Genomic DNA, 57,671 nt, shown 5'->3' with positions numbered 1-57,671 from the left:
GCCCTCGCCGACGCCGGCCGGAATCCGTATCTCGACGATCTCCTCGCCCCGGACAATTCCCTCGCCGTGACACTTCGGACAGGGCGTCGTGATGATGCGTCCCTCGCCGTGGCAAGTGGGACAGGGCTGGGTTGTCTGCGTGCGGCCGAAAAAGGTATTGACCACCTGAGTCACATAGCCCGATCCGTTGCAGGTCGTACACGTCGCATAGGAACTTTTGTCCTTCGCTCCGGTACCTCCGCACTGATCGCAAGCGATCATCTTGTTGATCTTTAGCTTCTTCGTCGTACCGTTGACGATCTCCTTGAGCGTCAGCTTCACCTTGATGCGCAGGTCCGAACCCCGATTGACACGCTCGCGCGAGCGTCCGCCGCCGAAACCGCCCGAAAAGCCGCCGCCGAAATGGCCGCCGAAAATATCGCCGAACTGGCTGAAGATGTCCTCCATCGTAAAGCCGCCGCCGCCGAAGCCGCCCGCGGAGCCGCCGAATCCTCCGGCCCCGCTCATGCCCTCGTGGCCGAACTGATCGTAGCGCGCCTTCTTGTCGGGGTTGCTCAGCACGTCGTATGCCTCGGCCGCCTCCTTGAACTTCTCCTCGGCTTCCTTGTCGCCGGGATTCTTGTCGGGATGATACTGGATGGCCGCCTTCCGGTAGGCCTTCTTGATCTCGTCGGCACTGGCCCCGCGCTGCACGCCGAGCACTTCATAGTAGTCTCTCTTGGTTGCCATATCCGAATTATTCTCCTACAACGACTTTCGCGTAACGGACTACCTTGTCTTTCAATTTGTAGCCCTTTTGCACGACATCGATGATCTTTCCTTTCTTGTCGTCCTCGACAGGGAACTTGGCCACCGCCTCGTGCAGATCGGTATCGAGCTCGCTGCCGATCGCCTCGATCTCCTGCACGCCCTTGGCATGGAGCGTATCGAGCAGCTTCTGGTGGATCAGCTCGATCCCCTTGCGGACCGACTCGATGTCGTCGGTCTGACTCATCGCCACCAGCGCGCGGTCGATGTCGTCCATTACGCCGAGCAGCGACTTGATCACATCCTCGCCGCCGGAGGCGACCAAATCCATCTTTTCCTTGAGCGTCCGCTTGCGGTAGTTATCGAACTCGGCCACCAGGCGCAGGTATTTGTCCTGCCATTGCCGCTCGACGTCCGAAAGGGCGCCGTCCCCCGCATTCCGCGTTCCGGCAGTTTCGGCCGATTTGGCAGTCTCGGGCGCGCCATTCTCTGACATATTGTCAGCGGTCTGTTCCCGCTCCATTTCCGCCTCGGCGTCGGTCACGACCTCGCGGTTATCGTACATCGGGTCTGTATCAACGGATTGCTCTCTGGTTTCGGTATTTTCCATAACGCTTCTTTTAATTCGATTCCTAAGGTATCGCAAATTGTATACCACGCGCCGGGTCCCAAAAAACGGCTAAATCAGTGCAAAATAAATCAAAATTATCGAAACAAAAGAATCTTCGCGCGACAGTATCCGAATCCCTCCCCGGCAAAAGCCCGGACCTTCGGCTGCAAACCGATCGGCACACATGCGGACCGGACCGCGCACGAGGACATCCCGGCGGCCTCGGGCTCGGAGACCGGACGGAAACGAGGCATCCGAGGGAAAGCGACCGGCCCCGCTTCCTCCGGCAGCCGCTGCAAGCCGGACGAGGAAAGCAGAAAAACAGGTTGCAACGGCCCTCTCGGCACGAGTGCCGAGCGCAAGACCCGACGAAACGGACAAAACGGCTCCGAGCGACCCGGAAGGTCCCTGCGCGCAGAATTCGCCGGAACGGCCTCCGCACGGCCGTCAGAATCCGCTCCGTCCCCGATTTCGGGCCAGAACACCGGGCGACCTCCGGAACCGTGTCCGAGGCAAAGCACCGGATTACGAAAAAAAACGTATATTTGAACATTCCGTCCTAAACGCGGACACACAAAGCATATGAACCTTCTGGGCAATATCGTATGGCTGCTGCTGGGCGGCTTGGCCGTCGCAGTGGAATATTTCGTTTCGGGACTGGCGCTCTGCCTGACGATCGTCGGCATTCCGTTCGGAATTCAGGCGCTCAAGTTAGGATTGCTGGCCCTGCTGCCGTTCGGCCAAACTTCGGTACGGACAGATCAGGGAACGGGTTGTTTGTATACGCTGATGAACGTGATCTGGTTCTTTTTGGGCGGAATCTGGATTGTGCTGACTCATCTGCTGTTCGGCGCGCTGCTATGCATCACGATTATCGGCATACCGTTCGGCAGGCAGCATTTCAAGCTGATGAGCATGGCCCTCTCCCCGTTCGGGCGCAGCATTGTCCCGACTGCTACACTGTAGCGAAAAGACTCGAAAACCCGCATACGCTATGAAATATCGATTCTGGATCGTCTGCTTTCCGCTGGCCGCCTCGCTTGCGGGATGCCTCGCCCGTCAGGAGAAAAACGGGACCGGCCGACAGGACAGCGCCGCCGCAACGGCCGCCATAGGCGCCGACCGGGACGCCCACGGGTGCATCGGGTCGGCCGGCTACGTCTGGTCGCAGGTACGCGAAGAGTGTATCCGCCCGTTCGAGGCCGGTATCCGAATGACCCCGGCTGCCGAACCGGACGCTACGACGGCCGCGTACATCGTTTTCGCCGAAGACTCGTCGCGTGCCGAGCTTTTTCTGCCCGACGGACAGGAGACAGAGATACTCGACCGCCGAATGCTTCCGGGCGGAGGATCGGCTTGGAACGTCGAGGACGACGACACGAAAAACGTGCGCCTCGCGAACGGACGCTGGATTATCGAACAGCGCGGGAAAACCCTCTACGAACAGGACGAAGCCCCGATTACCGCCCTATTCGAGGGGACCGACGGCAAGAGCCGCCGCCGGTTCCGCGTCGAGGTCAAGTTCTCGGTCGGGCGCGCCGAAGTCACGCTCGACGGCACGGTGTTCGATCTGCCGCAATACCCGACCGGCAGCGGATACGGATATGGCAACGACATAGCCGACTTCCGAGGCAAGGGAAAGCATGCGACGCTCAAGATGCGCGACGGGCTGACCCTCTCGCTCGAACAAACGGGGACCCGTTGACCCGGCCGCCCGGCATTCCGACGGGCATACGTCAGGACAGCCTAACATACGAATCTGCTCAGGACGGCTCGTTGCAACCCATGTGTCATAAGGTCGTTCTTTATCTTCGCACATCGTTCCCTCGGAAAATTTCCTCCCGCTATCGAAGAAACGCATCGAATCGCCGCTTGACAGAGACACGCCGCAAGTCTCCGGATGCGGAACGCGACGACATCCCCGCGCTCGAAACTCGAACACGCCTTCCGCCATGCGCTTTTCCTGCGATTATGGACCCGATCCTGTGTAATCCGGGATGTTTTCCCCCGAACGGCAGAACCTCCCCCCGCACGAATGAAAAGCAGGTCATGCGGCACATCTGCGACGGACAAGACTACCGTATCGGACCGAAGGCCGCTATCGCCCGGACGGAAAAGCGGCCTCCGGCCAACGCACGACGCGAGCACGGTCTCCGGCCGATCCGTCACAGCAAGAGCCCCGGAGCAAAAACTCACGGGGCTCTATCATGTTCGACTCGATCGACGGGAGCTTTCTGTCACTCAGACCCGCATATGCGGTCCGACGCAGGAAAGCCCGCCCGGCAATTACCTATGCACGGTCAGCCAGTGGCCCGAAATCGACGGATCGACGTCGAGCACGAGCTGTCCGTCGGCTACTTCCGTCTTGATCGTCTTTTTCCCGAGCTTCACGACAGGTTTCTTCTTGCCTCCGGCCAAAGGCAGCGTCACGCGGCCCTGTCCCTCGACGAGCACCTCGGTCACCTTCTCGTCGGCCAAAGACGGAGCGAAAACGATCCGCGACACCGGCTGCTCGCTGAACGAATATCTGACGCCGTCGATCGTCACGCCGTCGCACTCGCGGCCGAAGAACGACACGAGCTTTCCGTCGGCGCCCGTGCGGAACGCCATCGAAATCTTGCCGTCGTAAGTCACTTCATGGCCGTTGACTTTCAGCCCGCGCAACTCCATTCTGTCGCAGGGCAGCGGATTGGCCTCGAGCGCCTTGACGTCCTCCTCGCGATTGCGCGAGAACCCGCCCGGCCAGCTCTCGGGATGCGTGCGGTAATGTTTCACGACAGCCGTCGCGCCGTTGGGGAACGACGTAGCGAAATAATCGGTCGTGCGCGACACATAGGAAGGATTGTCGTTGACGCCGGCGAACTTGCCTGTCGCCGGATAGGCTCCCACGGCGTTGAGCACCTCGAACAGCGTGCGCGTCTCATAGCCGAGGCTTTGCGACTGGTCGTCGCGCGGACGCATGCCTATATAGCAGAGCGCTCCGCCGCCGGGCAGTTTTTTCAGCGTACCGAGCACCTGATTGCCGCACTTGGCCACGACCTGCGCTCCGTCGGCCTCGACCGGATAGATGCGGTCGACCAGAAAGTCGGTCAGCACCGTCTGCTGGGGAATCGCGGCGAAATCGTTGCAGAACGACACGACGCGGCCCGGCGCCATTTCGCCCATATAGACGTCATGCTCGTATTTCGCGCCGAACAGTTCGGACCATGCCGCCGCGCAATTGCCGCCGGCCTTATCGATCAAGGGAGGAGCGCTGAACCAAACGACCTTGCCGCCCGCCTTGGCCAGCCGTCCCATCATATCGAGCAGTCCCTTCTCGGGCAGAACCTCGAACATCGCCACGAGCGTGCCGTAAGTCTTGTCGCCGACTTTGACTTTGCCGTCGGCGGTCACCTCGCCCATAGCAAGCAGCTTGTCGGCCGTCAGATAGTTGGCATATCCGTACTGGGCCATCCAGCTTCCGAAGCGCTCCTCGGCGGCCACCAGATTCATCGGATAGAGAATCAGCACGTCCACGTCGCGCGTCACATGCCCGGTCAGCATGTCCATCGGCTTGCCGGCCTTGGTTCCGAACGCGTCGTTGACCGACATCTTCCAGTCGTACACTTCGGCGGGCATGCCCCAAGCGGCCGCATAGGCCACCGGATATTCGTTCACCACCGCGATCGATGCGGCCATCGCAGCGCCGTAGTAGTCACGGTCGGCCCATCCTCCTTCGGCAAAGTCATTGCCCGTCGGCTCCAGATACTCGCTCCACTTGAAATAGTCGTAGCAGGCGGCCGCAGCCTGATGCACGGTATTGCCCCATATGAAATTAGAGGTATACTCGTACTGGTTCGCGCTGCCGTTGCGCTTCTCGTAGTTCCAATAGTCGATCGTCGGACTCTGGGCCCACGATGCGTGCGCGCTGGTTTCCAGCTCGCGTCCGAACAGCTCCTCGGCATAGTCCTTGGCCGCCTTGAACAGATCGACCACCTCGTCGTTGAGCATCCGGTAATAGCGGTCGCGCAGCAGGAAAGTACGGTGGATGTCCTCGGGAGTATCCCCCATCACGTATTGCACGTTGACCACGGCCTCTACCGTAGGCTGATAGTTCGGAGCGCCGTAAGCGAAATAGAGCATATACTTGTCGTCGAAAGGCTGGCCGAATTTCTTGCGGTACTTGTCGGCCATGCTCTCGGTCAGATAACGTTCGGCGAACTGGCCGTTCTCGTGGTGGCTGAAGTAGAACCAGTCCTGCTGAATGTGCATCTCGTCGGAATAGAGCGCCGTCAGATTGATGTCGTTGTCATGGTACTTCTTCATCAGCGCCTTGAGGAACGGCAGCGCGTCCTCGTTGAAATAGTCCATCTCCTGCGTCTCGTACTCGAGCAGCACCATCACTCGGTCGTAGCCTTCCAGCCCGCCGCCTTCGCCGTAAACGCGCAGCAGACGCATCAGATTGCCGGTATTGCCTACGCCGGGAACGAAATTATCCGAGTCGTAAGTGTCCATCGCCTCGTATTTTACCTCCTTCAGCTCGACGATCTCATCGGGATTCACGGCCCGGAAAGGACTGTTGCCGACGGGCTTTTCCTTGAAGGCATAAGCTTTGACCCCTTTGAGCTTGACAGGCGTCTTGCCCTTGTTGTTGGTCCAGTAGAGCTGCTCCCAGATCGGCACGCTGAACTTGCCGGTACTGCCGTCGCGCAGGCCCACCTTGTAAGCGAGCCAGCGACCGCTGTGCCCCGTCTGGTTCTTGTAGGCGGTCCCCAGCTCGAGCGGACTGAGCAGGCTCAGGCAAAGGCCGATGTCGTACTTCTTGGCGAAGTCGCTGACAAACTTGATTTTTTCGACGTACTCGTCCATATCGGGCGTAAGCCGCCGCTCCGTACCCGCATGCTGGCGGTATTGGCGGAAAAATTCGTCGAACGCGAAAACCATCTGCTTGGAGCCTTGTTTCTGGCCTTGCTCGCAGATGTCGCGCAGACTGGCATGGTAGGGCGTATAACCCAGCGAAAGATCGAGCTTCTTGTCGGGATCCATCAGATCGTTCAATTGCTCGTCGCTCGTAAGAATCAGCGACTGAGCCCCGAGCCTCGCCCCTCCGAGCAGCAAGGCCGCCAGAAGCAGGACGGCCGAAAGCTTGAAGTAAGTGTTTTTCATCAGGTAAAAAGTTTGGATTGAGTTTGATAAAGTTAGTTAGTTCGTATCAAAGATAGCAATATTATCCGACAAAAGCACGTCCTGCCACAACAAACTCCGTTCTCAACCCCCAAAAAACAAACCGACCTCGTCCATGCACGCCATCCGTACAAGCGGTCCCCGGAATTTCCTCCATACAACGTAACACACATATCATAAACAAGTTATACACGAAAACCGATAAAATTTAAAATTTAACACTACTTTGCATTGCATAATATTATTATTTTTCATAGATTTGTATTGTTCTTTTGACTGAAAACTCAACCCTCCCGGCGCGGAACGAACGACCGGACCCGCTTCGGACCCTACGCCCAAACCAATGCTCGCAGACAGTATGATCAGACTGGAAAACATCAACAAGACCTATTACAACGGCTCGCCGCTCCATGTGCTCAAGGGCATCGACCTCGAAATCGGGGAAGGCGAGATGGTCTCCATCATGGGAGCGTCGGGTTCCGGCAAATCGACCCTGCTCAACATACTGGGGATTTTGGACGACTACGACAGCGGGGAATACTTCCTCGACGGGAAGCCGATCAAGAATCTGTCCGAAACGAAGGCGGCCGAATACCGGAACCGGATGATCGGCTTCATTTTCCAGTCGTTCAACCTGATCAGCTACAAAAACGCGATGGAGAACGTCGCGCTGCCCCTCTATTACCAGGGAGTGCCCCGCCGCAAGCGCAACGCGATGGCCCTCGAGTTCCTCGACCGGCTCGGACTGCGCGATTGGGCCGACCACATGCCCAACGAGATGTCGGGAGGACAGAAGCAGCGCGTGGCGATCGCCCGCTCGCTGATCACCCGGCCGCAGATCATTCTGGCCGACGAGCCGACCGGCGCTCTCGACAGCAAGACGTCGCAGGAGGTGATGGACCTGCTCAGAGAGGTGAACCGCAGCGGCATGACGATGATTCTGGTCACGCACGCTCAGGAAGTGGCCGATCAGACCGACAAGATCATTCACATCAAAGACGGGCTGATCGGCTCGGTAACCGTTCCCGGGCGATGAGAGAGCAGCTTCAGGAGATATTCTCGACGGTCAGCCGCAACAAGCTGCGCACTTTCCTCACGGGCTTTTCGGTCGCATGGGGCATTTTCATGCTGATCGTGTTGCTCGGCTCGGGCAACGGACTCCGCAACGCGATGCAGGACAATTTTTCCGGCCGGGCCATCAACTCGATGTTCATCTACAGCGGGCAAACCTCCGTTCCTTACAAGGGATTCCAAAGCGGGAGGCACATCCAGATCAACCAGCGGGACATGGAAATCCTGAAAACGGAATTTTCGGACCGGATAGACAAAATCACCGCCTCGGTATGGCACAACGACGCGCATATCTCGTACGGAGGAGAGTTCACGTCGGCCACGCTGTACGGAGTGCTTCCGCAAACGCAGCCGATCGACGGCATCCAGATCGTCGAAGGACGCTTTATCAACGAGACCGACGTGAAGGAGAAACGCAAGGTGGTCGTACTGGACGATCTGGCCTGCCGCGTCCTGTTCAAAGACGGAGGCAGTCCCGTCGGGCGGATGGTACAGATCGACAAAATGGGCTATACGGTCGTCGGAACCTACAAAGGACTGAGCTACAGCTACACTTCGCAGATATACGGGCCGCTCTCCTCGGTTCTGCTGACATACATGGGCGACAAACGGGACGTGGCTTCCATCTCGTTCACCGTCCGGGGTATCGATACGGAAGAGCAGAGCGACCTTTTCAAACGGCAGCTCCGGACCCGTCTGGGCGCCGAGCACAGCTTCTCGCCCGAGGACAAGAGCGCGATCTGGATCAACGACCGCATGGAGAGTTACCAGCAGACGATGACGATTTTTCACGGCATCGCCCTGTTTATTTGGATCATCGGCATCGGCACGCTGACGGCCGGCATCGTCGGCGTCAGCAATATCATGCTCGTGACGGTCCGCGAGCGGACGTCCGAATTCGGCATCCGCAAGGCGATGGGCGCCAGGCCGTCGTCGCTCGTCAAGCTGGTCCTGCTCGAATCGGTACTGATCACGGCGGCCTTCGGCTACGTCGGACTGATCGGCGGCGTAGGGGTCATGGAAGCGGTCAACTTTTTCATGGACCGGGCCGCCGCCGCTTCGCCGAGCCAATTTTCCATGTTCAAGAATCCCACGCTCGACCTGTCGACCGCCGTCAGCGCCACGCTCGTACTGATCGTCGCAGGCATGATCGCAGGCTACGTTCCGGCTCGCCGGGCCGCACGTATCAAGGCGATCGACGCGATGAGGCACAACAAATAAACGACCCGCAACCAATCAACCCGAACCGCAACCACACGCCACGGAAACCATGTTCGACTTAGACCGCTGGGAAGAAATCTGGCAGACCATCAACCGAAACCGCAAGCGCAGCATCATGACCGCCTTCGGAGTCTTTTGGGGCATCTTCATGCTGACCGTCATGATGGGGTCCGGACTGGGCCTTCGCAACCTGCTTTACGCCAACCTGAACGGCATGAACGAGAACTCCTGCTTCCTGTGGGGCGGCAAGACGTCGATCCCGTACAAAGGACTGCCGGCCGGACGCTACTGGCAGCTCGACAACGACGACATGCGCATCATCGAGACCCAGATACCGGGCATCAAAGCCGTGGGAGGCGTCTTCTGGGGAAGTTCCTACAATTTCAGCCGCAACGATCGCAAGGGAACCTACTCGATCGTCGGCTATACCCCGAGTTTCCAGCAGATTCTGCCGCAACGGCTGCTGTTCGGCCGTTTCTTCAACGAAATCGACATGGAGCAGCAGCGCAAGGTCTGCGTGATTACCGAGCGAATCTGGCAGGAGCTGTTCCCGGGCGGAGAAAATCCGGTCGGCCGCACGATCCGGATGAACAACACCTATTTGACGGTCGTCGGCGTGACGGCCGTATCGAACGTGGGCATGAGTTTCCACTCGGATGCCTCCGTGCTGCTCCCGCTCGGCACGGTGCAACGGATGTACAACACGGGCAAGCGCCTGCATCAGGTCTCGGTGGCGGCCTATGACGGCGTTCCCATTTCCCGCGTCGAAGAGAGCATAAAACAGATCGTCAACAGCCGCCACACGCTGTCGCCCGACGACACGAAAGCGGTGATGATCTGGAACATGAGCGAACAGGTCGAGATGGCCAACAGCCTGTTTCGCGGGCTGAAGATCCTTACATGGATCGTCGGTCTGGGCACCCTGCTGGCGGGCATCGTCGGCATCAGCAACATCATGCTGGTGACCGTCCGCGAGCGGACGCAGGAGATAGGCGTTCGCCGCGCATTGGGAGCCAAGCCGCGCACGATCATCTCGCAGATCATGAGCGAGGCTTTCGTACTGACGTTCGTGGCCGGCGTTTTCGGGCTGGCACTGGCCGTCGGACTGCTGTCGGCGGCCGAAACGCTCCTCTCGCCCGGCATGCCGGTCCCGCTGAGGGCCCAAATCCCGTTCTCGACCGGCATGCTCTCGCTCGCGGTGCTGGTCGCCGGCGGCCTCGTCGCCGGTATCCTGCCGGCCAGCCGGGCCATGCAGATCAAGCCGGTCGATGCCATACGGGAAGAATAGAAACGAAACATAAACCGAAAAACTCGAAACAATGAAAAAGGTTCTGAAAATTTCGCTGGGCGTGCTTTTCCTGCTCATCCTCTGCGGCACGTTCGCATTCCTGTGGTACAAGACCCGTCCCGTCAAAGAGGTCTACCAGATCGTCGTTCCGCGGACCGACACGATCGAGAAACGGGCCGTGGCGACCGGGAAGGTCGAGCCGCGCGACGAGGTCCTGATCAAGCCTCAGATTTCGGGTATCATATCCGAAATCTACAAGGAAGCGGGCGAGCAAGTGCGACAGGGGGAAGTGATCGCCAAAGTGAAAGTGATCCCCGAAATGGCGACGCTCAACAGCGCCGAGTCGCGCGTCAACGTGGCGAGGATCAGTCTGGATCAAACCCGGCGCGACTTCGACCGCGTAAAGGAGCTGTACGGCTCGGGCGTGATCTCGAAGGAGGAATTCGAAACGAGCCAGACGACCCTCTCGAAAGCCGAGGAAGAGATGCAGAACGCCAAGGATAACCTCGAGATCGTCCAGAACGGCATAGCCAGCCGCAACGCCGAGCTGAGCAACACGCAGATCCGCTCGACGATCACCGGCATGATTCTCGACGTGCCGGTCAAGGTCGGCAACTCGGTGATCCAGTCCAACACGTTCAACGACGGCACGACGATCGCGTCGATCGCCGACCTGAACGACATGATCTTCCGGGGCAAGGTCGACGAGACGGAGGTGGGACGCCTGCGCGAGGGCATGCCCGTCAAACTGACGATCGGCGCGCTGCAGGACGTCGCGCTCAACGCCGTATTGGAGTACATCGCCCCGAAAGGAGCCGAGGAGAACGGCGTGATCATGTTCGAGATCAAAGCCTCCACGCAGATACCGCCAGATCTGTTCGTCCGGGCGGGATACAGCGCGAACGCGGAGATCGTGACCGACCGGCGGGCCGGCGTGCTGACGGTGCCCGAGAGCGCCGTCGAGTTCGAGGGCGACAAAACGTTCGTCAACCTGCTTACGAGCGACTCGACCGCTACCGACCAAACCTTCGAGCGCAAGGAAGTCAAGCTCGGCCTGTCGAACGGCGTCAACGTCGAAGTTACCGAAGGACTGTCCGGAGGCGAGAAACTGCGCGGCACGAAACAGCCTGCCATAAAATAACCGGTAACCGAACGATTTCAGAACCCGTTTAACCGCACAACCATGACCATACGAAAAACCATGCTGGCCGCCCTCGTCCTTACGCTTCCCGCGGCCGGAGCCTCGGCCCAGCAAGAACCTTGGACGCTCGACCGGTGCATCGAGTACGCGGTCGAGAACAACATCTCGATCCAGCAGTTCCGCCTGCGCGCCGAAGATCAGGACGTCAAACTGAACACGGCCCGCAACAGCCGGCTGCCGAATCTCAACGCAGGGCTCGGCGGAAGATTCGGCTTCGGCCGAACGCTCGGAGACAGTAACACGTACAAGAATGTCAACCAATTCACATCCAGTCTGAGCGTATCGACCAGCATCCCGCTGTTCAACGGCATGCGCATCAAACACGACATCGCCGCCCAGAAGCTGAGCCTGCAAGCGGCGATGCAGGACCTGGCCCGGGCCCGCGAGGACGTTTCGCTGAACGTGACGGCGCTCTACCTTCAGGCGCTGCTCAACAAAGAGCTCGTCCGCGTGGCCGAAAGCCAAGTCGCGCTGAGCATGGCTCAGGTCGAGCGCAGCTGGCTGCTCGTCGAAAGCGGCAAAAGTCCCGAATCGGAACTATACGAGAGCCGCGCGCTGCTGGCCAAGGACTCGCTGACGCTGACTCAGGCGCGGAACACCCTGACCCTGTCGCTGCTCGACTTGAGTCAAGCCCTCAACAGAGAAGATGCGACGGGCTTCGATATCCGAATGCCCGAACTGGGAGCGATCCAAATCGGCGCGATGAGCAGTATGGAATCCCCTTCGGTCATATACGAATACGCCGTCGGGAACCGCCCGAGCGTGCAGGCCGAAAAATACCGACTACAGAACAGCGAAAAAAATCTGTTGCTGGCCCGCTCGGCCCGCTATCCGCAGATTTCGCTCGGAGCCAGCTACGGGACCAGCTACTTCTATATGTTCGGCAATGAGAACAAGGTGCTGAACGCAGGCTTCGGAAACCAGTTCCGTAACCACGGAAGCGAAGAGGTCGGGCTGAACGTCAGCATACCGATCTTCAACCGGATGGCCACGCGCAACAACATCCGCTCGGCCCGGATCGCCATCCGCAATCAGGAGCTGGCGCTGACCGAAGCCCGGCAGGCGCTTCGCAAGGAGATCGAACAGTCGTACTACAATGCCGGGGCAGCCTATCAGAAATATCTGTCGGCCTCGCGCTCGCTCGAGGCGGCCCGGGAAGCCTTCCGCTACGAGGAGGAGAAGTCCGCCGCCGGCCGCTCGACGATCTTCGACTACAACGATGCCAAAACGCGCATGGAGCGGTCGGAGTCGGAAATGGTGCAAGCCAAGTTCGAATTCATCTTTCGCCGCAAGATTCTCGACTTTTACGCGGGCGAACCTCTGGGCTTCGAGAAATATTGACGGGAACTCTCTCGGACCGATGCCGCCGGAACCGCAACCTCATTGCTTACCGCAAAGGATACGGCCTCCGGCGGCTTTTCGGCAAGTGTGGCATCGACTTTGACGAAGACCGGACAACAACCGACTAAAACCGGAATGCCATGAAAAAACTTCTGTTCATACTGCTCTCGATGATGTCCGTCTCGGCGGCGCTTCGGGCGGGAAACGAGATCCGGACGACCGATCCGCAAAAACTGCCCGCAACGGCACGCGAATTCATCGCGACCCATTTTCCCGACACGCGGATCGCCCTGATCAAAATCGACCGCGAAGGAGGCCGGACCGATTCGTACGACGTCCTGCTCGAAAACGGTTGCGATTTGGAATTCGACCGTCGGGGCCAGTGGACCGAGATCGATGCCGAGCGGACGACCGTACCCCAGAGCATCATTCCGCTCCGCATCGCCGACTACCTGAAACGGAACTATCCCGACCGGCCGGTCGTCAAGATCGACCGGGACCGCCGCGGGTACGGCGTCGAGCTTTCGGACGGAACCGATCTCGAATTCAACGTTCGGGGCGATTTTCTGCGCATCGACTATTGACGCCTCTTCTTCGGTGGCAGGACTCGCTTCCGCGGATACCGGATACCGGACCGTTCGCGAACTTTTCGTACCTTTGCCGGGAACGACCGAAGGCCTTTTCGGGGAAAAGGTCGGCCGGTCGCAAGACAACCCGATGAATATGAACGAAAAGTATAAGATCCTGTTCGTCTGTCTCGGAAATATCTGCCGCTCGCCGGCAGCCGAGGCCGTTTTCCGCGACCGGGTCGAAAAAGCCGGGCTCGCCGGGCGGTTCGAGATCGACTCGGCGGGGCTGATCGGCTACCATGCCGGCGACGGAGCCGACCCGCGAATGAAAGCGCATGCCGCGCGGCGGGGCTACCGCCTCGATTCGATCTCCCGGCCCGTCGCGCCCGAAGACTTCGACCGTTTCGACCGGATCGTCGGCATGGACGACCGCAACCTGCGCGAGTTGCGCAGACTGGGCCGCAAAACGGAGTCCGAAGCCGCCATTTGTAAAATGACCGATTTCTGCCGGAAGTCCGACTGCACGGAAGTTCCCGACCCGTACTACGGGGGCGACGCGGGATTCGAGCTGGTACTGGACCTGATCGAGGACGCCAGCGACGGACTGCTCGAACGGATTCGCTCGGAGTGCAACTTATAACGAAGACACGACCCGGTCGGAGTTCGGCCGCCGCTTTCCTCAACGCACGGGAATACCGCTTCCGTGCATGTCGCCGCATCCTCTTCCCAGCCTCGACGCCGGAAATCATCGGTGCCGGAATACTCTGCCGGACGACTATTCGACGGCAATCAGCCGGCCCGACGATATGTTCGGGAGAAAGACGAAGCGCCGCTCCCTAAAACCGGAACGGCGCTCCAAAAACTAACGACCACATACCGCACGCCTCACCGCTCGCTCAAAGTTCCATGACGGAGCGCCGGCATCCGACCGGCCGATCGGCGCCGGAAGCGTTTTACTTCAGAAACTGCACGATCCGGCCGCAGGCTTTTCCGTCCCCGTAAGGATTGACCGCCTGACTCATGGTCCTGTAATGCTCGGGGTCGTCGAGCAGCGTGCTGACGCCCCCGACGATTCGGTCATAATCGGTACCGACCAAGCGGACCGTTCCGGCGTCGAGCGCCTCGGGACGCTCGGTCGTATCGCGCATGACGAGCACGGGCTTGCCGAGCCCCGGGGCTTCCTCCTGAATGCCCCCGCTATCGGTCAGCACGACCGCGCTCCGCTCCATCAGGCAGACGAACGGCAGATATTCGAGAGGCTCGATCAGGAACAGGTTCGGCAGGGACGAATTCCCGAACGCCTCGTGAATCGGCCGGCGCACGTTCGGATTGAGATGCATCGGATAGACGAAATCGACATCGGGATAGGTCTCGGCCAGATGCTTGATCGCCGAGCATATCCGCACGAATCCGTCGCCGAAATTCTCGCGCCGGTGACCGGTAATGAGCACCATGCGGCGCGATCCGTCGAGACGCGCCGTGTCGTACCCGCCTGCAAGCAACTCGCCGGCCAACCGGCCGGCCAGCTCCCTGTCGCTCCTGATCCGCTCCACCACCGTATGCAGCGCGTCGATCACCGTATTGCCCGTCACCAGAATCTTCCCGGGATCGACTCCCTCGCCGAGCAGATTCCGGCGCGAGAGCTCCGTCGGGGCGAAATGGTACGAAGCGATCCGGCCCGTGATCTGACGGTTCATCTCCTCGGGCCACGGGCTGTATATGTCGTGCGTGCGCAGTCCCGCCTCGACGTGTCCGACCGGAACGCGGCGGTAAAAGGCGGCCAGTGCGGCGGCCGTCGAGGTCGTCGTGTCGCCGTGAACCAGCACCACGTCCGGACAGGCCTCGTCGAACACGTCGCGCATGCCCGTCAGCACGCGGGAAGTCACGTCGTAGAGATCCTGTCCCTGCCTCATAATGTTCAGATCGTAGTCGGGCTCGATAGCGAACAGCCTCAGCACCTGATCGAGCATCTCGCGGTGCTGTCCGCTGACGCAGACGACCGTCCGGAAAGAGTCCGGATGCCGTCGGAACTCCCGTACCAGCGGGGCCATTTTGATCGCCTCGGGACGAGTCCCGAAAACCAGCATCACCTTTTTCATTAGATAAAGTCTATTTTCTGAATATTCCGCAAAAATCGAGTATCACGGCATCGTCCCGGTACGCCAGCGAACGGAAAGGAGCGTGAGCGACCAGAAACGCCACGATGTCGGCCTGCGCATAGGCTTCCACATAATCGGTCAGCTTATAGACCCGATGCTCGCGCACGTTCGGCTCGACGATCATATAGTCGGCGTCCTCGGCCTCCATCACCTTGGAAACGATGTACTTGGCCGGGCTTTCGCGCAAATCGTCGATATCGGGCTTGAAAGCCAGTCCCATCAGCGCCACGCGCGGAGGACGACCCTCGCGCACCTTGAAGCCGCGAACGGCCTCACGAATCCGCTCGGCGCACCAGAAAGCCTTGTAGTTGTTGATTTCGCGCGACTTGGCGATCAACTGCGATTCGACCGGAAACTCCGAAGTGATGAAATAGGGATCGACCGCGATGCAATGCCCTCCCACCCCGCTTCCCGGCTGGAGGATGTGGACGCGGGGATGCTTGTTGGCCAACTCGATCAGCTCCCAGACATTGATACCCGCCTTGTCGCAGATCAACGACAGCTCGTTGGCGAAAGCGATCTGCACGTCGCGCGAGGAATTCTCGGTCAGCTTGCACATCTCGGCCGTCTTCGCATCGGTCGCATGAAGCTTGCCCTCGACGAAACGGGCATAGAACTCCATGGCGCGCCGCGTCGAACGGTCGTCGATGCCGCCGATGACGCGGTCGTTATGCACCAGCTCGTAAAGCACGTTGCCCGGCAGCACCCGCTCGGGACAATAGGCTACGGACAGCTTCCCCTCCAGTTCGGGACGCTCGGCGAAAATCAGCCGCGCCATCCGGTCGGTCGTCCCCACCGGCGAAGTCGATTCGATGACGAACAGATCGTCCTCCTTGAGCAGCGGAACGACCGAGCGCGTGGCCGCCTCGACGTACGACACGTCGGGCTCGTGATTTCCCTTGAACGGAGTCGGTACGACCACGACATAGACATCGCCGGGCACAGGCTCGAGCGACGCGCGCAGACGCCCGGCCGACACGGCTTCGCGGACCGCCTCGGCCAAGCCGGGCTCGACGATATGAATCTCGCCCCGGTTCACCTTCCCGACAATCGCCGGATCGACGTCCACGCCGACCACTTCCAAGCCTCTCGAAGCGGCGAGAGCCGCCGTCGGAAGACCGATGTATCCCAATCCCAAAAACAGAATGCGCTCCATAGCTTTCGTTCGTTTGCGCCCGCGCCGGAGACGGCCCCATCCTCTCCTTTCGCGCGATGCGCCGTAAAGTTACTCAAAATTTCGTCCCGGCGCGCCGTGCTTCCGTCTATTTGCCGCCGGCGGTCGCCGTGAACGTCCCGTTCGCAGCGGCCCGGGGAAGTTCTCCGAGAGGAAAGAAGTGTGCCTGAACGGATTACTTGCAATTCCGATTTTTTTCATTTATTTTTGAAATACGCGCATCGCGCTCACAAATAAGGAATCCCACAATTCACCTAAATCCTTATTATATCTATGAAACACAATTCAATCACCCGACTGCAGACGCAGGCCCCGGTATGCCTCGGCATCCGGATTCGTCGCAGCGCATCCGGCGCAAGTTCTCTCCCGATCGGATCTCCGGATCCGGAAGTATCCCGGCTCGGTCCACGCCCTATGAAAGCCCTATCCGGCAACCGCACGGCCGTTCGGGAAAGCCGCACGGCCCCCGAATCCTCCACTATTTCCGCAACCGCCTAAAACGACAAACGATGAACAAACTGGGAATCATTTCCCTGCTGCTGATCTCAGCGGCAGGGTGCTCGGAACATGCCTCAGAAGAGGGAACCGGCCGACTGCAAATCCGTCTCGACGTCGATCCGTCGGTCACGGTGAGCCAAACCAAAAGCAGCGATGCGACTACATTCACGCTCGAAATCTCGCGCGACGGCGATATCGTCCGAACGATATCGCCTATCGGGGAGACTCCCGATCCGATCGAACTGACGGCGGGAGACTACCTGCTGACCGCCTACTCGGAACCGTTCGAGACCCCGCAATTCGACACGCCGGTCTACGGGGGATCGGCCCCAACCCGCATCAGCGTCGGCAAGCAGAGTGAGGCCTCCGTCTCCTGCGCCCAGACCAACGCGGGCGTGCGAATCTCCTATACCGACGACTTCGCGGCAGCGCATCCGGTCCGCTCGGCGAGCGTCCGGCAAATCGAGGGCATCCTGAACTTCGAAGGCGACGACGCGGAGCGGACCGGCTACTTCCTGCCGGGCAGCGCGACGCTCGTCGTGACGGCAGGCAAAGCGCAGTACGAACAGGAACTCACGTTGGAAGCCCGCAAACTCTATCTCATCGAAATCGACGACACGCCCGAGCCGACCTCCGGCAGGCTGAGCGTCAGCATCACCGTCTCCACCGACGTAACCGAAGAGCAGGTACAGATACTCTTTCCGTCGGGACGGATCGACTACCTCGAGACGATGGGAGCAGCGACGGTCTCCACGGCCACTCAGGTAGCCAAGTTCACCGGCTGGTCGTATGCCGAAGCCGAATATGCCGGAGCCGGCGTCACGGTATCGGCCCAAAACCCGTCGTCCGCCTACGTCGGGGCTTCGGGAGGCAACAATCTGACATTCAACTCGTCGGGAGCCTATTTCACTATTTCGGGTCTGAACGCGTCCTTGGCCTCGTCCGCTCCGGTCCTGCAGTTCGGCTGCGCCAACCCGGAACAGGGATACAAGCCGGGAGAACTGACCGTCAGCGTCAGCGACGGCGGCGGCACGTTCACGCCGCTGATTATCGGGGACGACGCGCGCCCGGCCAATAAAAGATGGGCTCAGATTACGCTGAGCGACGGCATTCCCCATGCCAAAAACCTGATCGTCCGCTTCGAGTCGCGCGCAGCGGGCTATCAGATCGACGACATCGCGCTGACGACGGCCGACTGATTCCGAAAGAGGCCGGCTTTCGGGCAAACTTTCGGACCGGGCGATGCGGATTCCGGAAAACCTGCAACGACCGGCTCCGATCCGGCAGACAGATCGACGGCTTTTCAGCATACCGATAGCCGTGCAATCCGCAAACTCGTCCGGACTCGCCGAATAAATACAGGAGGGCGTCTCACGTTTGTGAGACGCCCTCCGTATTTTTGCCGGACAACCGGGCTGTCCGCCCGAACGGTCCGAGCTAAAAGACGTAGCCGAAGCCTATATTCAGATACACGTTGTACATCGGGAAACCGATGCTCTTGAAGTCCTTCGGGAAAAGAGAGTTGAAAGCCCATGTCAGATCGGCGTACACCGTCAGATGCCTGTAAGCGGCGAACTCGGCTCCGATCTCGCCGCCCCAGTTGAACGTGCGCACGTCGCTGCTGAAATCGTAAGAGGCCGCCTCGACGCCCACCTTCGTGCCGACCGGATTGCCCTCGCGCATATATCCGTCGTAGGCGGTCCCGTCGAAGCCGCCCTCGATCAGGCAGGAGAAAAAGAGACCGGCTCTCAGGTCCCAGCGCGGAGACAGCTCGCGGAGCACCAGCACGGGCAGCGTGATATACTCGTTGCGGACTTTCGTATTGACCATGCCGGTGAACACGCCGCTGATCTCCCCCGGCTCGTCGCCGACGCTGACATTCATCGTCATCGCGTAATTCTTGACGCGCGCTTTGGTGGACATCCCCTTCGTTTCGAGACGAATACCGCTCAGCAGGGCCCACTTGTCGGTAAACCGCCGCATGATGTTGCCCTCGATCGAAAAGGCCATCGTCGGATTATAAGACTTGATTTTCCGTATCTCGGCAGGGAACGGGATCGGCAGCGCGCCGCCCACGTTGAATCCGGCCTTGACCCGATATTCGAACTTGCGTTGCGCGGAAAGCGTGCCGCACAGGCAGGCCAGCGCCAACAGAATGTATAGGTTTTTCTTCATATTCAATGGATTTTACTGCTCCCCGGCCAGCGGCTCCCGACAAACTACCTCCACGTCGTCGATCCACAGCTTGCTGCCCACCGCGCCCCGGAACCGGCCGCCGTCGCGGCTCGACGTGAAAACGACGGCCAGCTTGTACTTGAACTCCTTCGACTTCTGCGGATCGTACGGCTTCCGATACTCGAACTCGACATCGAACTTCTTGTATACATCCGTCTCCTCGGGCCGATCGACCAAGGCGACCGCTACCAGATTCGGAGAAGTCAGCACGTTGTCGCCATAGAGGCACTCCACTTCATCGTCGGTCTCGTAAAGCACGGCGTAGATATTGCACGAGTCGCGGCGCGCGGGAACCACCAATTGGTTGTTCTCATCGGTAATGTCGCCACCCGACTGATAGCGGTAATAGCCCGTGAGCCGCAGGGGCTCGCGGCCGAAAGTCATTCCGAAACGGGTCGCTTTCATCGGATCTTTCGTCGCGCTCATACCGTCGAACGTACCGATGAACAGGTTACCCGCCGCGATAGGCATCTTCAGATTGACGCCGAACGTTCCGGTAGCGCGCGTAACGAGCTTGGCCGCCCACTGACCCGAGTGAGACTCCTCGGTATAGGCCGTCGGGAACTTGTCGTACGACCCGCCGCCGCCGGTCAGCGCAAAGCCGGAATTGCCCGACGACCAGATGTTCTGGATCTGATCGCCCATGATCTCATAGGGAATCACGTAACTGCCTTGCTTTTTCCAGTTCTCGAAGTCGTATTTGGTCTGCATGTCGGACTGCGTGATGCTCACGCGGTAGGTTTTCTGCCATGCTCCGTCCTCGGAAGTAACCGTATACTGCTGGTCCTCGGTGAAATCGCGCTCGGTGCCCGACTCGGGCGAAATCGTCGCGCCGGGAGTCAGTTCGAATTCCGGCGCGAGCTTTTTCATATCCACGCCACCTACGACGAAAACCTGCACGCTGTTGTCGTCGATCGTCGGCTCCGACTTGAGTATATCGGCGGGAAGAATGCAACGGACGATGTCGGCTTCCGTATTGCGAGGTTCTCCCTTGATGCAGGAACTCAGCAGCAACAGCGACAGAGGGAAGATGCGAGTAAAAATTTTTTCCATAGAAGAGCATTTAAATTCACGCTCCCCGCATTCGGACAAAAACGGGGAATGGAGCAAAGATAATCCACATGGTTTCACTTTTCCAAATAAAAAACGGAAAAAGCGCACGGCTGTAACTTTTCGGCCCCGCCGGCGTTGTATGCTTTAGCGATTCGGAACCGAAAAGCAAGGAATATTCTCGTTATGAAGCGGATAAACAATAACAGCAAAATCGGAAAACCTTCCTCGGCCAGGATCGTCATCCGCTCGTAAACGACGAAAAACGGAAACAAACAGTGCATACGAGCACCATCATTAATTAAACTTAACTTAAAAATTCAACATGAAAAAAATTCTCCTGTCTGCCCTTCCCGTTCTGTGCGCGGCGCTTCTTATGACCGCATGCGACGACGACGACAATGCAACGGCCAACTACTCCGTTCCGCTGGACGAGGCCGTAGGCTCCTATACCGGAGACAAGCTGCAGATCAACGTGGGAGGCCAGAGCGTCCTGCTGCTCTCGGGCGAAACGGCCCAGATCAGCGGCTCCGACGCCAACCAGCTGACGATTTCGATTCCCGACTATGCGGTTCCGGGCGAAACCGGCCTGACATTCACCGACGTGAAGATGACCACGCCGTTGTTCAACGTCTTCGAAGGCACGAGCAGCAACGCCTCGCGCGACATCACGCTGAGCGGCGAGCTGCGCGACGGCCGGCTGACGCTGAACCTGACCCCGACCTACAAGTCGGACATCATCGGCGTGTGGAACCTGAATCTCGAAACGGACGACTTCGGTACGGCCACGCTGACCCCCATCTCGATCGAAACGGAGCAGGATATCAGCGGCTCGCAATTCATCGTCCAGATTCTGGGCGTACTGCTCAAAGGCTCGATGGCCGTCGTCAATATCGACTTTCAGGCGGACGGCAACCTGACGGCGACCTACAACTCCAACCTGCTGAACGACATGATGCCGGCCCTGAGCAACGACACGATTCATCCCGTATTCGTGCATAGCCCGCTGAACGCGATCAAATGGTACGTAAAGGACGACGCCCTCTATCTGGTACCGAACCTGAACCTGATGCTCAAGAACGATCCGAGCAAGGCTCAGCTCGGCCCGCTCGATCCGGGAACGATCACAACGGTGGGTATTCCGCTCTATTTCAAGAAGGAGGGCGACAAGATGACCGTATATGTCAGCAAGGAGCAGACCGCTCCGGTATTCGGCCTGCTCTCTACCGTTATCTCGATGATCGATCCGAGCTTCGAGTTGTCTTTGGGAGGTAGTAGCCTTCCGCTGAGAAGCTTGCTCGAAGCCTTGGTCAAGCCCCTGATCGACGCGGCGCTCGCTGCCGAGCGATTCGACCTTTGCCTGAATCTGGTAGCCGGAGCGATCCCCGAAGAAGCGCCTCAGCCGGGCGAAGAAGCATCGGCCGCTGCGGTCAAGCGTCTGGAGGCTTTCATTGCACAGCAATAGGCCGTCCCTTCTCTCCGCACCGATTTTCCCTTGACAAGGGACGGCAACGATTCCCGGCACAGGCCGCTCCCCCGGAACGACGAGTCCGCCCGTGCGCCGGAACCGGACAAACGGAGCGGACCGACCGAGAGGCTGTTCATTCAGTCCCTAAAATAGAAATCACCCCTGTCAGAAATCATGCTGACAGGGGTGAAATCGTAAAAGAGCGACTCGTCGGACTCCTCCCTTATTATCATGTCGGGAAGTCCTCAGACAACTCACAGCATGTTTCCGCTCGCATCGACGCGCAGCGTCGCCTCGGAATCGCCTCGTTCCAACTCTATCCGGTAATATTCGGTCCCGGACGTCTGCACGTATTCTATATCGTCCACGCGGTACGACGCATACTGCGACCCGGCTATGGCCGTCCTTACGGCATCAGGCAGTTCGGAAAGCCTCACGTCCCACTCGGTCTTCACCCACCGGCCGGCCCCATCGAAGCAAACGCTTTTTTCCTTACCCTCGTGGTAAATTTCCACTTCGAGCAAGCCGTCGTCCCAATCGAATTCCCGAACCAGGGCATTCGGATACTTTTCGGCGATGAACCGCGCAGCCGCATCGTCCAGCATCGAACCGTTCCCGGTTCCGGGCCCGGAAATCTCCGGCGTCACGACGCTCAGCGTCCCGTCCAAGGCAATGTCGATCTTCACGTCGCCGGAGGCCGATTCCAAATCGAAGCGATAGAACTCCTTCTGCGGAGTCTCGTAGCGATCGACGTCATCGATACGATACCCGCCATATTCCGAAGCGGAAAGGGCCTGCATGATCGACGCGGGGACCTCCCCTGCATTCAGCTCGGTCTTGGTATGCACCCACGAGTTCGTCGCGTCGAAAAGCAGCTCGCGGCATACGGTTCCGTCGAGGATTTCAACCTCGGTCATGCCGTTCTCGCGCTCGACATCCAAGATCCGGGCCCCGGGATAACGCGTCTGTACGAAACTCTCCGCTTCGCCGGTAGGCCGTGCGGGAATGTAATCGCCGTAATCGTAGTCGGAATCGGCGTCCACGACTTTCTTAACCAGCACGCCGTCAGAAGAATAATAGAGATCGACCTCGGTCTCCCGGCCTCCGGACCGGCCTTCCGCCTCGATCACATAAACCGTTTCGACACCTTCGCGCTCGAGCATATCCACGTCGTCGATCCGCCACCCGGCATACTCGCTGTCGCGGAACGCCGCCTGCACGGCTGACGGCAGGGAGCCGAAAACGATATCCGTCTCGGTCATGTACCACTCGCCCCCGTCATCGAACCAGGCAGCGTGGTCCCGCCCGCCGTGGACTGCGGCGCGCACGGCCGGCAAACTGAACTCGGCCACGGAATAATTGCCGCTGGTTCTCCATACGACATCGGTCGCCGCAGGGTATCTCGCCAACAGAGCCGCTTCCGCCCGGGGACTTACCGCCGGACCGCCTCCGTCTTCGCTCTTGTCGCATCCGTACAGCATACATGCCGCACAGGCTATCGTTGCAATGAAAACGAACTTTTTCATAACTTTCTCACATTCAGTATCGGGTATGTACGTAATTCCGTCGTCGCACGGCGTCAGTCGTCTATATCGATCAGATTGAACTTCAGGTCGAACGTCAGTTCCAATCCGTTGGAGAGTTTGACCTCGTAGTCGTGCTTGTCACGGTCGATCTGCACGATGGACGCATCGGGATAGTGTCCGGACACGTACTGCGCGATCTGCGCGGGGATCACCGCAGCGGGAACCGACGAATAACGGCAATCCACTTCTTTCCATTCGCCGTCCTTGTAGAACTCGGCCTTCGCGCCGTCGGTGAAGATCACCTCGTAGCGGACTTCCAGAAAATCGCGCTCCACCTTGGCCAGAGCGACTTTTTCGCCGGCGAAATGCTTCTGAATGAATTGCTGCGCCTTCTGGGGAAGCTGAGCCACGTCGATCGGGCGGTCGCTGTCGGCGCACGCGGTGGAAATTCCGAGGGCCAGCAGGGCGGCCGCGAGAAATAAGAACTTTTTCATAGCGTTTCAAATTTTATCGGGTTAAACTTCGCTTTGTTCGGTAGGACAAAGCTCCGCAACGATTTTGTAACGAATTTGAAACGGAGGGCCTTCTGAAAAAAATGTCGCCCGTTTTTTCATGACCGTCTCGCTGCGGCGGATGGAAACGGTTGTCCGTATTCGCAGTCAAAAGCCGCATGAAACGCCGGCAAAAGGATCATTTGGCCGGTCTGTTCGCCAAAACCGGTTTCGAGACCGCGGAGGGTCGGTCCCGATAAGCAAGAGCCTGACATCTCGGGCGGACATGAATTCGGCCGAATCTTGCGAAACGGCTTATGCAGGTTCGACTTCGAAACGTTCCGGCAGATGCCCGATTGCGGGCATTTTCAGATAGCGCGATGCCCCGGCTTCGGACCGGAGCATCGTGCTGTTTTCGGATTTTTTCCTCGTCAGGGAAACAGAGAGACGCTATGCGTGCTGCTGCGGCTCGCGGACCGACAGCGACAGCTCGTCGAGCTGGGCGTCGGACACGATCGAGGGCGAGTCGATCATCGTATCGCGGCCCGAGTTGTTCTTCGGGAAGGCGATGTAATCGCGGATCGAGTCGGCTCCTCCGAACAGCGCGCACCAGCGGTCGAACCCGAAAGCGATACCTCCATGGGGAGGGGCGCCGTACTTGAAAGCGTTCGTCAGGAAACCGAACTGCTTCTCGGCCTCTTCGGCCGAGAAGCCCAGTACGCGGAACATTTTCTGCTGGAGCTCCGAGTCGAAAATACGGATCGAGCCTCCGCCGACCTCGACGCCGTTCACGACGAAATCGTAGGCATTGGCACGGACGCGACCCGGGTCGGTGTCCATCAGCGCGAGGTCCTCGCTCTTGGGCGACGTGAAAGGATGGTGCATCGCATAGTAACGCTGCGTCTCGTCGTCCCATTCGAGCAACGGGAAATCGACGACCCACAACGGCGCGAACCGGTCGTGGGGACGAAGTCCGAGCCGCTCGCCCATTTCCAGCCGCAACTCGCACAAGGCCGATAGCGTGCTTTTTTTCGGACCGCTCAGAATCAGCAGCAGGTCGCCCGGCTTGGCTCCGCATCGGGCGGCCCACCGGACCAGGTCCTCCTGTCCGTAGAACTTGTCGACGCTCGACCGATAGCTGCCGTCCGCTTCGCAGCGCACGTAAACCAAGCCCTTGGCTCCGATTTGGGGACGTTTGACGAATTCGGTCAGGGCGTCGAGCTGCTTGCGCGTGTATCCGGCGCAGCCCTCGGCGCAGATCGCTCCGATATACTCGGCCGAGTCGAATACGCCGAATCCTTTGCCCCGGGCCTCTTTGCTCAGGTCGTTGAACGTCATGCCGAAGCGCAGGTCGGGCTTGTCCGAGCCATACTTTTCCATAGCTTCGGTCCAGCCGATGCGGGGGAAGGCTTCGGTGAACTCCTTGCCCAGAATCGTTCGGAACAGGTACTTGGCCAAATCCTCGAATACGTTCAGGATATCCTCGCGGTCGACGAACGACATCTCGCAGTCGATCTGAGTGAACTCGGGCTGACGGTCGGCCCGCAGGTCCTCGTCGCGGAAGCAGCGGACGATCTGGAAATAGCGGTCGTATCCGGCGACCATCAGCAGCTGCTTGAAAGTCTGCGGAGACTGCGGCAGCGCGTAAAACTCGCCCGGGTTCATCCGCGACGGCACGATGAAGTCGCGCGCTCCCTCGGGCGTGGACTTGATCAGGTAAGGAGTTTCTATCTCGAGGAATCCCCGGCTATCCAAAAAGTTACGTATCTCGTGAGCCATCCGGTGACGCAGCATCAGCGCGTTGCGGAGCGGATTGCGCCTCAGATCCAGAAAGCGGTATTTCATCCGCAGTTCGTCGCCTCCGTCGCTCTGATCCTCGATCGTGAACGGCGGAGTCAGCGAAGCGTTCAGCACGTCGAGGCTTTCGAGCACCACCTCGATTTCGCCGGTCGGTATCTTGGCGTTCTTGGATGCCCGTTCGACGACGCGGCCCGTCGCGCGGATCACGTATTCGCGGCCCAGATGCGAGGCCGTTTCGAGCAACTCGGCGGACGAGTGCTCCTCGACGACCAGCTGCGTGATGCCGTACCGGTCGCGCAGGTCGATGAAGGTCATCGCGCCCAGGTTGCGCACTTTCTGTACCCAGCCGGCCAGCGTGACGGTCTGATTCAGGTTTTCCATGCGGAGTTCTCCGCAGGTGTGTGTTCTGTACATCGTTTCGTTTTTCATAGCCTGTCTTTTGGGGCGAGATATACCCGGTCGGCGCCGCACGCCCGCAAACGGACTTCAAAGGTAGCAAATTTAGTCGAACCGGAATCTTCCCGGCCGTTTTTTTTCCGGACACGCATGGCGGAACACACGGCCCGAACCGAGCGACCTTTCGGCTCATGTCCGCTGCGGAACCGTACCGGCACCGAGGAATCGGAATATCTTGCGCGAAATCGATAATTATATTACACTGATTATCAAAACAATAATTGTTCAACTAAATTTTATAGTTAAAATAATGTATTTTTCGTTTGTAAACTAAAAAATATAGTTATATTTGCATTGAGAGCCTTATGAAACGAATGGAAACCAACTGTCGACGAGATGAAACATCTGACTAATCGAGAAGAGGAGATTATGGAGCGGTTCTGGGATCGGGGAGCGCTGTTCGTTCACGATCTCATTCGGGATATGGACGAGCCGAAGCCGCATTACAACACCGTATCGACGATCGTGCGGGGTCTGGAAGAAAAAGGTTTTGTCGGTCACGAGCGTTTCGGGACGACTTACCGTTATTTTCCGCTCCTGTCGCGCGAGGAGTTCGGCCGGATGTCGCTGCAGAATGCGGTCGGCAAGTATTTCAATCGCTCCTATCTCTCCGTATTGTCCATGTTCGTGGAGGAGAAGAAAATCACTCCCGAGGAAATCAAGGAACTGATCCGGCAGGTCGAAGCCGGATCTCAAAATGAGAAGCCATGAACGGATTGCTGATCTATTTGCTGAAAGCGTCGGCTGTTACGGCATTGCTCTACGCATGCTATTTCCTTTTGATGAGGAAAGAGACGTGTTTTGGCCTGAACCGGGCTATCTTGCTGCTGATTGCGGTCTGCGCGTTCGTAGTGCCTTTGCTGCCGTCGCCCGTACCGGTCCCGACGACCGCTCATTCCCCTGTCGCTGTTGCGACCTCTGAGGTCGGAAGAGAGCCAGACGCGGAGCGGAAACCGGAGGTCTTCGTTGCCGGGGAAACGAACGATTCTCCGCACGGAATATCCGAGCGCCCCGCGCCCGGGCTGTCGTGGGCCGGCTTGCTCCTCCTCGCGTATAGTGTCGGAGTGCTGTTCTTGCTGGTAAAAATGTTTCGTGAAGCGATCGTTACGATACGGCTGATTTTGGGCCGTAAGACGCTGAAGCATGGCAAATGCCGGCTGATCGTGGTTCCGGACGATACGACGGCCTGTTCGTTGGGACGCTACGTGGTCATATCCCGACGTGATTTCGAATACAATTCCCAGGAGATACTGACCCACGAGGATGCGCACCGTCGTTTCGGTCATCTTTTCGATTCGCTTTTTCTCAATCTGTGCCAGGTCGTCCTGTGGTTCGATCCTTTTATTTGGTTGATCCGCCGGGACATGCGGGAGATTCACGAGTTTCAGGCCGACCGTTACGTGCTCGGCCAGGGAGTCGAGCGTCGCTCCTATCAGATGCTCGTTATTCGCAAGTGCGTCGGCGAGAAACTGTTCGCTCAGGCAACGGGATTTCACGGAGACTGTTCGGTGAAAAGACGTATCCGGATGATGGGGCGCGTGCGGAGCCGGTCCGGGTGGAAAGCGTTGGCTTACGTACCGCTGCTGTTCGTCACGGCACTGGCTTTCGGACGTCCGGTCGGAACGGACGGGCTCCATAGCGGGACGTCTCCATTCGTTCGGGGGGAGAATCGGATACCGAAGGACTGGTTCGCGGCGGGAACGCGAGTCGAGGCCTACCGGATAGGTATCGATCCGGACGAAACGAAAGACGGTAAGCCGACGGTCGCTATTCGGCGGGATACCGATGTGCCGGGCGACGGGTTCGGAACGCTGATGCAACAGTGCCTGCCCTCCGAGTATGCCGGCAAACGGGTCCGGATGAGCGGCTACATGAAATCGCAGGACGTGGCCGGCTGGGCCGGATTCTGGTTCCGCATCGACGGACAGGGCGCTCGGCCGCTCGCTTTCGACAATATGCACGGACGGGCCGTTCGCGGCACGACCGGATGGAAAAAGTACGAGATCGTGCTCGACGTGCCGCAGCAGGCGACCAACTTAGCCTACGGCGCTCTGCTGGACGGTACTGGTGAAATATGGATTTCCGATCTCTCCTTCGAGACGGTCGATCGCAACGTGCCGGTCACCGTCCGATGAGCGGCGAGAACGGTCGGTCAGTCGGATCCTCGTAGGCGATTTATAGCGGACGTGCCGAACACCGCTCGACAAGAAGTAGGCATAATTAAAATCTTATCGTCATGAAAACGAACGTTTTGAGGGGGACGACTCTCGTCGCCATGGTGGTTCTATTGTGCTCTTTCGACGTGCCGAAGAACTGGTTTTCAGCCGGTAACGAGCCGGACAGCTATCGAATGGGAACCGATCCTACCGTTACGATGAACGGTCGCCATGCGGCCACGATTCAGTCGATCGAACCGGAGATCGACGGGTTCGGAACGCTGATGCAGCAGTGCCTGCCCTCCGAGTACGCCGGCAAACGAGTCCGGATGAGCGGCTACATGAAGTCGCAGGACGTGGCCGGCTGGGCCGGATTCTGGTTCCGCGTCGACGGACAGGGCGCTCGGTCGCTCGCTTTCGACAATATGCATGGGCGGGCCGTTCGCGGCACGACCGGATGGAAAAAGTACGAGATCGTGCTCGACGTGCCGCAGCAGGCGACCAACTTAGCCTACGGCGCTCTGCTGGACGGTACGGGGAAGATTTGGTTCAGCGACCTGAGCTTCGAGGTGGTCGACCGTTCCGTGGCGACGACGAACGAAAGCGGATGGGACGCATTGCCTAAACCCAGCAATCTGGACTTCAGCGAATAATTTTGCTGCCGGACGTTCCGGTTTCCGATATTTCGGCTATTTTTGTTTCTGTTTGCACGCGAAAGTTGCGGTTTTCCGAGGACCGCAACTTTCGGGCGTCCGAACCTATAAGGAAAAATGATAGACGAACAACTCAGCGAAGACGAGCGTTTCATGCGGCAGGCCCTAACCGAAGCGCGGAAGGCGTTCGAGCAGGGCGAGGTCCCGGTCGGAGCGGTCGTCGTATGGAACGGCCGCATCGTCGGTCGAGGACATAATCTGGTCGAGACGCTGTCGGACGCTACGGCTCATGCCGAAATGCAGGCTATCACGGCCGCCGCCTCGTCCGTCGGGGGAAAGTATCTGGCCGAATGCAAGCTCTATGTGACCGTCGAGCCGTGCGTGATGTGTGCCGGGGCATGTTTCTGGAGCCAGTTGGGCGCTGTCGTCTACGGGGCGTCCGACCCCAAACGGGGCGCCGGACGGCTATCGCCCTCGCCGTTCCACCCGAAGACAGTGGTCCGGGGAGGCGTTCTGCAAGACGAGTGCGAGGAACTGATGACCCGCTTTTTCGCGCGGCTGAGGACATAGGCGGCGTCTTGCGGGCCTTGCGGAAGGTCGGACATCCGGCGGCCGAAGAGCGGCTTTCCGCTTGGGGAAAATTTTCCGTGCGATTGCTGTTGCGGCAGGAAATCCTGCGGCGGAGCGTCGAGGTTGCCGCCGTCGGTCCGAGGATGACCGTGCGGCCGAAGAGCTTTCCCGGAGACCGTTTTGAACCGCCGATATTTCTTCGTTTCAATTTCTTTACAAAATCAATTCCGTACATTTGCCGTATGAAGATTCTGATCGTCGAGGACGAGCCTTCGCTCCGGGAGGTCATGCAACGTGCGCTGCGGCAGGAAGGGTACGTGGTCGAGACGGCCGCGACTTATGCCGAGGCGGACAGGCGCGTGTCCGGATACGACTACGACTGCATCCTGCTCGACATCATGCTGCCCGACGGCAATGGGCTGCGGCTGCTCGAGCGGATCAAGGAGCTGCGCCGCAAGGAGAACGTGATCATCGTGTCGGCTCGCGACTCGCTCGAGGACAAGGTACTCGGTCTGGACCGTGGTGCGGACGACTATCTTGCCAAGCCTTTCCATACGGCCGAGTTGCTGGCCCGCGTCAAAAGCGTGTTGCGCCGCAGCCGCAGCGGAGGAGATATGACCGTCGTTTCGGGCAATGTGTCGCTCGACCCCGAGAGTCGGCGCGTCTCGGTGGCCGGCCGCGAACTTTCTTTGCTGAAAAAGGAGTACGATATCCTTTTTTATTTCATGCAGCGACCCGGACATCTGGTCGACAAGACGGTGCTGGCCGAAGCCGTATGGGGTGATCACGCCGATCAGGCGGACAGTTTTCATTTCCTGTACGCCCAGGTGAAAAATCTTCGTCGCAAGCTCGCCGAAGCCGGAGCATCCATCGAGGTCAAGGCCGTTTACGGGTTCGGCTATAAGCTCGTAGCATCCGAATCCGATTGATCCCCTTGTCGCATGAAACTGATCTATCGCATCGCGCTCCGCCTTTCGCTCGTTCTGCTGCCGCTGCTGGCCCTTTGGGCCGTGCTGTTTTATGCAGCGATGGTCGACGAAATCAACGACGAGGCCGACGACGCCCTGGAAGACTATTCGGAGCTGATCGTCACGCGGATGCTGGCAGGTCGCACGCTGCCCTCACTGAACAGCGGTTCGAACAACAGCTATTCGATCGCTCCGGTCGACGAGGCTTATGCTTCGGAACACCCCCGCATCGTTTACTATGACGCCGAAGTGTTTATTCCCGAAAAGGACGAGACGGAGCCGGCCCGGATACTGACGACCGTGTTTCAGGACCGGGACGGGAACTATTTCGAACTGAAGGTAGCCACTCCTACGTTCGAAAAGGACGATTTGCTCGAGACGATTCTAGGGTGGGTCGTTTCCCTCTACTTCCTGTTACTGGTTACGATCGTCGGCGTGACCGTATGGGTTCTCCACCGCAGCATGCGTCCGCTTTATGCCTTGCTTCGCTGGCTCGACGGCTACGTGCCCGGGAGGAACAATCCTCCGGTTCCGGACGATACGAACATATCGGAATTCCGCCGGCTCAACGAAGCGGCGCAACGGGCCGCCGACCGTTCCGACGAGCTGTTCGATCGGCAGAAGCAGTTTATCGGCAATGCCTCTCATGAGTTGCAGACGCCTTTGGCCGTGCTCGGAAACCGGCTCGAATGGCTGCTGGACCGGACCGAGCTCACGGAAGAGCAAATGGGCGAGCTGTTCCAGATGCAACGGACGCTGGGCGGCATCGTACGGCTCAACAGAACCCTGCTGCTTCTGACGAAGATCGACAACGGGCAGTTCCCCGAGAGTACGGAAGTCGATATAGCCGGTCTGGTTCGCGAACAAGTCGCTCTTTGCGAAGAGATATACGAATCGCGGGGCATCGCATGCTCGGTGAATTGCGCCGGACCGCTCGCGGTTCGGATGAACGAGTCGCTGGCATCGGTGCTCGTGGCGAATCTGGTCAAGAATGCCTTTATCCATACGGCGGCGGGCGGCGGCATCCGAATCGACATAGAGGATCGTACGCTTTCGGTAGCCAATGACGGCGACGCGTCGCTCGACGGAGAGCGCATTTTCGAGCGCTTTTACCAAGGAAGTAAAAAAGAAGGATCGACCGGGCTCGGACTGGCGCTGGTCAATGCAGTGGGACGTTACTACGGACTTCGGGTCGCATATCGTTTCGAGTCCGGCCGGCATGTTTTTTCCGTCGCGTGGCCCTGATTTCCCGAAAAAGATCATTTTTCAAAAGAAAAGGAGAAAAAAAGCGAGCGAATATTTGGAAGTAAAAATATTTTACCTACCTTTGCACTCGCAATCGGGAAACAACGGGTTGCATGAAGAAGGAAGCATAGCTCAGCTGGTTCAGAGCGTCTGCCTTACAAGCAGAGGGTCCGGGGTTCGAATCCCTGTGCTTCCACCAAAAAAATCAGAGAGTTACGGATCAATTCCGTAACTCTCTTTATTTTTCCGGCACACAATTTACACACAAATCGGCCTTTTGATCTCGCCGACGGGCATCGATAGTGTTTCAAAATTTCGATACTTGCTGTTTGTATCTGCCCGTTTACCGAATACCGGAGCATCGCAGATCGATATGCCGATTTTCGCCCCTCAACCGACGAACACGATCACCTGCCCAAAGAGCGGGACGGTGTTGGAAGTGAAAGAAAAGGCGTAGACAGCCGTTTAGGCAGATGGTTGGATGTTCATCCAGCCTGATCCCCGGCGGTGTGGGATACCGGCACGGGGTGAGAACAAATATAGTGTAATGCAAATATAGCGATTATGGCAAACAATGTCAAGTACTTTACCGTCCCCATCGGGCTTTTGAGGGGCTTAATATCAGGCAGAAAGGATATAAAGGATTTTGTTCAGGATGTAGTGCGGTATTCCCTGTATTATCATGCTGTGCATCTTCCTTACAGCCATGATGATGAAGACGAGGGGATAGAGGCGAACAAGATGACAACCCAAATCAAAGCAGCCGCCGATTTTCTGAATGTCCGTATAGGCAATATCCAAGTATGCCTTGACGAAGGAGAAAGGCTTTATAACGAATATCACAAACAAGGTAATTACTGCGGGATCAATACTCGTATTATTTGGGATTATCACAATAACCCCAAAACCCTTTATCAGATTGCCGTATTCTGCACCTTTTGTGCCACTCGCAGCATCATAGGCAAAGGGGAATACAAGAAGACAAACCGGGACATGATAACGGCCCGGATGTTCGGTTATTCGAACAAGGCGGAAATGCTCGATAACACTCCCAAATTGACACCCCGGAACATCAGTAAAGAGGAAAGAGCTATCAGGGAAAAGGAGATCGCCGAACGTGAAAAGTACCTAACTCGCTACCATAGCGACAAGGTTCTTACCGAGCTGGAATTGAGTTGGGGGCTGAAAAGATACGCCGATCACATCCGGGGGATGTATATTTCTTACGAAAGTGACCTCGCCACGTTGGCTAAAGTCTGTGAGCAATCAAAGAAATCGGTCAAAGTGGACGCCCTCAAAGAGGCAAAAAGGCAGGCCAAATTAGCGGCAAAAACAACAGCACCTTAAAAAGAATTACAGCACCTTAAAAAGAAAAACGCCGATTTTTAGCAACGACTGTTCATTTACTACGACAGAACCTTTACACAAGTACAGCACCTTAAACAATATATTGTAGAAAGATATTATAGGAAGACTTTTTAGAAAAACGTTGCAACAGTGTGTGAAACGCTTTTGCGTTTCACGCGCCGCCTCTTTCGATTACACCGAACAGATGCAAAAAGGAGGTGCCTTTGGGGCCTCCTTTAAAAAAATGGGATGAGTGTAATATGATGTAAACAACACTATTACTGCGATTAAGTGCTATTTATTAGAAAGTAGTCAAACGTTAAAATCGCACGAAAAGGCATAGTTCGGAAGGAGTTGCGTTACCAAATCGTTACCGCAATCTCTTTCCGAATTTTGCTTTTAATGTATTGACTTTCCGATTCTTGCATCTGATCTCATAACCTCAGATAACTCTAAGTCATGTATCATTGCAAAAAGTTTTTAGAGTTACCTTAGATTTGAGTTAAAAAAGGAGATAAAGTAGAGTGATAGTTTTGTAAGAAACAGATCAGATGGAAGTAAGGGAAGCAAAGAGTGAACCTGTTAGAGTTATGAATTAATGATTCATTGCCATATTCGGACTCTTTTCTTTTTCTTGAACCAAGACATGGATAAGAATTTAACCTTTCATTGTTAAGGTAGTTAGATTTCTTTCTCTCAATCTGATGGCCAAAAACAAAAGTAATGGAGAATTTTTATTTCATCGGGGTAGATATCGAGACAGAGGCTTTTATACGGTTCGACGATCCTCGGAAGTTCTGCTGCCATGCCGGAGTTGCGCCGTTTGCATATACCTCTGGCAGTAGCCAACACTCTAAAAACAAGGTTTCGCATAGGGCCAACAAGAACATTAAAAAGCTCTTCCACTTGGCGGCCGTATCTGTAACGCACAAAAAAGATGGAGAACTGAAAAAATATTATCTGAGAAAAGCAGAAGAAAGAAAAAACAAAATGCTGGTGATTAATGCTCCATATGCCAAAATCGTCGCACGGATATTCGCTACCATTAAAAGATATGAACTCTATTCTCCTATTTATTTGCGAAAAAAATTTACAAAAAAATTATAAGAATACCTTTAAATATTCATGTTAAACACATTGGATTCTTAATTAACAAAGAGAGCATTTTAATGCTATTTCTCTAATAAAACCGTCTCATGACACATTGTGAGGCGGTTTTAGTTTCCTATAAACTATACAAATAGAGTCTTTATTAGAGTTTATCTGAGCATTCTGCACATTTGGTCGATGCAATGGCATTTCTGTTCCGTGTTCGGGTGAACGTTGTAGTGCTGATAGTGGAATGTCCGAGCAGTACACTTACGGTTTTGTAGTCGCACTTACTTTCGATACAGCGTGTAACAAAACTATGCCGCCCGACATGAAATTTCATGGTAGGTAACCCAAGCAATACTGTTTCTTATCTTCTATTCTCAGCGCGACGATTTCCGATAGTTTGGTTGCTGCCGGCATAGCTTAAAGGTTTCGGACACGCCGATCCGTACCCTACCTTGCCCGCCGGATCGACGAACCTGACTTTCCGACAAACCGAGACTTCGTCTATGCGTCGATCCGAAGTTTCGGAGGAATATTAAAAAATCACATCATGACAACCATCCAAGTGAAATTGCGTCATTCCGGCGTACAGGGTAAGGCCGGCACGATCTACTATCAAATCACCCGTGGCCGAAAGACACGCCGGATCGCTACACACCTTCGGATCGCACCCGAACACTGGCTGCCGGCGGCGCAACGCATCGCCCCTGCAATCTCGCAGACCCCGGAGGGACGTCTGCTGCGGCACCGTATCGAGCACGACATCGCATCGTTACGCCGTATCGTTCGGGAATTGGACACGCAAGGGAACGGTTACGGACCGGACGATATCATCATGCGATTCCGTATCATGGCACAGCGCATAACGGTAGCCGAATCGATGCGGCGCGAGATCGACGAACTGACGAACAGCAACCGCCTCGGAACGGCCCGGAACTACCGGCGGGCGTTGAACAGTTTTATGAGTTTTCTCGGGGCAAAAGACATTCCTTTTTCGGCCGTAACCGAATCCCTGATCGACGAGTACAACGGCTTTCTGATCCGGCGGGGCGTCGTGCGCAATACCGTATCGTTCTATATGCGTATTCTCAGAGCCGTTTACAATAAAGCCGTCCGCAAGTACGGTATCGAGCAGACCTATCCGTTTCGGCATGTCTATACCGGAATCGACCGTACCCGCCAGCGGGCTATCGACGAACGTTTCATCGCCAAGCTATGGAGGCTGGATCTGACCGATGCCCCCTCTCTCTCGCTGGCACGCGATCTCTTTATTTTCAGTTACTGCGCGCGCGGCATGGCTTTCGTCGACATGGCCTATCTGCAAACGAAAAATATCCGGGACAATGAAATCGTCTACACGCGTCGCAAAACCGGACAACCGCTACGCATCCGCATCGAACCGTGCATGCGCGAGATCATCGTCCGGCATGCGGCGGCGACTTATCCGTCTTACCTTTTCCCGATTCTGCGGACAACGAAACCTGACAAGGCCTTTTCCCAGTATCAGACGGCACTGAATCGCTACAACCAGCAATTGAAGGAGCTGGCACAACGCCTGAACCTGAAGGAGTCGCTCTCTTCCTATGTAGCCCGGCACAGCTGGGCCACGGCTGCACGAAAACACAACATCCCCCTTTCCGTTATCAGCGCGGGGATGGGGCACGCTTCGGAACGAACGACCCTGATCTATCTGGCTTCGCTGGAGAATTCGGCAATAGATGCTGCCAATCAGAAGATTACGGCTGTTTTGAATAAAAACGTCTCTATGCAAGAAACCACATAATGCGATTACAAACATATATAAAAAAACAACAATGGACAAGTCGTCGGATCGAAAAAATATTTATCCGTATTAGTGCAACATATTAAAAACAAAATAAATACATTCATAATGGTGCTTATCTGCCGATATCAAGCTATCGTTTTGCTATGCCGTTCGCCATCTGTGTAAAATGTTTGTGTTTACGTTGCAAACAAATGTAACAATGCGGCATTTTATACAACATGCCTATTCATTACCAACTGTTTATCTCCGCTTATGGTTTCTTGCATAGAGACCATGCGAAACGGGATCATCTCGTCGCCGCATTCGAATGCCATAATCGCAAGATGCGAACGAGGGGAAACGCATAGTGCGAAATGAAACGAAGGGCAAGTCTGAAATTTTCAGTATCCCTTTCTGTTTGACGGGTAAGTCTTTGATATATCGATGGTTGTACAAGCCGTTCGATATGGCGGAGGAGTGTCTGTAACTGAAAAAAGCGACTGTTTTTTGGAAGCGAATATAGATACTTTGGAAGGGGAGACCAAGGACATTCCCGAGTTGGCCGAACGCTTTGCACGCAGAAGAAACAGCCAAGCCGTAAGGTGGTACGTGCTGACGCTTCCTTCCTGTCACCGGGGACCGGCCGTCGGTCTGCAAAGGGAGCTGGACCGCCGCATCCGTTGCGGCGAGCCGGGATTCGAGTTCTTCGCTCCCTCGTACGTAGAAGTGAAGGACGAGGAGGGACATTTCGTCCGTACCCGCCGCCCGTTGCTTTACAACTATGTTTTTGTCCGCTCGTCGGAAAGCGAGATATATCGGATGAAGCAGGAATTGCCTCAATACAACTTCCTGCCGCGAGTGCGGGAAGGGCTACGCGGATACTATCCTTACCTGTCCGACGAGGCGATGCGCAACCTGCAATGGGTTGCACGCTCCTACTGCGACGAGCCACCTGTCTATATGCCCGAAACGGAGAGGCTCGCCAAAGGCGACCGCATCCGTATTATCGCGGGGAGATTCAAGGGTGCTGAGGCACGCGTAGCGATCCGACCCGGCGGAGGACGGAAAGATGTCGTCGTATGCGTAGAGAACTGGATGTGGGTTCCGCTGCTGCACGTCCGTCCGGGAGAGTACGAGATCATCGCTCTGCACGAGGGCGGAAAACACGTATATACCCGGCTGGATAACGACCGGTTGCAGGAAGGCCTGCACGAGGCTATGGGGCGCTGCTTCTCCCCGGAGGCGCGACGGACGAAGATCGCGCCTTGGCGGCCGAAACGATCAAACAATACGGCCGACTGCAAGTAGACAGCGATGTGTTGCGCAGCAAACTCTACTCCATACTGCTTCCGGCCTACACGTTGCTCGGGGAGAGGAAAGAGCGCGAAAAGCTGATCGGGACGATCCGACACCTGCTTCCGCTCGTCCAGGCAGAACAGGCTCGTGCGAATTTGCTCGTCACATTGTACGGATGCGCGGATAGCAGTCTTGATTACGAACGGGCCCACGAGATCGTCGAACGATGGAAAAGGGAAGAATCTCCCAAGAAAAGCAAGGCGCGCCTGATCCGGTGGCTGGACGATTACGACCGCTGGCTGGGCCACTGAATGCTGCACGCTTTTACACGCTTGCATATGCTTGATTTTCCGAATCCCTGCTTCAGGTATGGTTCTCGGACTCGCTTGGAAAACGGATACGGAATAAACCGGTAGCCGGACTCGATCGAAACATCACCTTAAGTTAAGGAAGAGTCAGTATGCGACAACCCGTGGAAAACGCAGAAATCATGGCTGGAGGACCGCTACGAAATACCGAGGCCGAACCTTCGGGAGTCCGTCTGATGGCCTTCTTGGCAGCTCACCGAACGGAAGTGCTCGCTCGGGAACAAAATAACGAGCGATTCATCCACTTGTATGGCACAGGGGGATACTGGGCGGCTTTCGAACGATCCGCCTACCAGCTATGCCGGTTGTTTCCCCGAAACGAAACCGCGGTTTTCCATTTCGCGGCTTATCCTTTTCCCGTCGTCATGGCATCCATTGCGGACGGCGAGCTGCGGGCCTACTCCCGGAGACACATACTGCGGACCGTTGATCCCGATCATAAAGTGCTGACGGTTCCGGTACTCGCGCCCGAGGCGTACAAACGATGGCGTGGCGAAAAAATAGAAGAATTCGCGTAACGAGATACTTTGCTCCTTTCACGAACGGCATTGCTCGTCCATGAGATATTGCGGAGAACCGGTTGTTCGGAGAGCGAATGATTTGTATAACATGGAAACGATAATCGACCGGCCTGTATCCGAGATCCGGCGCAGGCCGGTCGGGCACAGTAACCGTTTTTACTTAATCATCCTATGAAAGGTATCGTATTGGCCGGGGGTCGGGGACGCGGTTGTACCCGATCACCAAGGGGGTTTCCAAGCAGTTGCTGCCGATCTACGACAAGCCGATGATCTACTATCCGCTGTCGGTTCTGATGCTGGCCGGAATCCGGGACATTCTGGTGATCTCCACGCCGTGGGATCTGTCCTCGTTCCGGCGGCTGCTCGGAGACGGGTCCGACTACGGGGTCCGTCTCTCCTATGCCGAGCAGCCGTCTCCCGACGGACTCGCTCAGGCGTTTCTGATCGGAGAGGAGTTCATCGGGGACGAGGCCGTATGCCTCGTTCTGGGCGACAACATCTTTCAGGGGGTGGGCTTTCCCGCTCAGCTGCGGGAGGCCGTCGGCACGGCCGAGCGGGAGGGCAAGGCAACCGTTTTCGGATACCGGGTAGACGATCCCCAGCGGTACGGCGTGGCCGAGTTCGACGAGAACGGGACATGCCTCTCGATCGAGGAGAAGCCCGAGCATCCTAAATCCAATTACGCCGTAGTGGGACTGTACTTCTACCCGAACAGAGTGGTCTCCGTGGCCAAATCGATCGAGCCCTCCTCCCGCGGGGAGCTGGAGATCACCTCGGTGAACCAACGGTTTCTCGCCGACGGAGAGCTCAAGGTGCAGACCCTCGGACGAGGCTTCGCCTGGCTCGACACCGGAACGCACGATTCGCTCTCGGAGGCGTCGATCTTCGTCGAGGTGCTCGAGAAGCGGCAGGGGGTCAAGATCGCCTGTCTGGAGGAGATCGCCTATCGCAACGGGTGGATATCCGAAGAGAAACTGCGGGAGGTGGCCGAACCCATGCTCAGGAACCAGTACGGACAATATCTGCTCAAAGTGATCGCAGAGGCAGAAAAAAGGAAAAAATAGCGGGCGGCAAGTCAGAAACAGGCCGCTCCGCGGGAAAGGGCGAGGTGAAAAGGTAAGGGCTTCCGGGCACTACCATTCGTCCGTACCGCACCTCAGGCGATAGAACCGGGGAAAATACGGCCCATAAACACAACACTTACTTATGCATATCATCGAAACCGACTTGGATGGAGTCGTCATTGTGGAGCCGCAGATTTTCGGCGACCGGAGGGGCTATTTCTTCGAGAGTTTCTCCCTGCGCGCATTCGACGAGGCGGTGCGCCCCATACGCTTCGTGCAGGACAACGAATCGAAGTCCTCCTACGGGGTGCTTCGCGGGCTGCACTTCCAAAAGCCGCCGCATGCCCAGAGCAAGCTGGTGCGCGTGATTTCGGGAACCGTATTGGACGTGGCCGTGGACATCCGCCGCGGCTCGCCGACCTTCGGCCGCCACGTGGCCGTCGAGCTCTCGGGCGAGAACAGACGGCAGCTGTTCATCCCCCGCGGATTCGCGCACGGCTTCGCCGTACTGAGCGAGGAGGCTGTCTTCCAGTATAAATGCGACAACTACTACGCCCCGCAGAGCGAGGGGGCGATCGCATGGAACGACCCGCAGATCGGTATCGACTGGCGGATCGACCCCGCGAACGTGATCCTCTCGGAAAAGGACAGCCGGCATCCGAGACTGGACGAAGCACCCGAACTGTTCGACTACAACGATAATCTTTACGAAATATGACAATATTGGTCACCGGAGCCAACGGGCAACTCGGGCGCGAGATGCGTCGTGCGGCGGCGGGCAGCGCGGACCGGTACGTCTTCACCGACGTGGCCGAGCTGGACATCGCCGATGCCGATGCGGTCGGACGCACGGTGCGGAAAGAGAAGGCGGACGTGATCGTCAACTGCGCGGCCTATACGAACGTAGACCGGGCAGAGGAGGACGAGACCGCGGCGGACCTGCTCAACCATCGCGCCGTGGCGAATCTGGCCGCCGCAGCCCGCGAGCGGGGAGCCGTGCTGATCCACATATCGACGGACTACGTCTTCCGGGGGGACAAGAGTACGCCCTACGCCGAGGACGACCCGACCGATCCGACGGGAGCCTACGGACGCACGAAGCTGGCCGGCGAACGGGCGATAGCCGAAAGCGGCTGCCGCTATCTGATCTTCCGCACCGCATGGCTCTACTCCGAGTTCGGGAACAACTTCCTTCGAACGATGCTCCGCCTGACCGCCGAGCGCGACAGCCTGAGCGTCGTGTTCGATCAGGTCGGCACGCCGACCTATGCAGGAGATCTGGCCCGTGCGATCTTCGAGATCGTGCAGGGGCGGAAGTACGACGGCCGGGAGGGCGTATACCACTTCTCCGACGAAGGAGTCTGCTCGTGGTACGACTTCGCGCGGGCGATCGCCGGGTACGCGGGCCATACGGGATGCGACATCGGGCCGTGCCACAGCTCGGAGTTCCCCAGCAAGGTCCGCCGGCCGAGCTTCTCCGTGCTGGATAAAACCAAGGTAAAGCAGACCTTCGGCATCCGGATACCGCACTGGACCGAATCGCTACGATATTGTCTGGAGCGAATAGAAAAATTGCGCGAATAAATAATCCGTAAACTACCATACCATGTCTTGGAGCGCCATATGGGGAAACCTGAAGGATTTCGGCTTGTACCTTCCTGTATCCCTCTGGTTCAATTTCCGGCATTTACCCTTTAAACAGGCCTGCCGCTTGCCGATTCTGATCGGGGCATCCCGAATTAGCACATGCCGGGGCCGCGTGCGCATCGAATCGGACCGCATTCGTCCGGGAATGATCCGCTTGGGGCGCAAATGCACGGGGATTTTTCCCCGACAAAGGTTTCTATGGGAAAATCGGGGCTCCGTCGTATTCAAAGGCGAGTGCATGATCGGCAGCAACTCCTCGGTCTGCGTGGGAGAAAAGGGAACCCTGATTCTGGGCGAGAACTTTGCTGCGTCGGCTTCCCTCAAACTGATATGCTATCATCATGTCTCTTTCGGAACGAATACGCTGATCGGATGGGACTGCATATTCTGCGATACGGACTTCCATCGTACCAAATCCGTGGCGGACGGGGCCGGGCCGGCAGCCACGGCGCATGCGAGCTTCGGCAACCGGCAACGGCCGGGCAAGCGGACATGCCCTGCGGTCGCGGTAAACGGGCATGGAAGAGAAAAAGAAACATGGGACAATACGCTCATTATCAACTTATTATAAGTCGATTGTGATCGATGACAACAATTGGTTCGCTATGAAATGCATCGTGCTCAAAGGCGCTCGCACGCCGAACCGTTGTATCGTGGGCGCAGGAGCCGTCCTGACTAAAGATTGTTCCTCGCTGCCCGAGCATTGCCTGCTGGCCGGCAATCCGGCCTCTCTGAAAAAAACGGGAGTGTATCTAGATCGTAGCGACGATCAAATCAATTATTCATCCTATGAACCGTAATATACTGATCACGGGCGGCGCCGGCTTCATCGGAAGCCATGTGGTACGCCTGTTCGTAAACAAGTACCCCGGATACCGCATCGTCAACCTCGACAAACTGACCTATGCCGGCAATCTGACCAACCTCGCGGACGTCGAGAACGCCCCGAACTACGCTTTCGTAAAGGCCGATATCTGCGACTACGAGAGGATGCGGGAACTATTCCGGGAGTATGCCGTCGACGGGGTGATACACCTCGCGGCCGAAAGCCATGTCGACCGATCGATCCGGGACCCGTTCACCTTCGCCCGGACGAACGTCATGGGAACGCTGTCGCTGCTTCAGGCGGCCAAGGAGCAATGGAACGGAGACTACGAGGGGAAACGGTTCTACCACATATCCACCGACGAGGTCTACGGAGCGCTGCCGATGACGCGGCCCCAAGGCGATCCGAACGGAAACGAGTGCGGAGGGGGACCCTACGGAGATCGCTTCTTCACCGAGCGGACCAAGTACGATCCGCACAGCCCCTACTCGGCCGGCAAGGCTTCGTCGGATCACTTCGTCAGGGCCTATCACGATACATACGGCCTGCCGACCGTCATCTCGAACTGCTCGAACAACTACGGACCCTATCAGTTCCCCGAAAAGCTGATCCCGCTGTTCATAAACAACATCCGGAACGACAGGCCGCTACCGGTCTACGGCAAGGGGCAGAACGTCCGCGACTGGCTATACGTGGAAGACCACGCACGGGCCATAGACCTGATTTTCCACGAGGGGAAAATCGCCGAAACGTACAACATCGGAGGATTCAACGAGTGGAAGAACATAGACCTGATAAAAGTGATCGTCAAGACCGTAGATCGACTGCTGGGCAGGCCGGAAGGCGCGAGCGAAAAACTGATTACCTATGTCGCTGACCGGGCCGGGCACGACCTGCGCTATGCGATAGACTCCACGAAGCTCAAGGAGGAATTGGGCTGGGAACCGACCCTCCAGTTCGAAGAAGGCATCGAAAAAACAGTCCGATGGTATCTCCATAACCAAAAGTGGATCGATAACGTGACCTCGGGGGAGTATCAGAGGTGTTATCAGGATATGTATAACCAGAAATAAATTACCTATTATGAATGTCGCAATCGTAGGAACCGGATATGTCGGTTTGGTCACGGGAACCTGTTTTGCCGAAATGGGCACGAATGTTACTTGCGTGGATATCGACACCGAAAAGATCGATAAACTCAACAACGGCATCATGCCGATTTATGAGCCGGGACTCGAGGAACTTGTCAAAAAAAACGTCCGTGAAGGACGTCTCCATTTCACGACCGATCTTACCTCAGCTCTCGGCAAAGTCGAAATCGTTTTCAGCGCCGTGGGAACCCCGCCGGACGAGGACGGCAGCGCCGATCTGCATTATGTGCTGGATGTAGCGCGAACGTTCGGACAGAAAATCAACCGCTATACCCTGCTGGTAACCAAAAGCACCGTACCCGTCGGCACGGCACAGAAAGTAAAAGCCGCCATCCGGGAAGAACTCGAAAAACGCGGTGTGAACATACCTTTCGACGTAGCCTCGAATCCCGAATTTCTCAAGGAAGGTGCGGCCATCAAGGATTTCATGAACCCCGACCGCGTGGTAGTCGGAGTGGACAGCCAACAGGCACGCACGCTGATGGAGCGTCTTTACAAACCGTTTCTACTCAACGGTTTTCCAATTCTGTTTATGGACGTATCGTCGGCCGAGATGACCAAGTACGCGGCCAATGCCATGCTCGCTACCCGCATCAGCTTTATGAACGACATCGCCAACCTCTGCGAGCGTATCGGCGCGAATGTCGATATGGTACGCAAGGGCATGGGAGCCGACGATCGTATCGGAAGCCGATTTCTCTATGCCGGCTGCGGATACGGCGGGTCGTGCTTTCCGAAAGATGTCAAGGCGCTGTGCCATACCGGACGGCAAAACGGATACCCGATGCGCGTCATCGAGGCCGTCGAGGCGGTTAACGAGACTCAGAAAGTGATCGTGGCGGATAAACTCAAAGAGGCGCTGGGCACTGATCTGAACGGAAAAGTGATTGCCCTGTGGGGACTCGCATTCAAACCCGAAACCGACGATATGCGCGAGGCCCCGGCGCTGGTCATTATCGACAAGCTGCTCGAAGCCGGAGCGACCGTCCGGGCTTTCGATCCGATCGCCATGGATGAGGCGCGCAGAAAAATAGGGGACCGGGTTGTCTACTGCCGTAACATTTACGAAGCCGCCGAAGGAGCCGACGCCATTGCGCTGGTGACCGAATGGAAGCAGTTCCGGCTGCCCGACTGGAACGTTGTCCGCCAAGCCATGCGAGGAAACCTGATCGTCGACGGCCGGAACATATACGATCGGAATGAGCTCCGGAACAAAGGATTCGCGTATACCCGGATCGGAAATAAACAGTAATAAAAGTTCGTATGAAGAGAATACTCGTAACCGGAGGAGCCGGGTTTATCGGCTCGCACCTTTGCGAGCGGTTATTGCGCGAAGGGCACGACGTCATCTGCATGGACAATTACTTCACCGGCAGTAAGGACAATATCCGCCACCTGCTGGAAAACGACCATTTCGAACTGGTACGCCACGATATCATCGAGCCGTACCATGCCGAAGTCGACGAAATATACAACCTCGCCTGCCCCGCATCGCCCGTGCACTACCAGTACAACCCGATCAAGACCCTGAAAACCTCGGTCATGGGAGCCATCAATATGCTCGGGCTGGCCAAACGCACCAAGGCCAAAATCCTGCAGGCTTCGACCAGCGAGGTATACGGCGATCCTATGGTGCATCCGCAGGTGGAGACATATTGGGGCAATGTGAACCCTATCGGACTGAGGTCGTGCTACGACGAAGGAAAGCGCTGTGCCGAAACTCTCTTTATGGACTATCACCGCCAGAACGGAGTACGGATCAAAATCATCCGGATATTCAACACCTATGGGCCCAGAATGAATCCCAACGACGGACGGGTCGTCTCGAATTTCATCGTTCAGGCGCTTCGCGGCGAGAGCATCACGATCTATGGCGACGGCACTCAAACCCGGAGCTTCCAGTATGTGGACGACCTGATCGAGGCGATGATACGCATGATGGCGACCGAAGACGATTTCACCGGTCCTGTGAATACCGGAAATCCGGACGAATTCACAATGCTCGAGCTCGCCGAGAGGGTCATCCGGCTGACCGGCTCGAAATCCGAGATCGTCTTCAACCCACTGCCAAGCGACGACCCGAAGCAACGAAAACCGGATATCTCACTCGCAACTCAAAAACTAAACGGATGGAAACCCAACGTGAAACTCGAACAAGGACTCCAAAAAACAATTGAATATTTCAAGGAGATCGCATGTCAATAAAGAAAAATCTAGCATACAACATTTCCTTGAACATACTGAATGTACTGTTCCCTGTCGTTACGGTGCCGTATGTCTCGCGAATACTGAATTCGGAAGGAGTCGGACTCGCTAATTTTGCCATTACGTATGTCAGTTATTTTGCTTTGTTCGCAGCATTAGGGATTTCCATTTACGGAGTGCGGGAAATAGCTAAATTTAAGGATCGAACAGATAAAATATCCCAAGTTTTTTCTGAACTGTTCAAAATAACATTAATAAGCACATTACTGATCTCTACGGTTTTTATTTTGACTCTGTACCTAATTCCCCAATTGGCTGTTGACAGAAAGATATTATTGGTTTCCGGACTGACATTATTTTTTACTCCGGTCGCTATCGATTGGTATTTTGCAGGACTCGAACAGTTTAAAATCATCACCCTGCGGTCAGTCATCATCAAATTACTTTGCATTGCAGGGCTATTTTTGTTCGTTAGGACCAAGCAAGATGTCATCATTTATGTTTTGTTGAACGTTTTGGCTGTTGTGGCAGGTAATATATGGAATATTCTCTATGCTACACGCAAGGGTTTGAAAATAAAATTGACGGGCATCCGAATCAAATCGCACCTTAAACCCATGCTCATCCTGTTCAGTTCTGTATTGGCTGTTAGCATATTCGTTATGCTGGACACACTGATGCTTGGATTCATGTGTACTTATGAAGAAGTGGGATTTTATACTTCCGCAGCGAAAATCGCCAAACTGTTCATCCCGATCTTTTCATCACTTGGCATAGTTCTGTTACCTAGACTTTCATATAATCGGCAAAACAATAAAGAGACGGAAAATTCCTTCCTATTGCAGAAATCGTTCGACTTTACCATATTTCTTACGATTCCCGCCATGTTCGGCCTTTTCCTATTGGCATCGCGGTTCGTTCCGTTTTTTTTCGGTCCGGCATTCGACGGAGCGATCGTTCCGTTAAAAATCCTGTCCGCCTTAATCCTGATTATCGGCCTCAATAATCTGTTCGGGATACAAGTCTTGCTGGGCCTCAATCTGGATTCGAAATATCTGATCTCGGTAATTATTGCGGCTGTCCTGAATTTCTGCGGAAATTTGATACTGATTCCCCGTTACGGCTCCGCCGGCGCTTCGGTTGCTTCAGTTGGCGCCGAAATCGTCCAATTGGTCATCAACATTTATATGGTCCTCCGCTTCACATCGGTTCGCTTGAACTGGAAATCGGCATGGCCCCATGTAGCCTGTTCACTGTCTTTCATTCCTATCTTCTATCTCGCCAACAAGTATATCGTCAACGATTTTACGTTTTTGTTTGTCATGTGCATTTTATGTGCCCTAACTTACGGGGCACTACAATATTTGGCGATACGGCATTCCCTGCTAAGGCAATACATTGATCAATACATACTGAAAAGAGCATAATAATCCGCAAATGACCATCATCCTTTCTTTCAATGATTCGTATGCCCCGCATGCAGCTACCGTTATGGCTTCGATTATCGCCCATGCAAGCGACAAAATCGACTTCGCCGTTTTGCATGCCTCTCTAAGCGAAGAGATCCAAACAGTTTTAACGGAATACTTCAAAAATCAGGTCCGTTCCCTGAAATTTTATAAGATAGACCCGTCGTTCATTGCACAAGTGTCATCCATACAAGCCGCTCCGCATCTACTGCACGTAGAAACATACTTACGACTGTTTGCAGCCATAGTGTTGAAAGACGAAGTAGTCCTCCACATCGATTGTGATACGGTCGTTCTGGGAGACATTTTGCCGATCATGCGGGAGTACGATATTACGAAACCGATAAGCGCCTGTAATGAATACGACATCCACTACAAATCTGTGGAACGTCCCTATCTGAAAAAATGCCATCAAGCTTACGACACCTATATCAATGTGGAAAGCAACGCTTACCGGCAACAGAAAAGATTAGGCATGCAAGGGGATTTTCACTATTTCAATGCGGGTGTCATGCTGATGAATCTGGAGAAATGGAGAGAGGAAAATCTGACAACAACCGTTTTGGAATACATCAATACGCATCCATTCCTGCACGCTGCCGACCAAGATGCACTCAATGCAGTCCTGAACGGCAATTTCGGCGTATTGCATCCGAAATGGAATTCGCATGTTTTAATGTGCGGCATCGTCACTAATTACAGCGACGAAGAACCGACCGAAGCGACCCAGCATCCACAAATCGTTCATTTCACAGGCAGCGTGAAACCATGGCATTATATGAGTTCTCATCCCTACAAAAGACAATACTGGAAATATCGCAAGAACACCCCTTGGCCGAAACGCGTCTTTCCCGACCGTAATTTCATGAACCGCATCAGAAAACATATTATCAACCCTCTGAAAAGAATAAGTAGATATATGCTCGGCCCCAAATACGTATTTCGTATCAAACAGATGTTCGGACATTATTAACCGCAGCTTCGCATGAAAAAAATCCATGTCGGGATACTCATATCCTACGATTATCAGTATGCACCAACATGCATCCGGCAAATTTACAACCATGCCGACCGAATTACTTTGGCTATCGACGTGAACCGCAGAACATGGAACGGAGAGAAGTACGCCATGAGCGAAGACTTTCTGGAAGGAATAAAGGCTTCCGACCTGGAACGAAAAATTCATATTTACGAAGACGATTTTGCCATTCCGGGTTTATCTGCCATGGAAAACGATACCCGTGAACGGAATATGCTTGCGGAACGGATGGGTTCCGCCGAGGATCAATGGCACATACAAGTCGATTCGGACGAATATTTCGTCGATTTCGGTGCTTTCGTTTCCTTTCTCCACGCGATCGAAAAGAAAGTTCATAAACCGCTAGCAATATGGGTCGAATGGGTGACCTTATTGAAAAAGGATCCTGACGGTTTTTTATACGTTGATAATGCCTCTCGCAAAGAAATGGCAGTAGTCGCCACTAATTATCCCCATTATACGGCAGCCCGTCTCAATACTTCGCTGAAAATCACAAACCTTTATTGCGATCATCTGCTTCTGCATCAGAGTTGGGCCCGTCCGGAAACTGAAATATACCAGAAAATCCGCAATTGGAGCCACAATACGGATGTAGACGCAGAAGGTTATTTCAATTTCTGGAAAAGTATCAATCGCCACAATGCACCGTTTTTGCGAGATTTCCACCCGTTTCCGCAGTGCCGGACAACGTGGCATACCCTGAAATTCATTCCCGGTAATATAGACGACATCATCGCTTCATTGCGCAACGATTATCAGCCGTCAAATAAACTGGCCCCAAAACAATATATAAAAGCTGTCGTCAAACGAGTGCTTCGGCAACTTCATATACGAAGAAATCCTGTATAATCAATGGACGTTTCGATCATACTGGTCAACTACAAGACCGAACAACTGCTACTGGCTGCCATTGAATCGGTCATTGAAAAAAGTCAGGGGTTCCTTTATGAGATTATCGTCGTGGATAATCATTCGGACGACGACTCGGGACGGATCATCGCACAAAAAAGCTGGCCCGTACAGATCACATACATTCCGTTAGATGACAACCTCGGTTTCGGCAGGGCTAACAACGAAGGGATACGTATAGCCACAGGACGTTACGTCTTCTTGCTTAATACAGATACATTGCTTATAAACAATGCGATAAAAACCATGGTGGATTACATGGACGGCCACCTTTCGGTGGGCATTTGCGGTGGAAACCTGTATGACCAACAGATGCGTCCGGTGCACTCCTTTGCCCGCATGCCGTCCATATTCGATGAGATATGTGAATTGTCATTGGGAATCATACCTAAAATAACGGAAGGTAAAAACCGAGGATTCAACCATACGGGCCGTCCCAAACGAGTCGGTTACATTACCGGAGCGGATATGATGATACGGCGTACGGCTTTGGACGCCGCAGGATGGTTCGATCCCGACTTTTTCATGTATTACGAGGAAGTTGAACTGACCGAACGCATCAAAAAACTCGGATACCAAATTATCAGCGTCCCCCAAGCTCGGATTATTCATTATGAAAGTCTGAGTTCGGGATCGAATGAAAGTAAGATACGCATGCGAATGAAAAGCAGGCGGATCTATTTCGATAAGGTGCACGGTGTACGATACCGACATGCAGCAGATTTTCTGTTTCTTGCAAATCTGGTGATTCGTTTCTTTCTGTTCCAGACTTTGGGATATTCCGAACGAGCAACGAACTATCGGACACAATATCAGATTTTCAAATCCTGCAACGAATAACGGCAGGCTTCATGGCATTCAGCATTTGGTATTCAGTGCCATACTGGGCTATTTTGGCTCTTTACATGGTATTAACAATAATCGAGTGGCGCAACAGTGGAGACAAACGGATTCTACAATTTATCCGCATCATTTCAACAGTTGCATTTCTTGCCTTTTTTGGTCTAAGAGCTTACGTCGGATATGACTGCCACGTTTATTACGCTATTTATGAGGAACTTGTACCTATTTTCAAAGAGGGATATACAGACAACTGGAGTAATCCATGGTACGAACCCGGATTCATCTGTTACGCTTCCGTGGTCAAGTGGATCAGTGGCGACTATTCTGTATTCGTATTTATCTCCGCCACAATTGACATTATCATTCTGAACAGCTTTTTCAAACGGTATTCTACCAATTACGCCTTCGGCTTCCTTGTGCTCCTGACGATGCATCCGGTCATGGAAATCGAACTCATGCGCAATGTCAAGAGCCTGATGCTTTTCCTACTTGCCGTTCCGTATATCGCCCAACGACGTTTCTGGCCTTTCGCCCTGCTGATGGCGTTGGCTTTTACATTCCATACCAGTACCATTTTTTTGTTTCCGCTGTTCTTTTTCGTACACAAACCTATGCCCAAAAAGGTCTTTATTATTTTATTCATTCTCTGTAATGCTCTTTACCTGTCCCAGATAGACTTTCTCAAACCCGCCATTCAGGCCGCGGCCAATCTGCTAGGAGGAAAATATGCACCCATGACGGAACTTTATCTGGAATCGGATCTGTACGGTGCGAGTCGAGGAATTTCGATCGGATATATAGAACGTTTTGTCACGTCCCTGCTAATCATTGCTTACTATAATAAATTACTTGCGCAGAAACAGAGTAACGTGATATTTATCAATATGTTTGGCATTTTTCTCGTCGTCGTCCTCGTGTTTAATGGAATATCCATCATAGCGGAACGGGTCGGTCTGCTGTTTCTGGTCTCCTACTGGATCTTATGGCCGGCATTATTCTGTTGTTTCCAACGAATGTCGAACCGGATACTTTTTTTCGGCTGTATTTGCCTGTATGCATCGCTAAGAATCACCTCTATCACAAGCAATGCTATTTACAAATATGAAAACATCGTTTTCCAGCATGACTCCCAACTAGAAAGAGAGCTTGTCAAAGAACGTTATGCCGGCGATATCGTTGGCAACTAATCTCGGATTTACATGAAAAAAGTTAGAAGTTGTCTCTATATCGGCCCCTATGCTGAGAATGATTTCGGAGGAGGTTTGGGGATCAATAAAAACAAGAAGATGCTGGAATCGATTTTCGGAGACAATCTCACCAAAATCGAATTCGAAACGGAAATGCCGTTACTTCGTAAGTTGCTATGTACACTACGGGGATATACGTTAGGGCTCAACGTCCGGCTCTGCCGAGAATCATTGAATCATATCCGGCAAAAGCCTCCCGAATATATTTTTATCGACGGATCGGCTTACGGCAAGATCTGTAAAAAAATCAAAAAGAGATATCCAAAAATTAAAATCGTCACGTTTTTCCATAACGTTGAATGCAAATACGTGTACGCCGTATTGAAAAAGAAGAAAAAATTGGGCAACCTGCTGACGTGGCTGGCGACCTATTATAGCGAAAGGTTAGCTACTCAATACAGTGACACCATTATCGCTCTCAACGAAAGGGACAATCGACTGCTCGCCACAATCTATCGCAGGAAGGCCGATCATCTTCTACCGGTATCGTTTGAAGACCGATTCGATTCTTCCCGTCTCAACGATAACTCTCACTCCCGTCTCAAGGGGCTTTTTGTCGGCAGTCTGTTTTATGCGAATTATTATGGAATAAAATGGTTCGTTCAACACGTAGCGCCATTCATCAACGCTGACATAGATATCGTTGGGAAAAACTTTGAAACGGTACGCGATGAACTGGAAACCTCTCCGAATGTTCACGTCATCGGAAGCGTAACCGATATGGCTGAATACATTTACAATGCCGATTTCCTGATCGCACCCATTTTCGAAGGATCGGGTATGAAACTGAAAACCGCCGAAGCCTTGATGTACGGAAAAACCGTATTCGGCACAACGGAGGCGTTCGAGGGGTATGATGTCGATTATGAACAAGTTGGCGGCCTTTGTAATACTGCGGAAGAATTTATCGACAAAATCAATGGCATAAAAGGCTCCGGCATACGATACAATCCATATTGCCGGGAAATTTATTTGCAAAAATATTCCAACGAAGTATCGGCCCTGAAATTCCGGTCTTTTTTCAATTTCTGAATTATTTATGAAAATCGCATATTTCATCACGGGCTTGGGTTTGGGCGGAGCCGAAATCATCACGATCGATTTGGCCCAAAAAGCCGTTCGGGCCGGCCACGAGGTCATTGTGGTCTATTTGACTGATATTGACACCTTAGCACCGAAAATCCTATCAGAAATACCCGTTTTTCCATTACACTTGCGAAAAAAACCGTTGCAATTCATTCGGGCGGTAGAAAAAGCGAAGAGCATCATCAAGCGATTTCGTCCTGATATCGTACACAGCAACATGGTTCACAGCAATATTTTTACCCGTATGTTGCGATGCCGTATCAAATTTCCCGTACTTATTTGTTCCGAACACAATAAAAATATCGGGAGTAGCGGTCGTATGCTGGCTTATCGCCTGACTGATCATCTTAGTGACCTGAATACGAATGTGTCGCAAGAAGCAGTCGATATGTTCATTAAAAGAAAAGCTTTTCGCAAGCAGGATAACTTAGCCGTTTACAATGGAATCGATCTTTCCAAATTCGTTCCTGACCGCTCTCTTGGAGAAGACCTCAGAAAAGAATTGGGGGTCGGCCCGGACGATTTTGTTTTTTTCAATGCAGGACGCCTGACTGCAGCCAAAGATCAGGATAATCTGCTCCGAGCTTTTTCCCGGCTACCTCACGGACAGCTATGGATCGCCGGGGAAGGAGAACTACGAGACGAACTCTCCTCCACTGTTGCAGCCCTCGGAATACGGGAACGGGTCAAATTACTCGGAGCACGATCCGATATGGCCCGGTGTTACAATGCCGCCGACTGTTTTGTTTTAAGTTCGGCATGGGAAGGATTCGGTATCGTACTGGCGGAAGCCATGGCATGCGGACTGCCTGTTATAACAACCGACGCAGGAGGATGTGCTGAAGTCGTTCAAAACGATTTTTTCGTAGTTCCGATACGGAACTCGGATTTGTTGTCTGATAAGATGTCATATATCTGCAATTTACCGAAATCTGAACGTCAACGGATCAGTGATAAAAACCGGATATTGGCCCATAAATTTGACTTGGAGCGGGTTTGGGAACAATGGGAACATATCTATCGGTCGTCACTTGGATCTTGACTATCGACTATTTTTCCTTTTTAAATTTACGACTGACACATATCGACAAACAACTTGATTATCAAGTTATTTGCATCCTCCCATATAGAATTTCAATAAGAGACCATACGTTCAACTACGAATAACATATGCGATACCGCCTCGCATTTGTCGCAAAATTTCACGGGACGAAACGACGACATTGAAATTCCAATTCCATCGGAGACAGATCGGATAAGTTTATTTCCATTGCATCCAAAAATATATTGTCTTATGGTTCGAAGAAAGATTCTTTTCTGCGACAATAGTCTACGCGAGTTATTGAACTTTAGAAAAGAGATAATTTGTCACTATGCATCGAACGGGTATGATGTCGTCTTGGTGGCTCCCCAAAATATGGATATATATCAATGGGAGTTTCCCAATATCCGGTTCACACCGGTTATCATGAACCGCTCTGGGACAAATCCGATCGAAGATATGAAATATTTTTTCAGATTAAAACGGATTTATACCGAAGAAAAACCTGATTATATTTTTCACTATACGATCAAACCGAATATTTACGGAACGTTTGCTGCCAAAAGCTGTGGCATTCGTTCTTCTGCCATGATTGCCGGACTGGGATACGTATTCAGCAGAAAAAATATTCCGAACAAGATCGCCCGATACTTGTATAAGGCAGCTCTACGATACAGCGAATATGTATTGGTTTTAAATAAATCCAACAGAGACTTTTTAATCGATAGGAAAATCGTCCCCCGAGAAAAAATCATACTACTTTCCGGAGGAGAAGGTGTTAACTTGAATCATTTCCAAATAGAATAACGCGATGAAAACAGTTTTTTTAATGATTTCACGTCTGTTATACGACAAAGGTTATACTGAATATGTGGAAACTGCGAGGATTATCAGGGCTCGACACCCCGATACAGAGTTTCAACTACTGGGCAATATTGATCCTTCTTACCCCAAGGCCGTTCCGGAAACCGTCGTGAAGCAGGACTGCGCCAATGGAACGATTGTCTATCTGGGGTATGTCCCGGATGTTATTCCGTTGATTCGAAAGGCAGACTGTATTGTTCATCCATCTTATTATTTCGAAGGACTCTCACGCGTGTTAATGGAAGCGTTGGCAATGGGGAAACCAATCATCGCTTCCGATATTCCCGGGTGCAGGGAAACCGTGGAACATGGGAAAAACGGATTTCTAATTCCTCCCCAAGACATTCCCGAGCTAGTCGATACTGTGAGCAAATTTTTAAGTCTCGATTCAGCTGCTCGAAAACAGATGGGATATTATGGAAGAATAAAAGCCGAGCGGGAATTCGATGTCAAAAATGTCATATCCGTCTATCGAAAAATCACCGATGCTTTTTATAACGGACACCATATTGAATAATAACGAGGCATGGCAAACCTTTCATCCTCATTTCATAAAGCCCTTACAGTTTCCGGAATTTTCATTTCGTCTTACCCATATATTATAAAAAGCATATTGAAATGATCATACGAAGCAAAGCTCCATTACGACTAGGACTGGCTGGGGGAGGCAGCGATGTATCCCCTTACAGCGACCTGTATGGAGGCCTTATCCTCAATGCCACGATCAATCTTTATGCCCATTGCACGATCACGGAAACATCGGATCGTAAGATCGTAATCGAAGCAACTGACATCAATCAGCGGCAGGTGTTTGATACTGCCCCGCAATTGCCCATCGACGGAACCGTAGATTTGCACAAAGGAGTATACAACAGGATCATGCGCGACTTTTGTCCTGGCGAGTTGTCGTTCAAAATCACAACCTACTCCGATGCCATACCGGGAAGCGGATTGGGCTCCTCCTCCACAATGGTGGTGGCTATTCTTAAAGCATTTGCCGAATGGCTACACCTGCCCGTAGGGGACTACGAAATCGCATGGTTGGCTTACGATATCGAACGCAACGATCTCAAACTAAGCGGAGGCAAACAGGATCAGTATGCTGCAGCATTCGGAGGGTTCAATTTTATGGAATTTCTGCCCGATGGCCACGTAATCGTTAATCCGCTACGTATTAAACGGTGGATCATCGATGAACTAGAAGCCAATATACTACTTTATTACACCGGAGCATCCCGTTCGTCGGCTGCCATCATTGATGAACAGAAAGCCAATACGACCAAGGGTAATCGGGAAGCCATCGAAGCAATGCACCGCATTAAGCAAAGCGCGTTATATATGAAAAGCGCCCTATTGACCGGCAATATCCCACGCTTTACCGAGATTCTCGGCAAAGCATGGGAAGACAAAAAAAAGATGGCCGCTCCGATTACCAATTCCCGAATTGACGAAGTGTTCCGTATTGCGATAGGGGCTGGAGCCATTACCGGCAAGGTCTCTGGAGCTGGAGGAGGAGGCTTCGTCATCTTCATCGTGGAGCCGACCCGACGTGTACAGGTCGTCCGCGCGCTCAATCAATTGAACGGGCGCATAGTCGATTTCCAATTCAGTGAAGGAGGAACACATGGATGGAAAATATACAACACATAAAAAAGCCCGATTGCTAATCAGATATGGAATCAGCCAGCCTTATCACATATATAACAATCAGAGACACAGCTCTCATTACAATAATCCACATTAAAGAATCTCATTTCCGGCAATACAAAACCTATGAATCACTTTACATTTGCAGAAGAGACGATCAGGCAACAAATTCAAGCGTCGATCGCCACTAAACGAGCTATACTGGCAGACTCTCGATTGCTGAACATTATCGCCCAAGCCGCACAAATGGTGACCAACACCTATCGGAATGGACATAAAACACTACTGGCAGGTAACGGTGGAAGCGCGGCCGATGCCCAACACATCGCAGGAGAATTTGTCAGCCGGTTTTATTTCGATCGACCCGGATTACCTTCGATAGCCTTAAGTACCGATACTTCAATTCTAACAGCTATCGGTAATGATTACGGTTATGACAGGCTTTTCGCGCGGCAAATCCAAGCACAAGGTGTGGAAGGTGACATCTTCATCGGTATCTCGACCTCGGGCAATTCTGAAAATATTGTGAGGGCTTTAGAGACCTGCCGCAAAAAAAATATCTACAGTATCGGGTTGACCGGAGCAGAAGGTGGCCACATGAAAGAATTGTGCGACCTGACAATTTGTGTCCCTTCATGTGAAACACCCCGAATTCAGGAATCGCATATCTTGATCGGGCATATCATTTGTTGTATAGTAGAACAAAAAATTTTCGGATAGCAGAGGACATCCTTGATAAAACCACTTACCGCAGGCCTTTCGAGGGCTGCTATAAGTTTGTCGGAAAGAGCCGGGATTGCAACATCGCGAAAAGGAGTTGGTATTGAACGGCGAAACCGTCCTCCATGTCAGCGCTGGTAGTATCCGCAAAACGCTCGATTATGATTTAGAGTAGAAAAATCAGCTACAAGGACTTGAACAACCATGCGATCACCATATTCCAAACTCCTTTCCTGAATTTGGCAAATTCATGCTTTCAGAGAGGGCGATACCCGTACGATTGCTGTATTTTGATCAAATACCTGCGGACATTCGGGGTCGACATCCGTAACAAGACCTTTTCCAACTCTCGGGGTATTTCCGTAACTCCTTGGTTCGGGCTAATTATACCAATTTAAGCAAAGGCATTTACGCCACCATAGAATATTTGAAAGCGTTATTCTGGACCTGATCCTGTCTGAACGAAGCAAACTGAAAACAGGGCAAATCGTTCGGCACGAAATATTCAAAGTGTAACCGGGCCTTACGACCTTATCTCAAAAGAGCAATACTTGCACTTTGGGAAAAATCGCTGTGTTTAACTACTCTTATGCTATGCAAAAAGAGATCGCTGTGCATATTGGAAAATCCGAAAGGACCGTCACAAAATCACAACTGTCAATCTAGTGGACAAAGGCATTATCAAGTGCAGAAACGGGAAGCGAAACGGATTTGGGAAGGTTAAAATAGAGGTACTTATTAGAAAAATTCTCGGTAGGATATTGCTACTTGGGTATTACCCCCAAAACCCAATCGCAGGATATTCCCGATCTAACCAAGAAGCCGGTCCAAAAGAAACAAGGGCTAAAGTCGTAATATGAATTAGTCACGACTTGATCTGACAGTTAGGAATAAAATTAATTAGATTCACTAACTAAAAAGGATTAAGTAATGACGACACAACAGAAGATCATCAAGAACAAATCGGGCTTGTCAGAGCTTGCCCAGATGCTCGGCAACGTATCGCAAGCTGAAACGCTGTTTGAGTTCTCTACAAGACCCCACGTTTACCGCCGAACGACAGGTATTCATGTGGTGTCGGATACCGACTACGACGGGGAGCATCCGGCAGGGACCTATCTGGACGATATCATGCGGATTCATTTTGAATCGGCCGAGGATTACCTGGCGACCGGTTATACATCTTTGAAGCAATATCAGGGAAAAACGACGGGGCCGAGTTCTTATTACGGCTCTTTGCCGATTATCGATTTGGAGTTGAGCGAGGACTTGGATGAATTCAATCGGATACAACGTAAATTGATTCGGTTCAGTTTCAGCTTCCGTCTGACCAAAGCTCCTGAGCAGACGGGCACGCACCGCTTTACGATCACTTACACGAACGAGGACGGTGTGGAGCTCAGCGGTACGACCGAACCGATTACGATTCGGGGAGGTGGACAGTAAAACTATGGCTCTATACGATACAGAACCGGGGAGACGGCATGCCGTCTCCCCGGTTTCGTTCGCTTACCGTTTTTCGGCGGGCTTCAGGTTTCGTCCGAGCAAATCCCGGATTCCGGTTTCGGGATAGAGAAACGCCCGTCCACTGATAACGGTATAGGGGATTTGCCGTCTATCCCGGAGGGTTTGCAAGGTTCTCAGCGAGACATGCAGATATTCGCACACTTCGTCCTCGGTCAAATAGCGTTCCCTATTACCGAGGGGCGGTGCTCTCAGTCGGCCCGCAGCAAGGCCCGTTCCGCCTTACCAATCTTCGCAAAGGTATCCCTTACGTCCTCGTTTTCGCCGTTCATATAGATCAATATATTCTCGTACATTTAGAGTACCGGAATTCGCCGCTTTCGAAGTATTTTATTA

Annotated in this window: 50 protein-coding genes, 1 tRNA gene and 4 pseudogenes (1 of these 55 only partly in view); 43 read left to right on the top strand and 12 right to left on the bottom strand. The window is 54.3% G+C overall.

Annotated elements, in window-relative coordinates:
• On the bottom strand, positions 1-729 hold the 5' portion of the coding sequence (gene dnaJ / locus NQ491_RS11215; protein ID WP_019245440.1) for a molecular chaperone DnaJ. The gene continues 444 nt to the left of window position 1, outside the view; the window shows 729 of its 1,173 coding nt (coding positions 1-729); the start codon lies at positions 727-729; its stop codon lies beyond the left edge, outside the window.
• 7 nt (positions 730-736) lie between these two features.
• Positions 737-1,357, bottom strand: coding sequence for a nucleotide exchange factor GrpE (locus NQ491_RS11210; RefSeq protein WP_147524852.1), 621 nt, complete (start codon positions 1,355-1,357; stop codon positions 737-739).
• Positions 1,358-1,939: 582 nt separating this feature from the next.
• Here NQ491_RS11210 and NQ491_RS11205 point away from each other — a divergent pair.
• The gene (locus NQ491_RS11205; RefSeq protein WP_019245443.1) at positions 1,940-2,323 is read left to right on the top strand and encodes a YccF domain-containing protein; all 384 of its coding nucleotides are present in this window, start codon (positions 1,940-1,942) and stop codon (positions 2,321-2,323) included.
• 28 nt (positions 2,324-2,351) lie between these two features.
• Positions 2,352-3,062, top strand: coding sequence for an MliC family protein (locus NQ491_RS11200; RefSeq protein ID WP_019245444.1), 711 nt, complete (start codon positions 2,352-2,354; stop codon positions 3,060-3,062).
• 581 nt (positions 3,063-3,643) lie between these two features.
• Here the strand turns inward: NQ491_RS11200 and NQ491_RS11195 are convergent.
• Positions 3,644-6,502, bottom strand: coding sequence for a hypothetical protein (locus NQ491_RS11195; RefSeq protein ID WP_019245445.1), 2,859 nt, complete (start codon positions 6,500-6,502; stop codon positions 3,644-3,646).
• A gap of 376 nt (positions 6,503-6,878) precedes the next feature.
• Here NQ491_RS11195 and NQ491_RS11190 point away from each other — a divergent pair, with 376 nt between their 5' ends.
• From NQ491_RS11190 to NQ491_RS11160, 7 genes are all read left to right on the top strand, one after another.
• Positions 6,879-7,556, top strand: coding sequence for an ABC transporter ATP-binding protein (locus NQ491_RS11190; RefSeq protein ID WP_019245446.1), 678 nt, complete (start codon positions 6,879-6,881; stop codon positions 7,554-7,556).
• Positions 7,553-8,812: an ABC transporter permease gene (locus NQ491_RS11185; RefSeq protein WP_019245447.1), complete on the top strand. Its 1,260-nt coding sequence runs from the start codon at positions 7,553-7,555 to the stop codon at positions 8,810-8,812. The genes NQ491_RS11190 and NQ491_RS11185 overlap by 4 nt, the downstream gene beginning before the upstream one ends.
• Positions 8,813-8,861: 49 nt before the next feature.
• The gene (locus NQ491_RS11180) at positions 8,862-10,100 is read left to right on the top strand and encodes an ABC transporter permease (protein WP_019245448.1); all 1,239 of its coding nucleotides are present in this window, start codon (positions 8,862-8,864) and stop codon (positions 10,098-10,100) included.
• A 31-nt stretch (positions 10,101-10,131) separates the two neighbouring features.
• Positions 10,132-11,241, top strand: coding sequence for an efflux RND transporter periplasmic adaptor subunit (locus tag NQ491_RS11175; protein WP_019245449.1), 1,110 nt, complete (start codon positions 10,132-10,134; stop codon positions 11,239-11,241).
• A 42-nt stretch (positions 11,242-11,283) separates the two neighbouring features.
• Positions 11,284-12,642, top strand: a complete 1,359-nt coding sequence (locus tag NQ491_RS11170; RefSeq protein WP_034282748.1) for a TolC family protein — start codon at positions 11,284-11,286, stop codon at positions 12,640-12,642.
• Positions 12,643-12,782: 140 nt separating this feature from the next.
• A complete protein-coding gene (locus tag NQ491_RS11165; protein WP_019245451.1) occupies positions 12,783-13,226 on the top strand; it encodes a PepSY-like domain-containing protein in 444 nt (147 codons plus the stop codon).
• Positions 13,227-13,359: 133 nt separating this feature from the next.
• The gene (locus NQ491_RS11160) at positions 13,360-13,851 is read left to right on the top strand and encodes a low molecular weight protein-tyrosine-phosphatase (protein WP_026089581.1); all 492 of its coding nucleotides are present in this window, start codon (positions 13,360-13,362) and stop codon (positions 13,849-13,851) included.
• Positions 13,852-14,164: 313 nt separating this feature from the next.
• Here NQ491_RS11160 and wecB read toward each other — a convergent pair whose 3' ends face one another.
• Together wecB and wecC are read right to left on the bottom strand one after the other, a co-directional pair.
• The gene (gene wecB / locus NQ491_RS11155; RefSeq protein WP_019245454.1) at positions 14,165-15,310 is read right to left on the bottom strand and encodes a non-hydrolyzing UDP-N-acetylglucosamine 2-epimerase; all 1,146 of its coding nucleotides are present in this window, start codon (positions 15,308-15,310) and stop codon (positions 14,165-14,167) included.
• Positions 15,311-15,320: 10 nt separating this feature from the next.
• Positions 15,321-16,526 (bottom strand): UDP-N-acetyl-D-mannosamine dehydrogenase, encoded by a 1,206-nt coding sequence (gene wecC, locus NQ491_RS11150; protein WP_019245455.1) that lies wholly within the window; start codon positions 16,524-16,526, stop codon positions 15,321-15,323.
• Between the two features lie 527 nt (positions 16,527-17,053).
• Between wecC and NQ491_RS11145 the strand changes: the two genes are divergently transcribed.
• Positions 17,054-18,241 (top strand): DUF4493 domain-containing protein, encoded by a 1,188-nt coding sequence (locus NQ491_RS11145; protein WP_019245456.1) that lies wholly within the window; start codon positions 17,054-17,056, stop codon positions 18,239-18,241.
• 238 nt (positions 18,242-18,479) lie between these two features.
• On the opposite strand, the gene NQ491_RS11140 is transcribed toward NQ491_RS11145, so the two are convergent.
• Positions 18,480-19,217: a porin family protein gene (locus NQ491_RS11140; RefSeq protein WP_019245457.1), complete on the bottom strand. Its 738-nt coding sequence runs from the start codon at positions 19,215-19,217 to the stop codon at positions 18,480-18,482.
• 12 nt (positions 19,218-19,229) lie between these two features.
• On the bottom strand, positions 19,230-20,330 hold the full coding sequence (locus NQ491_RS11135; RefSeq protein WP_019245458.1) for a PCMD domain-containing protein: 1,101 nt from the start codon (positions 20,328-20,330) through the stop codon (positions 19,230-19,232).
• A 322-nt stretch (positions 20,331-20,652) separates the two neighbouring features.
• On the opposite strand from NQ491_RS11135, the gene NQ491_RS11130 reads away from it, so the two are divergent.
• Positions 20,653-21,792 carry a hypothetical protein gene (locus NQ491_RS11130; protein WP_034282754.1) on the top strand — a complete coding sequence of 380 codons (1,140 nt, stop codon included), beginning with the start codon at positions 20,653-20,655 and terminating at the stop codon, positions 21,790-21,792.
• A 257-nt stretch (positions 21,793-22,049) separates the two neighbouring features.
• Here the strand turns inward: NQ491_RS11130 and NQ491_RS11125 are convergent, their stop codons facing one another.
• From NQ491_RS11125 to aspS, 3 genes are all read right to left on the bottom strand, one after another.
• Positions 22,050-23,321, bottom strand: a complete 1,272-nt coding sequence (locus tag NQ491_RS11125; protein ID WP_019245462.1) for a PepSY-like domain-containing protein — start codon at positions 23,319-23,321, stop codon at positions 22,050-22,052.
• Between the two features lie 53 nt (positions 23,322-23,374).
• Positions 23,375-23,815 carry a PepSY-like domain-containing protein gene (locus NQ491_RS11120; RefSeq protein WP_019245463.1) on the bottom strand — a complete coding sequence of 147 codons (441 nt, stop codon included), beginning with the start codon at positions 23,813-23,815 and terminating at the stop codon, positions 23,375-23,377.
• A gap of 447 nt (positions 23,816-24,262) precedes the next feature.
• The gene (gene aspS / locus NQ491_RS11115; RefSeq protein ID WP_026089582.1) at positions 24,263-26,026 is read right to left on the bottom strand and encodes an aspartate--tRNA ligase; all 1,764 of its coding nucleotides are present in this window, start codon (positions 26,024-26,026) and stop codon (positions 24,263-24,265) included.
• A 378-nt stretch (positions 26,027-26,404) separates the two neighbouring features.
• On the opposite strand from aspS, the gene NQ491_RS11110 reads away from it, so the two are divergent.
• From NQ491_RS11110 to NQ491_RS11070, 9 genes and pseudogenes are all read left to right on the top strand, one after another.
• Entirely contained in the window at positions 26,405-26,779 is a 375-nt protein-coding gene (locus tag NQ491_RS11110) for a BlaI/MecI/CopY family transcriptional regulator (RefSeq protein ID WP_019245466.1), read from the top strand.
• Positions 26,776-28,203: a M56 family metallopeptidase gene (locus tag NQ491_RS11105; RefSeq protein ID WP_019245467.1), complete on the top strand. Its 1,428-nt coding sequence runs from the start codon at positions 26,776-26,778 to the stop codon at positions 28,201-28,203. Before NQ491_RS11110 ends, NQ491_RS11105 begins: the two co-directional genes overlap by 4 nt.
• Before the next feature lie 101 nt (positions 28,204-28,304).
• Entirely contained in the window at positions 28,305-28,877 is a 573-nt protein-coding gene (locus NQ491_RS11100) for a hypothetical protein (RefSeq protein WP_147524853.1), read from the top strand.
• A 117-nt stretch (positions 28,878-28,994) separates the two neighbouring features.
• Positions 28,995-29,447 carry a nucleoside deaminase gene (locus NQ491_RS11095; RefSeq protein WP_019245469.1) on the top strand — a complete coding sequence of 151 codons (453 nt, stop codon included), beginning with the start codon at positions 28,995-28,997 and terminating at the stop codon, positions 29,445-29,447.
• A gap of 242 nt (positions 29,448-29,689) precedes the next feature.
• A complete protein-coding gene (locus NQ491_RS11090) occupies positions 29,690-30,376 on the top strand; it encodes a response regulator transcription factor (protein ID WP_026089584.1) in 687 nt (228 codons plus the stop codon).
• A 12-nt stretch (positions 30,377-30,388) separates the two neighbouring features.
• On the top strand, positions 30,389-31,660 hold the full coding sequence (locus NQ491_RS11085; protein WP_019245471.1) for a sensor histidine kinase: 1,272 nt from the start codon (positions 30,389-30,391) through the stop codon (positions 31,658-31,660).
• A 121-nt stretch (positions 31,661-31,781) separates the two neighbouring features.
• Positions 31,782-31,859 (top strand) — tRNA-Val (locus tag NQ491_RS11080).
• Between the two features lie 365 nt (positions 31,860-32,224).
• Positions 32,225-33,007, top strand: a complete 783-nt coding sequence (locus NQ491_RS11075; protein WP_019245472.1) for a hypothetical protein — start codon at positions 32,225-32,227, stop codon at positions 33,005-33,007.
• A gap of 753 nt (positions 33,008-33,760) precedes the next feature.
• Positions 33,761-34,114 (top strand): annotated as a pseudogene (locus NQ491_RS11070) (transposase); the annotation flags it as partial.
• Between the two features lie 152 nt (positions 34,115-34,266).
• On the opposite strand, the pseudogene NQ491_RS11065 reads toward NQ491_RS11070, so the two are convergent.
• Positions 34,267-34,454: pseudogene (locus tag NQ491_RS11065) on the bottom strand (tyrosine-type recombinase/integrase); the annotation flags it as partial.
• Between the two features lie 198 nt (positions 34,455-34,652).
• Between NQ491_RS11065 and NQ491_RS11060 the strand changes: the two are divergent.
• From NQ491_RS11060 to NQ491_RS10950, 23 genes and pseudogenes are all read left to right on the top strand, one after another.
• On the top strand, positions 34,653-35,885 hold the full coding sequence (locus tag NQ491_RS11060; RefSeq protein ID WP_259800663.1) for a site-specific integrase: 1,233 nt from the start codon (positions 34,653-34,655) through the stop codon (positions 35,883-35,885).
• A gap of 510 nt (positions 35,886-36,395) precedes the next feature.
• Positions 36,396-37,474: pseudogene (locus NQ491_RS11055) on the top strand (transcriptional regulator).
• Between the two features lie 179 nt (positions 37,475-37,653).
• Positions 37,654-38,049 carry a hypothetical protein gene (locus tag NQ491_RS11050; RefSeq protein WP_034283533.1) on the top strand — a complete coding sequence of 132 codons (396 nt, stop codon included), beginning with the start codon at positions 37,654-37,656 and terminating at the stop codon, positions 38,047-38,049.
• A gap of 174 nt (positions 38,050-38,223) precedes the next feature.
• A pseudogene (gene rfbA / locus NQ491_RS11045) lies at positions 38,224-39,116 on the top strand (glucose-1-phosphate thymidylyltransferase RfbA).
• A 142-nt stretch (positions 39,117-39,258) separates the two neighbouring features.
• Positions 39,259-39,834 carry a dTDP-4-dehydrorhamnose 3,5-epimerase gene (rfbC, locus tag NQ491_RS11040; protein WP_019245474.1) on the top strand — a complete coding sequence of 192 codons (576 nt, stop codon included), beginning with the start codon at positions 39,259-39,261 and terminating at the stop codon, positions 39,832-39,834.
• Complete coding sequence (gene rfbD / locus NQ491_RS11035) at positions 39,831-40,700, top strand: dTDP-4-dehydrorhamnose reductase (RefSeq protein ID WP_019245475.1); 870 nt, start codon at positions 39,831-39,833, stop codon at positions 40,698-40,700. Before rfbC ends, rfbD begins: the two co-directional genes overlap by 4 nt.
• Before the next feature lie 127 nt (positions 40,701-40,827).
• Complete coding sequence (locus tag NQ491_RS11030; protein ID WP_147524840.1) at positions 40,828-41,334, top strand: hypothetical protein; 507 nt, start codon at positions 40,828-40,830, stop codon at positions 41,332-41,334.
• 34 nt (positions 41,335-41,368) lie between these two features.
• Positions 41,369-41,563, top strand: coding sequence for an LbetaH domain-containing protein (locus NQ491_RS11025; RefSeq protein ID WP_019245478.1), 195 nt, complete (start codon positions 41,369-41,371; stop codon positions 41,561-41,563).
• A complete protein-coding gene (gene rfbB / locus NQ491_RS11020) occupies positions 41,553-42,662 on the top strand; it encodes a dTDP-glucose 4,6-dehydratase (RefSeq protein ID WP_259800662.1) in 1,110 nt (369 codons plus the stop codon). The genes NQ491_RS11025 and rfbB overlap by 11 nt, the downstream gene beginning before the upstream one ends.
• 10 nt (positions 42,663-42,672) lie before the next feature.
• Entirely contained in the window at positions 42,673-43,992 is a 1,320-nt protein-coding gene (locus NQ491_RS11015; protein ID WP_026089585.1) for a UDP-glucose dehydrogenase family protein, read from the top strand.
• Between the two features lie 11 nt (positions 43,993-44,003).
• Complete coding sequence (locus NQ491_RS11010) at positions 44,004-44,945, top strand: UDP-glucuronic acid decarboxylase family protein (protein ID WP_019245482.1); 942 nt, start codon at positions 44,004-44,006, stop codon at positions 44,943-44,945.
• Positions 44,946-44,971: 26 nt separating this feature from the next.
• Positions 44,972-46,372 (top strand): flippase, encoded by a 1,401-nt coding sequence (locus NQ491_RS11005; RefSeq protein WP_187119346.1) that lies wholly within the window; start codon positions 44,972-44,974, stop codon positions 46,370-46,372.
• 10 nt (positions 46,373-46,382) lie between these two features.
• Complete coding sequence (locus tag NQ491_RS11000; protein WP_019245484.1) at positions 46,383-47,387, top strand: glycosyltransferase family 8 protein; 1,005 nt, start codon at positions 46,383-46,385, stop codon at positions 47,385-47,387.
• A 12-nt stretch (positions 47,388-47,399) separates the two neighbouring features.
• On the top strand, positions 47,400-48,302 hold the full coding sequence (locus NQ491_RS10995; protein WP_019245485.1) for a hypothetical protein: 903 nt from the start codon (positions 47,400-47,402) through the stop codon (positions 48,300-48,302).
• A gap of 3 nt (positions 48,303-48,305) precedes the next feature.
• Positions 48,306-49,202, top strand: a complete 897-nt coding sequence (locus tag NQ491_RS10990; protein ID WP_019245486.1) for a glycosyltransferase family 2 protein — start codon at positions 48,306-48,308, stop codon at positions 49,200-49,202.
• A gap of 11 nt (positions 49,203-49,213) precedes the next feature.
• Entirely contained in the window at positions 49,214-50,392 is a 1,179-nt protein-coding gene (locus NQ491_RS10985) for an EpsG family protein (RefSeq protein ID WP_019245487.1), read from the top strand.
• A gap of 12 nt (positions 50,393-50,404) precedes the next feature.
• Positions 50,405-51,484 (top strand): glycosyltransferase, encoded by a 1,080-nt coding sequence (locus NQ491_RS10980; protein WP_019245488.1) that lies wholly within the window; start codon positions 50,405-50,407, stop codon positions 51,482-51,484.
• Positions 51,485-51,491: 7 nt separating this feature from the next.
• On the top strand, positions 51,492-52,580 hold the full coding sequence (locus NQ491_RS10975) for a glycosyltransferase (RefSeq protein WP_019245489.1): 1,089 nt from the start codon (positions 51,492-51,494) through the stop codon (positions 52,578-52,580).
• A 375-nt stretch (positions 52,581-52,955) separates the two neighbouring features.
• A complete protein-coding gene (locus NQ491_RS10970) occupies positions 52,956-53,387 on the top strand; it encodes a glycosyltransferase (RefSeq protein WP_019245490.1) in 432 nt (143 codons plus the stop codon).
• Between the two features lie 4 nt (positions 53,388-53,391).
• Complete coding sequence (locus NQ491_RS10965) at positions 53,392-53,961, top strand: glycosyltransferase (RefSeq protein WP_019245491.1); 570 nt, start codon at positions 53,392-53,394, stop codon at positions 53,959-53,961.
• 101 nt (positions 53,962-54,062) lie between these two features.
• Positions 54,063-55,094 (top strand): GHMP family kinase ATP-binding protein, encoded by a 1,032-nt coding sequence (locus NQ491_RS10960; RefSeq protein ID WP_019245492.1) that lies wholly within the window; start codon positions 54,063-54,065, stop codon positions 55,092-55,094.
• Positions 55,095-55,217: 123 nt separating this feature from the next.
• A complete protein-coding gene (gmhA2, locus tag NQ491_RS10955; RefSeq protein WP_019245493.1) occupies positions 55,218-55,811 on the top strand; it encodes a D-sedoheptulose 7-phosphate isomerase in 594 nt (197 codons plus the stop codon).
• A 930-nt stretch (positions 55,812-56,741) separates the two neighbouring features.
• Positions 56,742-57,257 carry a hypothetical protein gene (locus tag NQ491_RS10950; protein ID WP_147524822.1) on the top strand — a complete coding sequence of 172 codons (516 nt, stop codon included), beginning with the start codon at positions 56,742-56,744 and terminating at the stop codon, positions 57,255-57,257.
• Positions 57,258-57,320: 63 nt separating this feature from the next.
• Here NQ491_RS10950 and NQ491_RS10945 read toward each other — a convergent pair whose 3' ends face one another.
• Positions 57,321-57,479, bottom strand: a complete 159-nt coding sequence (locus NQ491_RS10945) for a helix-turn-helix domain-containing protein (protein WP_232423197.1) — start codon at positions 57,477-57,479, stop codon at positions 57,321-57,323.
• Positions 57,480-57,671: the final 192 nt, after the last annotated feature.

The sequence above is a fragment of the Alistipes ihumii AP11 genome, assembly GCF_025144665.1.
In the GTDB taxonomy this organism is placed as follows: domain Bacteria; phylum Bacteroidota; class Bacteroidia; order Bacteroidales; family Rikenellaceae; genus Alistipes_A; species Alistipes_A ihumii.
Note: the sequence above shows the minus strand (reverse complement) of the source record. Positions and strands in the feature narration are given on the sequence as shown.

Excerpts from the sequence above, each read along its gene's own strand:
- NQ491_RS11025 (WP_019245478.1), top strand. The coding sequence starts at position 41,369 with ATGAAATGCATCGTGCTCAAAGGCGCTCGCACGCCGAACCGTTGTATC.
- NQ491_RS10975 (WP_019245489.1), top strand. The coding sequence starts at position 51,492 with ATGAAAATCGCATATTTCATCACGGGCTTGGGTTTGGGCGGAGCCGAA.
- NQ491_RS11090 (WP_026089584.1), top strand. The coding sequence starts at position 29,690 with ATGAAGATTCTGATCGTCGAGGACGAGCCTTCGCTCCGGGAGGTCATG.
- NQ491_RS11200 (WP_019245444.1), top strand. The coding sequence starts at position 2,352 with ATGAAATATCGATTCTGGATCGTCTGCTTTCCGCTGGCCGCCTCGCTT.
- NQ491_RS11180 (WP_019245448.1), top strand. The coding sequence starts at position 8,862 with ATGTTCGACTTAGACCGCTGGGAAGAAATCTGGCAGACCATCAACCGA.
- NQ491_RS11165 (WP_019245451.1), top strand. The coding sequence starts at position 12,783 with ATGAAAAAACTTCTGTTCATACTGCTCTCGATGATGTCCGTCTCGGCG.
- NQ491_RS10990 (WP_019245486.1), top strand. The coding sequence starts at position 48,306 with ATGGACGTTTCGATCATACTGGTCAACTACAAGACCGAACAACTGCTA.
- wecB (WP_019245454.1), bottom strand. The coding sequence starts at position 15,310 with ATGAAAAAGGTGATGCTGGTTTTCGGGACTCGTCCCGAGGCGATCAAA.
- NQ491_RS10950 (WP_147524822.1), top strand. The coding sequence starts at position 56,742 with ATGACGACACAACAGAAGATCATCAAGAACAAATCGGGCTTGTCAGAG.
- gmhA2 (WP_019245493.1), top strand. The coding sequence starts at position 55,218 with ATGAATCACTTTACATTTGCAGAAGAGACGATCAGGCAACAAATTCAA.
- NQ491_RS11210 (WP_147524852.1), bottom strand. The coding sequence starts at position 1,357 with ATGGAAAATACCGAAACCAGAGAGCAATCCGTTGATACAGACCCGATG.
- NQ491_RS11140 (WP_019245457.1), bottom strand. The coding sequence starts at position 19,217 with ATGAAGAAAAACCTATACATTCTGTTGGCGCTGGCCTGCCTGTGCGGC.
- NQ491_RS11000 (WP_019245484.1), top strand. The coding sequence starts at position 46,383 with ATGACCATCATCCTTTCTTTCAATGATTCGTATGCCCCGCATGCAGCT.
- NQ491_RS11185 (WP_019245447.1), top strand. The coding sequence starts at position 7,553 with ATGAGAGAGCAGCTTCAGGAGATATTCTCGACGGTCAGCCGCAACAAG.
- NQ491_RS11135 (WP_019245458.1), bottom strand. The coding sequence starts at position 20,330 with ATGGAAAAAATTTTTACTCGCATCTTCCCTCTGTCGCTGTTGCTGCTG.
- NQ491_RS11175 (WP_019245449.1), top strand. The coding sequence starts at position 10,132 with ATGAAAAAGGTTCTGAAAATTTCGCTGGGCGTGCTTTTCCTGCTCATC.
- rfbC (WP_019245474.1), top strand. The coding sequence starts at position 39,259 with ATGCATATCATCGAAACCGACTTGGATGGAGTCGTCATTGTGGAGCCG.
- NQ491_RS10965 (WP_019245491.1), top strand. The coding sequence starts at position 53,392 with ATGAAAACAGTTTTTTTAATGATTTCACGTCTGTTATACGACAAAGGT.
- NQ491_RS11085 (WP_019245471.1), top strand. The coding sequence starts at position 30,389 with ATGAAACTGATCTATCGCATCGCGCTCCGCCTTTCGCTCGTTCTGCTG.
- NQ491_RS10980 (WP_019245488.1), top strand. The coding sequence starts at position 50,405 with ATGAAAAAAGTTAGAAGTTGTCTCTATATCGGCCCCTATGCTGAGAAT.
- rfbB (WP_259800662.1), top strand. The coding sequence starts at position 41,553 with ATGAACCGTAATATACTGATCACGGGCGGCGCCGGCTTCATCGGAAGC.
- NQ491_RS11160 (WP_026089581.1), top strand. The coding sequence starts at position 13,360 with ATGAATATGAACGAAAAGTATAAGATCCTGTTCGTCTGTCTCGGAAAT.
- rfbD (WP_019245475.1), top strand. The coding sequence starts at position 39,831 with ATGACAATATTGGTCACCGGAGCCAACGGGCAACTCGGGCGCGAGATG.
- NQ491_RS11050 (WP_034283533.1), top strand. The coding sequence starts at position 37,654 with ATGGCTGGAGGACCGCTACGAAATACCGAGGCCGAACCTTCGGGAGTC.
- NQ491_RS11145 (WP_019245456.1), top strand. The coding sequence starts at position 17,054 with ATGAACAAACTGGGAATCATTTCCCTGCTGCTGATCTCAGCGGCAGGG.
- NQ491_RS10960 (WP_019245492.1), top strand. The coding sequence starts at position 54,063 with ATGATCATACGAAGCAAAGCTCCATTACGACTAGGACTGGCTGGGGGA.
- NQ491_RS11010 (WP_019245482.1), top strand. The coding sequence starts at position 44,004 with ATGAAGAGAATACTCGTAACCGGAGGAGCCGGGTTTATCGGCTCGCAC.
- NQ491_RS11195 (WP_019245445.1), bottom strand. The coding sequence starts at position 6,502 with ATGAAAAACACTTACTTCAAGCTTTCGGCCGTCCTGCTTCTGGCGGCC.
- NQ491_RS11100 (WP_147524853.1), top strand. The coding sequence starts at position 28,305 with ATGAAAACGAACGTTTTGAGGGGGACGACTCTCGTCGCCATGGTGGTT.
- aspS (WP_026089582.1), bottom strand. The coding sequence starts at position 26,026 with ATGTACAGAACACACACCTGCGGAGAACTCCGCATGGAAAACCTGAAT.
- NQ491_RS11060 (WP_259800663.1), top strand. The coding sequence starts at position 34,653 with ATGACAACCATCCAAGTGAAATTGCGTCATTCCGGCGTACAGGGTAAG.
- NQ491_RS11170 (WP_034282748.1), top strand. The coding sequence starts at position 11,284 with ATGACCATACGAAAAACCATGCTGGCCGCCCTCGTCCTTACGCTTCCC.
- NQ491_RS10970 (WP_019245490.1), top strand. The coding sequence starts at position 52,956 with ATGGATATATATCAATGGGAGTTTCCCAATATCCGGTTCACACCGGTT.
- NQ491_RS11205 (WP_019245443.1), top strand. The coding sequence starts at position 1,940 with ATGAACCTTCTGGGCAATATCGTATGGCTGCTGCTGGGCGGCTTGGCC.
- NQ491_RS11095 (WP_019245469.1), top strand. The coding sequence starts at position 28,995 with ATGATAGACGAACAACTCAGCGAAGACGAGCGTTTCATGCGGCAGGCC.
- NQ491_RS10985 (WP_019245487.1), top strand. The coding sequence starts at position 49,214 with ATGGCATTCAGCATTTGGTATTCAGTGCCATACTGGGCTATTTTGGCT.
- NQ491_RS11105 (WP_019245467.1), top strand. The coding sequence starts at position 26,776 with ATGAACGGATTGCTGATCTATTTGCTGAAAGCGTCGGCTGTTACGGCA.
- NQ491_RS11075 (WP_019245472.1), top strand. The coding sequence starts at position 32,225 with ATGGCAAACAATGTCAAGTACTTTACCGTCCCCATCGGGCTTTTGAGG.
- NQ491_RS11120 (WP_019245463.1), bottom strand. The coding sequence starts at position 23,815 with ATGAAAAAGTTCTTATTTCTCGCGGCCGCCCTGCTGGCCCTCGGAATT.
- NQ491_RS11130 (WP_034282754.1), top strand. The coding sequence starts at position 20,653 with ATGAAAAAAATTCTCCTGTCTGCCCTTCCCGTTCTGTGCGCGGCGCTT.
- wecC (WP_019245455.1), bottom strand. The coding sequence starts at position 16,526 with ATGGAGCGCATTCTGTTTTTGGGATTGGGATACATCGGTCTTCCGACG.
- NQ491_RS11190 (WP_019245446.1), top strand. The coding sequence starts at position 6,879 with ATGATCAGACTGGAAAACATCAACAAGACCTATTACAACGGCTCGCCG.
- NQ491_RS11110 (WP_019245466.1), top strand. The coding sequence starts at position 26,405 with ATGAAACATCTGACTAATCGAGAAGAGGAGATTATGGAGCGGTTCTGG.
- NQ491_RS11015 (WP_026089585.1), top strand. The coding sequence starts at position 42,673 with ATGAATGTCGCAATCGTAGGAACCGGATATGTCGGTTTGGTCACGGGA.
- NQ491_RS11125 (WP_019245462.1), bottom strand. The coding sequence starts at position 23,321 with ATGAAAAAGTTCGTTTTCATTGCAACGATAGCCTGTGCGGCATGTATG.
- NQ491_RS10995 (WP_019245485.1), top strand. The coding sequence starts at position 47,400 with ATGAAAAAAATCCATGTCGGGATACTCATATCCTACGATTATCAGTAT.